The sequence below is a fragment of the Enterococcus sp. genome, from assembly GCF_032555305.1.
In the GTDB taxonomy this organism is placed as follows: Bacteria; Bacillota; Bacilli; order Lactobacillales; family Enterococcaceae; genus Enterococcus_A.
Map to the genome: position 1 here is coordinate 115343 of NZ_JAWGOQ010000002.1, position 57671 is coordinate 173013.

Below are 57671 nucleotides of genomic sequence, written 5' to 3' on the forward strand. Positions count from 1 at the left end.
GCCATCTTGTTTTTGGCGGAAAATATGGGCAGCAAAAAGAAAGCCGCGCTAAGTTCTGGAACGTTGTCTACTGTTAGTCCAACGTTTATATCGATGTTGATTATTGTGATTCTGGTAATTGGATCATTGAGCTTTTTACCAGCTCTTGCTCTTGGTCCAATTGCGGAATTCTTCACGATGAAGTAAATGGAGTGAGTGAAAATGAAAAAAATCTATCAATGGGCCGTCGGTCAGTCCTTTAAAAAGTTGGACCCACGCCAACAAATCAAAAATCCTGTAATGTTCGTCGTTTATCTCGGTGCGATCATTACGACAGTATTGTGTTTTTATTCGATGCGTGTGCCGCTTTGGTTCAGTATCTCGGTCACCATTTTTTTATGGCTGACGTTGCTTTTTGCTAATTTCGCTGAAGCGGTTGCGGAAGGTCGAGGAAAAGCGCAATCCGACAGCTTAAAACAAGCGAAAAAAGAAGTTATGACCTACAAGATAAAAAGTTTAGCAGATATCAAAGATGAAAACTTCATTGAATTACGTTCTTCTGATTTGAAACGTGGTGATTTGGTTTATGTTCGAGCGGGAGAACAAATTCCGGCCGATGGAGATGTGATCGAAGGAGCCGCCTCTGTTGATGAGAGTGCGATTACAGGAGAGTCGGCACCGGTGATTCGTGAATCGGGTGGTGACCGCAGCGCGGTGACCGGTGGAACTACCGTTGTCTCCGATTATTTAGTGATACGCGTAACATCTGAAAATGGACAATCTTTTCTGGATAAAATGATCGCGATGGTGGAGGGAACGCAACGAAAAAAGACACCGAATGAGATTGGCTTGCAGATTTTTTTGATCACCTTGACGATTATCTTCTTAACGGTTTCTATCACTCTCGTACCTTTTACTGATTTTAGCAGTCAGTTATCAGGGAAAGGTGAGACACTATCTATGATTATCGTAATCGCCTTGTTGATTTGTTTAGCTCCGACGACCATTGGCGCGCTGATTTCCTCTATTGGTATTGCAGGGATGAGTCGTTTGACAAAGGAAAATGTGATTGCTATGAGCAGACGTGCGATTGAAGCGGCAGGAGATGTCGATGTTCTTTTACTAGATAAAACAGGAACCATTACACTAGGAAATCGTCGCGCCAGTGAATTTTTACCAGTTAAGGGTATCAGTGAAGAACAGCTTGCTGATGCCGCACAATTGTCTTCCTTAGCTGATGAAACCGCAGAAGGCCGTAGTATCGTAATACTAGCGAAAGAGCGTTTTAATCTGCGGGAAAGGGAGTTCCAGGAAACAGAAGTAAAATTCATTGATTTTAGCGCCAAGACGCGAATGAGCGGTATCGATTATCGTGGTGATGAAATTCGCAAGGGTGCTGCTGATACGATGAAAAAGTATGTTCAGTCAAAAGGGAAAGAATACCCTGTTGAGTGTGATGAAATCGTTGATAAGATCGCTCGTGCCGGTGGGACACCACTAGTCGTAGTGAAAAACGAACGTGTAATGGGTGTCGTTTATCTAAAGGACATCGTGAAAAATGGCGTGAAGGAAAAATTTTCTGATATGCGTAAAATGGGAATTAAGACCATCATGATCACAGGAGACAATCCGCTGACCGCAGCAGCAATCGCAGCTGAGGCTGGTGTCGACGATTTTCTAGCAGAAGCGACACCTGAGAATAAGATGAATCTGATTCGTGACTATCAAGAAAAAGGACACTTAGTAGCTATGACTGGTGATGGAACCAATGATGCTCCTGCGTTAGCACAAGCCGATGTAGCGATGGCGATGAATACCGGTACACAGGCCGCCAAAGAAGCGGGAAATATGATCGACTTAGACTCCAGTCCGACCAAATTGTTACAGGTCGTTCAAATTGGTAAACAATTATTAATGACTCGCGGTGCTCTGACAACATTTAGTATCGCTAATGATATCGCTAAATATTTTGCGGTGATTCCCGTACTGTTTTACAGTATCTATCCGCAGCTGGATCGTCTGAACATCATGGAACTAGGAAGTCCATTGACTGCCATCTTGTCGGCGGTTATCTACAATGCAGTCGTGATTGTCGCCTTGATTCCTTTAGCGTTGAAGGGTGTGAGGTATCAAGAAAAGCCTGCCAGCCAAATTTTACGACATAACTTGTTAATCTATGGTCTTGGCGGCATTATCGCACCATTCATTTTTATCAAAATCATTGATGTGATTCTTTCGATGATTATTTTATAGAGAGGAGTAGGAGCTATGAAAAATAGTCTTTTAGGTAGTTTGAAATTTCTGATTCTAAGCCTAGTCGTCTTCGGTGGATTTTATACGGTTTTAGTAACTGGTATTGGTCAATTGTTCTTTTCAGACCAAGCTAATGGCAGTCAAGTAACAAAGGATAATCAATTGGTGGGTTCAAAACTGATTGGGCAGACCTTTGAACAGGACGGGTACTTTTCGGGACGCAGTGAGAAAGTCAGTCAGCTTTCCCCTGTATCTAGTAAGCAAAAAATGCTAATAGAAGAACGAATAAAAAAACAATTAACTAAAAATCCTACGCAGCAAAATGTACCGAATGATTTAGTCACAGCTTCTGCCAGCGGTGTCGATCCTGATATTAGTTTATCAGCAGCTGAATTTCAAATCGCAAGGATTGCCAAAGTGCGGGGGCTATCTGAACGAACAGTTCATAAAGTGATCAACCAACAAGCCCGGAAGGATTGGTTCTCAGATCGTTATTATGTCAATGTTTTGCAGTTAAACCTCGCATTAGATAAACTAGAAGCATAAGTAGGAAGAGATTCTCTAACTGTTCTACCAGTTAGAGAATTATTGTGCATGGAAAGGAAGTTGACCGATGCAAGGGATTGAAGATAATCAAATCGGGAATGGGCGTAGAGGGCGACTGCGAGTTTTTTTTGGTTTTGCCGCCGGAGTTGGGAAAACCTATAGTATGCTGGCGGAAGCCCATGAACTATTGATGACTGGAAAAAATATTGCAGTCGGCTATATCGAGCCTCATGATCGACCTGATACGAATCGGTTGCTGGAGAGATTACCACAGATTGCACCAAAAAAAATCCTATACAAGCAACTAGTATTAACTGAGCCTGATATTGATCAAATCATTCAGCAAAAACCAGAGATCGTGTTGATCGATGAGTTAGCACATACGAATGCGGTAGGCTCTCGCAATCGCAAACGGTATCAGGATGTAGATGAATTACTAAATGCTGGAATTGACGTTTTTACAACGATCAATGTTCAGCATATCGAGAGTCTAAATGACATTGTCGAAGAGGTTACTGGGATCGAAGTCAAGGAGACTGTTCCAGATACGTTCCTGCAGCAAGCCACGATCAAAGTGGTTGATGTGGAACCAGATGAACTGATCGACCGGTTGGAGCAAGGGAAGATCTATGCCAATGAAAATGCGAAACGCGCGTTGCAGAACTTCTTTATCCCACAGAAACTCGATCAGCTACGAGGCTTGGCGATTCAACGAGCGTCGGATCATATTAATCGTATCAGCGGAAAGACGATTGGTATTCAGAGTAAATTACTGACAGTAGTGAACGATGGATTTCCTAAGATGACTGAAAAATCAATTCGCTGGACTGCACGTTTGGCTCAAGGCCTAGGAGCCGAATGGACTGTTATACAAATCAGAACCCAAGAAGAAACTCCTACAAATATTCCGCTGGCTGAAAAACTGGGGGCAGAAGTCATTAGTATTGAAGAAGATGATAGCTTTGAAACAATCGTGGAATTTGCGAAAATGACTGGTGTCACAGACATTATCATGGGTAAAAATCTGCGACAGCCATGGTATGAAAAAGTTTTTGTTGAAGCCTTCGATGATCGGTTACTAAAACGATTGAATGACACGGAACTCCATTTGATTCCCTTTAATGAAGAGAAGCAATCGTTCTTTCTAAAGACCCGTAAAGTGATTGAAGGCGGTGGGAAGGACCTAGCAATTGCTCTAGGCGGCGTATTTCTAGCGACGATCGTGACAGAATTGATGCAATACATCCATGTTGGTGACCAAAACTTGATGCTGATCTACATCTTTTTCATTTTATTAGTCGCAAGAATGACATCGGGATATTTTTGGAGTGCTCTTACCTCTATTTTAAGTGTACTGTCCTTTAACTGGTTTTTCGTTGAACCTCTATACTCGCTGACTGTTTATAAACAAGGTTATCCTATTACTCTGCTAATCATGTGCTTGGTAGCCATCCTAATCAGTAATTTAATGGTTCGATTAAAAAAACAAGCAGAAAGCTCTATGGAAAAAGAACACCAAATGGAAATCCTCTATGAATTAAATAAACAATATGTATTAGCCGATAGTCGAAATCAGATTTTTGACATTTCAGCCACTTACTTATCTCGTTTATTGAACCGCGAAGTGATCTTGTTTGATCGCCAAGCGAAGCTTGAAAGCGTTCATTGTGTGGGTGATAAATCGTCAATTTTAAACACCAAGGAAGAAGCCGCTGTAGCATTTTGGACAGCTAATAATCAAAAAGAAGCAGGGAATGGCACCGACACGTTGATTGGGGCTAAAGGATTCTATCTACCAATTATTGTAAGCGGAAAAACATTGGCAGTACTAGGAATCGAACGCAATGCCGGACTTGATTTAGAAAACGATCAACTGAATTATTTGAGGCTAGTTTTGACCCAAATTGCTGTTATTTTAGAGCAAACTGAACTGAAGAACGAAAAAGAACAGGTCGAGTTAGAAAATGAACGAGAAAAAGTTCGTAGCAATTTATTACGAGCTGTATCTCATGACCTTCGAACGCCCTTGACGGTTATCTCAGGAATTGCAGAAACGCTAGGCGGTAGCGGTGATTTGCAGGAAGAAACTCGGCAGAAACTGTTAAAAGATATTCACGACGAATCGCAATGGTTGATTCGGATGGTAGAGAATCTATTATCTATTACACGCATCAATATAGATACAATGAAGGTTAATAAATCAGCAGAGCCAGTGGAAGAAATCATCGAAGCAGTTTATCAACATTTAAAAAAAGTCTATCCAAAAGGACAGGTGGAACTTCAATTGCCAGCTGATGTCATCTTTATTCAAGTAGATCCGATTTTGATTGAACAATCGTTATTTAATTTGGTGGAGAATGCTCTTTGTCATGGTGAAAAAGATCAACCAGTAAAGTTAACTGTTTATCAGGAAAAAGGACAGACTGTCTTTGAAATTGAAAACTATGGTGAGATTCCATTGAAGCAGTTCGAAAAGATTCAAACAAATTTAACAAGCATTAATGAAGTGCCAGTGGATTCGAAAAATGGATTGGGAATCGGTTTGAGCATCGTGAAAACCATTATCCATGCTCACAATGGTACTATGGAAATGACTGTTCGTGATGGAAAGACATTTGTCAGAATATTTTTAAAGTGAGGGATGTTTATGAAACCAACAATTTTACTGATTGAAGATGATCCCAATATTACGGATTTTATGGAAGTCATTTTAGGACAGGAGCGCTATCAGTTGACGGTCGCTAGGACTGGAATGGAGGCACTAACTGCTTTTCAAACAACATCGATCGATTTGGTATTGTTGGATCTAGGGTTACCTGATATTGATGGAATCGATTTACTGAAAATTTTGCGCAAGCGAATGCATTTGCCGATTATTATTATTTCTGCGAGAAATAATGAAGAAGAGAAAGTGAAGGCTTTGGATTTGGGGGCCGATGATTATGTCACAAAACCTTTTGGAACAAATGAATTACTAGCACGCATGCGAACAGCCCTTCGCCATAAAAACGTGCAAACCGACGCAGTATCAGTTTTAGAGAATAAAGCCTTGAAAATTGATTTCGAGAAGCAATTAGTATACAAGGATGAGCAAGAGATCCATTTAACTAAGAATGAGTATCGAATCTTAGCCTTGATGTTTCGTCAATTAGGCAAGGTTGTCACGTATCAAACACTGATGACGGAAGTATGGGGGCCATACAGTGAAGATTCTCAAACATTACGCGTGAACATGTCAAATATTCGCAAGAAAATCGAACAAAACACGTTAAAACCAGAATATCTAATTACAGAAATCGGAGTTGGTTATCGACTGCGAGATCACCGTTCAGAGTAATAAAAAAGTCGACAGTCAGTCGGCTTTTTTTGCTGGAAATTACTAGGCTATGATGAAGTTAGATGAAGTTAAATGAAAAATCTCAGTTCAACTCAGACTATAATAATTACAATATGTGTGTATTAAATATAAGCTGTTAATGATTATCTTTATCATTTAGACGTTTCCATTTTCAATTAGCTTATCAGAGTGCTAATCTGATTATGAAGACAGATGGAGGCGCAAATAAATGAGTAATACAAAGAAATTTTTATCAACCTTAGCGATTGGGATCATCGCATTAGTTTTGGAATTTGGTTTTCATCAGGATCGTTTAGCATTTTGGTTAGTTGCAATCATTGGCGGAATAATGACGATCTCTATGTTGATCGGAATGATTGAAACGCTAAGGTCAGGAAAATACGGTGTAGATATATTGGCGATTACCGCAATCGTAGCTACATTGTTAGTTGGTGAATATTGGGCGAGCTTGATGGTGTTGATTATGTTGACAGGCGGAGATAGCTTGGAAGACTATGCCAGTCATCAAGCGAGTCGAGAACTGAGATCACTCTTAGATAATTCGCCACAAATCGCACATAGAATCGACGGTGAAAAATTAACTGAAGTATCGGTCGAAGAAGTTCAGGTCGGTGATTTGATTTTAGTGAAGCCTGGTGAGTTAGTTCCGGTTGACGGTCGTGTGACGGCAGGAGAATCCTTTGTTGATGAGTCTTCGTTGACAGGTGAATCAAAACCCATCGAAAAGAAAAACAATGATGAATTGATGTCCGGCTCGATTAATGGTGATGGCGCATTGCGATTTAAAGTAACAAAGGCCGCAAAGGACAGTCAGTATCAAACATTGGTAAAGCTTGTTAAAGAATCAGAAGCTAAGCCTGCACATTTTGTTCGTTTAGCTGACCGCTACGCCGTGCCATTTACGATCATCGCGTATTTAATCGGTGGTATTGCATGGTTTGTTTCAAAAGATCCGGTTCGTTTTGCGGAAGTGTTGGTCGTAGCTTCGCCTTGTCCTTTGATCTTAGCAGCCCCTGTGGCTCTCGTTGCGGGGATGAGTCGCTCAAGTCGTAATGGGATCGTTGTGAAAACTGGGACAACAATAGAAAAATTGGCTCGAGCAAAAAGTATTGCTTTTGATAAAACGGGGACCTTAACAGAAGGGAAGTTATCAGTTGAGGAAATTCGAGTTATTTCTGAGGATTTTTCAAAAGAAGAATTGATCACCTATGCTGCTAGCGGCGAACAAGAATCGAGTCATATTTTAGCACGTTCGTTAGTTGCTTACGCGAAAGATAATAATATTGATTTGTTCTCAGTAACGAACTTGGAAGAAGTTACCGGGCAAGGAATCCAAGCGATGGTTAATGGTAAGAAAATTCGTGTTGGTAAAGCCTCTTTTGCCGGCTCAACGGTTGAGTTGGATAGTGAGCAAACAGCTGTTTATGTGTCTCTGGATGCGAAATATATTGGCTATATCACGTTTTCAGATATCGTTCGCAAGGAGTCCGCAGCTACAGTCAAAGCCCTAAATGCGATGGGAATTGAGAAAACCATTATGCTGACTGGAGATCATCAATCCATCGCAAATCAAATCGCAAGCAAAGTAGGGATTTCAGAGGTTCATGCAGAATGTCTACCAGAAGAAAAAATCAACGTTATAAAAGCATTAAATGAAGAGGATCGACCAGGCATCATGGTGGGCGACGGTGTCAATGACGCTCCTGCATTAGCTGTTGCTGATATAGGAATCGCGATGGGGGCTCACGGATCAACCGCAGCAAGCGAAAGTGCCGACGCAGTTATTTTGAAAGACGATTTGAGTCGAGTTTCAGAAGCTGTTCGCTTATCTCAAGATACGATGCGGATCGCGCGTCAATCAGTGTTGATTGGAATCGTCATTTGTGTAGTCTTGATGTTGATTGCAAGTACTGGTGTGATTCCGGCATTATTAGGAGCTGCTCTGCAGGAAGTGATCGATACTGTTTCGATATTATCAGCTTTGAGAGCACGGAAAGATAAGTAAATAGATTGGACATAAAGAAGCCTAGCAAAATTTCCTTTTGGAATCTTGCTAGGCTATTTTTAATGGTGTCGATTTCCATGATGTCCGTTCGTTTGTTGGGTTGTGTAATTATGATGGACACGCGGGGCCACCTGCTGCTGTTGGGCTTGTTGTTGTTGAGCCGCAGCTTGTTGCTGTTGTTGAGCGGCTTGTTGGCGAGCTGCTGCTTTTTGTTGTTGCTGGTGATGCCACTGTTGTTGAACCGCTGCCTCTTGGGCTGCTTGCTGTGCTTGATAATTTGCCGCATTTTGAGTCTGTTCAACATCATTTGTTTGTTGTGGAGTTAAACTTTGCTGCCCGTATTGATTTCCGGTTCCTTCTTGCGGCTGTGTTCCATAATTAGTTGGTTCAGTCACTGGTGCTGTACTGGTATTTTGTACATTTTGACTTTGTTTTTCTTCAAAATTAGGACAATCAGGAACTCTAGATCCATCAACTCGTCTTGGTCCTGTTCCGTCTTGCTTACCATTGCCAGTGTAATTTCTATTACCTCTTCGTTCACCTGTACCATTTTGCGGTCTTGCATTTTTTTGATCCAAACCATTAAGAATCCGATCCTGACGTAAAGGACAATCTTCTCGCGACACTTTGTAAATGTTATTGATCGTGCAATAGCGCAAATTTTGGAGTCCTTGTCCAGTTGTTGCGGCATCTGTTTTCAATGTCGCATACCCCGTCAATCCAACAAAGATCAATGCAATAGAAACTAGCCCTTTTTTGTGTTTGACCATGAATGATCTCCTCCTTTTCAATTGTAGTATAAGAAGAGATTGTGACAAAAGTATGGCAATTAGAGAGAGGGCAACTGAATTTTTATCATAAACTGATTTTGATCTGCTTCTGCAGCGATTTGTCCCTGGTGGCGCAGGATTACTTGTCTAGCAATTGCTAAACCGAGTCCGGTTCCAGTTGCATAATTTTGCTGTTGTCGATGAAAAGAATCAAATAAATGAGTGGTATCATTTATAGGCTCAGTTAGTTTGTTAGAAAGAGAAATATCGACGGCTGAAGTTTTATTTGAAATAACAATTTTGATAATCGAATGCTCAGGTGAGTATCTATTTGCGTTATCTAACAAAATCTTGATGACCTGTGTAATCCGCATGTAATCGCCATCGATCATTTTTGGTTCAGTAAGCCGATTAACAAGAATGATTTCCTGATTCTTTTCCTTAAGCGCTATGCGGTAGCTTCTTACAGCATCATTAATACAATCCAATGGGTTGACTGGCTCTTTTTGAAGCTGAAACTCAGTTGATTGCAGGCGACTCAGTTCAAGTAAGTCGTTGACCAAGCGTTCTAAGCTTGTGCTCTCCTTCAGAAGCTGTGCTAAATAATCCTTTTCTTCATTTGCATCAATATACCCATCATTGATCGCCTCTAAAGAGCTTTTTATCACCATGACCGGCGTGCGCAGTTCATGAGAGATTTGAGAAAGAAAATCTTTTTCTGATTGTTCCTTTCGATCCCGAGCAGATTTTGCTTCTGCTAAACGCTGACTCAGGAGAGTTAGTTGATCGCCAAGTTCCTGTAGTTCGTCTTTCGTCTGAATCGAAAGAGTTTCACTATAATCTTCATTGGCTAACTTATTCGTATATGCTCGCATTGATTCAATCGGCTTCACAAATCGTTTGGACAAACGCCAAGCGAGAATAGTGGCAACAATTACAGATCCTAACAGACTAAAGAGTAAAATCACATAACCAGCAAATTGGTTTTCATGGATCGCATCGACCTTTGAATGCATCAGGACGATTCCACGAACTGTTCCGTTAGTCATGATCGGTGTCGCGATTGTTAATTCTTGTAATTGAAACAATCGTCGTTGTTTTGCGACCTGCATTTTCTTTGTTTTGAAAGTTGTATTGACTAAGTTTTTTGCCTCAGCTGGCGGCGATGTTTGATTACCTGAATTTTCATGATGATAGGAGATAATGGCGTTCATTTCAGTATCAACCACCCAAACATCTTCTCCAGCGATCTGATTGAGAAATCGTAAAAAAGCCCCATAGCCTCCCATGCCGTTTCCTTCACCATTAGCATTACCTTGTCCTTGATGTGTATTAGACTGAAAATAACCAGATAACGTTTCACTAATTAATTCGCTGCGATGTGTCATTTCTTCCTGATGCATATCTTCCGTTTGTTTGGCAAACAAGATACCAAAGAAAAAGGCAATCATGATAGTAAAAGCTAGTAATAGACCAACAAATTGCTGGATCAGCCGCGTTGTGATTTTCTTCATGCTGGTCCCTCGATTCGATAGCCTTCACCCCAAACAGTTTCAATCTGACAATCTTCAATACCAGCTTTTTTCAATTTCGCTCGTAATCGTTTAATGTGGCTGTCCACAGTACGGCTATCGCCATAATAATCATAGCCCCAAACAGCATCCAGTAAATTATCACGAGTAAAAACCTTATTCGGATACTTGGCGAATAAAACAAGCAACTCAAATTCTTTTTTTGTCAGTTTTATTTGTTTATCACCCGCAATCGCTTGACGATTTTCTAAAAGCAACCGCAGAGAACCTAGTGATAACTGTTTCACAGCTGATTCTTTTTCAAAATCAATCCGCCTCATGATAGCCTTTATTCGAGAAAGGACTTCTTTAGGTGAAAAGGGCTTGATAATATAGTCATCGGCACCGACTTCCAAGCCTAAAATTCGATCGGCATCTTCTGTTTTTGCAGTGATCATAATGATTGGTACTGTAGATTTTTCCCGAATCTGCTGGCAGATTTCTAAGCCATTAACATGCGGTAACATGATATCTAACAAAATGAAATCTACTGTGTGCTGATCAAAATAGGGAAGAGCATCTTTTCCGTCATAGGCGACTGCTGTTTCATAACCAGCTTCATCCAAATAGCGCGTCAATACATCAACGATTTGTTCGTTATCTTCAATAACCAGAATTTTCATGGGAACCTCCTTGCTTATAGAAGCTTTGGCTTAAGTATAGCGTACTATAAAAGCAGAAAGGAACACTCAATAAAAAAACAGCACAATATTGTGATGTGCTGTCATTAAAGAAGAAATTCAATTGGTTTAACAATTTTGCAAATCATAATCAAGATTTTTTGTCTCATTGGATGCAGGATCCGTCGTTTAGGATCACTTTTTTATGTCGTTAGATTTTAACTCCCCGCGGAGCTGCCTTCAATAGTTTACCAACTAAAATCTATTTCAATATAAATAGTTCAGCATATTAGAAATAAAGCTGAATAGTTATGAAAAAAAACAATGTAAGCAAAATATGACAGTCATTTGGACTAATTGAGCAATAATTTACAATCCAAATTTTTTGAAAGCGTTTTTCGTTATGATACACTGATTTTATAAGTTCTATTAATACTATTCTTCGATCAAAAAAGGAGATGTTAACTTCAAGAGGCATTTGAATAAAACTACCTATTGAGTAAGACGGTATTTTTCTATTTAGAGAAATAATTCATTATTAAGAGCGAGGTTGCCAGTCCAGTTCTTCGCAGGAAAATTATGAAGCATAGGATCGGATGAATGATTTATTTAGACAAGGATCATTTCGTTTATCTGGATGGTAGGCGTTGCGACAATCAGACTATTTTTTTACTTAGAAAAACAATTCATTATTAAGAGCGAGGTGTTTAGTATGTTTTCTTTTCGAGAACGATCGAAAATGATTCGAAAATTAGGGGAGCAACCCTTTGACTTAGTGATCATTGGTGGTGGAATCACTGGGGCTGGTGTAGCCTTGCAGGCTGCAGCATCTGGATTATCGGTCGCTTTGCTGGAAATGCAGGATTTTTCTGAAGGGACATCCTCAAGATCAACGAAGCTAGTCCACGGTGGACTCCGCTATCTTAAAACCTTTGATGTTGAAGTAGTAGCCGATACGGTCAGTGAGCGTGCGATTATTCAGGGCATTGCGCCACATATTCCGAAGGCGGATCCAATGATTTTACCGATCTTCGATGAGCCAGGATCAACCTTCAATATGTTTTCAGTAAAAGTCGCGATGGATCTTTATGATCACTTAGCTGGTATCACAGGCGGCAAGTATGCGAACTATATGTTGAGCAAAGAAGAAATTTTGGAGCGTGAACCTCAGTTAGAGGCAGATGGGCTGCTAGGCGGCGGTGTGTATTTGGACTATCGCAATAACGATGCCCGTTTGGTAATCGAAAATATCAAACGAGCGGTTGATGACGGCGCAATTGCTGTCAGTCGAATGAAGGTAGAAGAAATTATTCATGATGAGCAAGGAAAAGTTTCAGGTGTTAAAGCTACAGATATACTGAATGATGTAACAGTATCTATAGACAGCAGACTGGTAATAAATACAGCAGGTCCTTGGTCAGATTTCGTTAATAAGCTCGACAAAAAAATCGATCATAAACCACATATGCGTCCAACCAAAGGAGTCCACTTAGTCGTTGACGGGGAAAAATTAAAAGTCCCGCAACCAACTTATTTTGATACCGGCGAAAATGACGGTCGCATGATTTTTGTTATTCCAAGAGAGAGCAAAACCTATTTTGGAACGACGGATACAGATTACCAAGGCGACTTCAATCATCCAACAGTGGAACAAGCTGATGTTGATTATTTACTAAAAATCGTGAATCGCAGATATCCTGATGCGAATCTGTCGATCAATGATATAGAAGCTGCTTGGGCAGGTCTGAGACCATTGATTAGTGAAGCAGGCGGCGATTATAATGGTACAAAGAAGGAAAAAATAAGCGACGAAAACTTCGAAAAAATTATCAATGCCGCCAAAGATTATGATGCTGGCAAGCAATCTCGGCCGGAGGTAGAAAAAACTATCACAGATGCGGCGAAGGAAGAACCAAAAGACAATCCTTCAGCCGTTTCCCGCGGCAGTGATTTGACGATTGCTGAAGACGGCCTCTTAATTTTATCTGGTGGGAAGCTGACAGACTATCGTTTGATGGCAACAGGTGCAATGAAGGAAATCATTGGTTTGCTGCCTAATGGTAAGTATAAACTTATCGATTCAGAAAAATATCCAGTTTCTGGTGGCGAGATTAATCCAGCAAGTGTTGATGAAGAATTGAAAGCCCTTGCGAAAAAAGGTGAGAATCTAGGCTTGAGTCCTGATGATGCCAAATTTATTGCTGATCTGTTTGGCTCGAATGCGGAAAAAGTATTTGCGTTGAAGGATCAAGGCACGTTTGAAGGCTTGTCATTGGCTGAATCAATGTCATTACGCTACGCAATGGAAGCGGAGATGACGTTAACCCCGGTGGACTATTTATTACGCCGGACCAATTATATGCTGTTTATCAGCCATCGCTTAATGGAGATCAAAGACGCTGTCGTTGATGCCATGGCCGGCTATTTTGGTTGGGATACGAATACAAAAAATGCTTACCAATTAGAACTAGATAAACAGATTAGTGAAACCCAATTAACGGATTTAAAAAAGCACCAAATATAATATAAAAAGGAGTGGGAACATGGAGTCTTATATCATGTCAATCGATCAAGGAACAACGTCAAGCAGGGCAATCGTTTTCGACAAAGCCGGCAAGGAAGTAAGTTCTTCACAGAAAGAATTTACACAGCATTTTCCAAAACCGGGCTGGGTAGAACATGATGCAAATGAGATCTGGAACTCGGTTCAATCAGTTATCGCAGGGTCATTAATTGAAGGCAACTTGAAACCAGAACAAATCGAAGGAATCGGAATTACGAACCAACGTGAAACAACAGTCATTTGGGACAAAGAAACAGGACAGCCAATTTATAATGCGATCGTCTGGCAATCGAAACAAACAAGTGGCATCGCTGATGATTTAAAAGAGGCAGGTCATTCAGAAATGATCCAGAAAAAAACTGGACTATTGATTGATTCCTATTTCTCAGCAACAAAAGTGAAATGGATTTTAGATCATGTTGAGGGCTCACGTGAACGCGCAAGAAATGGAGAATTACTATTTGGTACGATCGACACTTGGCTCGTTTGGAAATTAACGGGTGGAGAAGTACATGTTTCTGACTATACAAACGCCAGTCGGACAATGATGTATAACATTTATGATCTTCAATGGGATCAAGAAATTTTGGATCTATTGGATATTCCGAAAGAAATTCTGCCAGAGGTAAAATCTAACTCAGAAGTTTATGGTTATACAGCTGACTATCATTTCTATGGAAATAAGGTTCCCATCGCTGGTATGGCGGGTGACCAACAGGCTGCATTAGTAGGACAATTAGCCTTTGACAAAGGAATGGTTAAGAACACTTATGGAACTGGGGCCTTCATCGTTATGAATACCGGGGAAGAACCTATCCTTTCCGAAAATGGATTATTGACCACGATTGGTTACGGCATTGGCGGAAAAGTGACTTATGCCCTAGAAGGTAGTGTGTTTGTTGCTGGTTCTGCGATTCAATGGTTGCGTGACGGATTGAGAATGTTCCAAAAAGCTCCGCAATCTGAGGACTACGCGAAACGAGTAGACAGCAGTGAAAATGTGTATGTAGTTCCGGCCTTCACTGGACTTGGTGCACCTTACTGGGATCAACAAGCACGGGGGGCAATCTTCGGATTAACTCGTGGAACGACGAAAGAGCATTTCATTCGTGCAACCCTTGAATCGTTAGCTTATCAAACAGCGGATGTTGTTAAAACGATGAATAAGGATTCAGGCACCGACATTAAGTTATTACGTGTTGATGGCGGAGCATCGAAAAATGATCTATTGCTGCAATTCCAAGCAGATATCCTACAAACACCAGTAGAGCGCGCGCCATATCTTGAAACAACCGCTCTGGGCGTGGCATACCTTGCAGGTTTAGCTGTTGGTTATTGGAAAAACGTCGATGAAATTAAGGAGTTTGGTGCTGAAGGTGAACGCTACGAACCTGCAATGGATAAAGATGTAACAGACGATCTTTACGCTGGCTGGCAAGAAGCAGTACAAGCAACGATGCAATATAAACATCAACCTAAAGAAAAATAAGTGAATAAGTCAGCTGCACAGCGCAACTAAATTTTTATGAGAGAAAAAATTTACTGTGCGGCTGATATAGTAACAAAAATTAAAGGGGATGAGTTTATGGACACGAGTATGTCAACGCAGGTAATTGGTGAAATTATTGGAACGATGGTCTTAGTATTATTGGGTGATGGTGTCGTAGCTGGTGTGAGCTTGCGAAAAACGAAGGCGGAAGGAGCTGGCTGGATAGCGATTACCCTAGGTTGGGGCGCTGCGGTTACAATCGGTGCTTATGCGGCAGGCTATATGTCATTTGCACATTTGAATCCTGCAGTAACGATCGGCATGGGGATCGCCGGAAAAATTGGCTGGGATATGGTCGTCCCTTATATTATCGGACAAATGATCGGTGCAATTATCGGTGCGGTTCTAGTATACATTCATTATTATCCGCATTGGAAAGAAACCAAAGATCAGGCGACGATCTTAGGGGTATTCTCAACAGGACCTGCGATCCGCAGCCTGGGTGCCAATCTAATCAGTGAAATCATTGGAACCTTCATGTTGGTGTTTGCTTTATTAGCCTTTGGCATGAGCAAATTCGGTGATGGCTTAAATCCAATCGCTGTCGGTATTTTGATTTTAGTTATTGGACTATCACTTGGTGGAACCACAGGTTATGCCATCAACCCTGCTCGAGACCTTGGTCCGAGGATCGCACATGCGTTTCTGCCGATCCCAAATAAAGGCGGATCAGATTGGGGCTATTCTTGGGTGCCAGTCGTTGGTCCAATCATCGGTGCTATTTTAGCGGCATTGTTATTTATGGCTTTACCAATGTAAATCTTTTGGGGTGATAGAATCTTTCTATTACCCTAATGTGCTTAGTATAGGAAGAAATTTGGAGAAAGGGACGAAGAAGATAAAAACCGAACGACTAATAATTAGAAAATTTGTGCCGAATGATTGGCCAGATCTGTTGGAGTATCTTTCAGATGCCCGTGTTGTAAAATATGAACCTTATGAGCCGATCAATCAGCAGCAAAGCAAGGAAATCGCTCTAAGCCATAGTGAATCCGACGAATTTTGGGCAGTATGTCTTAAAGATAAAGTGATAGGCAACATCTATCTTGAGGAAGTAGTAGAAGATAGCTGGGAAATAGGTTTTGTCTTTCATTATGACTATCAGCATCAAGGCTATGCCTACGAGGCAGCTTCAATGATGCTCGATCAAGTTTTCGCACAAGGAGCACACCGGATATTTGCAGAATGCCATCCGGACAACCAATCTTCTTGGAGATTATTAGAAAAGTTAGGTTTCACTAAAGAAGCTCATTTAAGAAAAAATATTTTTTTCAATAAAGCAGAAGATGGTACACCCCTTTGGCAGGATACACTTGTTTATGGATTATTAACAGAAGATCGAGCGTAAAATTATAAAGGATGTATTACCTTAACCTATAAGGAGGAAGAGCAAGTGAAAAAAATTATCAATGATCCAAAGAATGTTGTAGAAGAAATGGTCGGAGGGTTAGTTGGTGCCTATCCTGATTACGTGAAACAAGTACCTGAAACATTAGTGGTTGCTCGCAGCGATGATTTTGATACTGTAGCCCTAGTCAGCGGCGGCGGCAGTGGACACGAACCTTCACATGCCGGCTTTGTCGGAGATGGTATGCTTAGCGCAGCTGTTTGCGGACAAGTCTTCACTTCACCAACACCAGACCAAATTCATGAAGCAATCAAAGCAACAGACAAGGGCAAGGGAACGTTGATGATTGTTAAGAACTACTCAGGAGACGTCATGAATTTTGACATGGCAAAGGACTTAGCGGAAATGGATGATATCGAAGTTGATTCTGTTTTAGTTGATGACGATATAGCGGTGGAGGACAGCACCTATACACAAGGACGTCGCGGCGTTGCTGGAACTGTTTTGGTTCATAAAATCTTAGGCGCAATGGCTCGCGAAGGAAAATCTGTTTCAGAGTTAGCCAGTTATGGGAAAGATTTAGTCAAAGATATCAAAACAGTTGGTATCGCTCTTTCTGGTGCAACAGTTCCTGAAGTTGGCAAACCAGGCTTTGTGTTAGCAGATGATGAGATGGAATTTGGTGTCGGAATTCATGGCGAACCTGGCTATCGCCGTGAAGCAATTAAGCCGTCTTATGAAATTGCCAAAGAAATCATCGGCAAGTTAAAGGCAGAGTTCAATTGGCAAGCAGGAGATAAATATGGCTTATTTGTAAATGGCATGGGAGCGACTCCGTTGATGGAGTTATTCATTATGTTCAATGATGCGAAGAATATCCTTTCAGAAGATGGCATCGAACTTACCTTCAACAAAGTCGGCAACTACATGACTTCGCTTGAAATGGCCGGCGCCTCAATTACAATGATCAAATTAGATGACGAACGTTTACGCTTATTAAATGAACCTGTGCATACAATCGCTTGGTAATCTTAAGCTTACTAACGGGTTCGAGCTGGTAAATTTCAATAATCGCAAGCTGAACAAAAGAGTATTCAAGGAGGTCCATTATGTTTACACCAGATAATTTGCGAAAAACCTTAGAGTTATTCAATGAAAAGATTCAAATCAAGAAAGACTATTTAAGCGAGCTGGATACGCCGATCGGAGATGGTGACCATGGAAATAATATGGCCCGAGGCATGGATGCGGTGATGGCAGCAGATTTGGATGGAGAACTTCCAGATATCTTCAAAGCGACAGCGATGGCGCTGATCAGCAAAGTTGGTGGAGCATCAGGTCCTCTCTATGGGACAGCTATGATGGAAATGATGAAAGCCAGCAAAGATTCCGCTGAACCAGAAATCTTGCTGAAGGCAGCAATCGCCGGTATCATGAAACGCGGTAACTCGACGGTTGGCGAAAAAACAATGTTAGATTTATGGGTGCCAGCAGTAGATAATTTAAATAACGGTACGTTAAATCCGGCAACATTGGAAATACTCGTTGAACAAACGAAAAATATCAAAGCAACAAAAGGCCGTGCTTCCTATGTTGGTGATCGTTCAATCGGTCATATCGATCCTGGTGCGATGTCATCGGCCTATCTTTTTGAATCAATGATCGAGGCAGGTGTCTTCAGTGAGTAGAGGTGTTGTGTTAGTTTCTCATACAAAAGAAATACCAGAAGGCTTGAAACGCTTGATCAGTGAAGTCGCCAAAGATGTTCCGGTTACTACTGCTGGAGGCTTAGAAGATGGCGGTATTGGTACATCAATGGATCGAATCTCACAAGCGATCGAGGAAAACTCAGCCGATGAATTGTTAGCCTTTTATGATCTTGGCAGCGCGAAAATGAATCTGGAAATGGCTATTGAAATGACAGATAAGAAGGTCACTTTATTCGATACTGCGATGGTCGAAAGTGCCTATACTGCCTGTGCCTTACTGGCGGCGGACGTTGGAGAAGAGGATATTGAAAAACAACTAGCGGCATTAAAAGTAAAATAAGCGAAGAAATTTTTGAGAAGTCAGCGAAAACTGGCTTCTCTTTTTTATTTAAAATAATAACAAAATGAAATTTTTTCTTTTTTCTTTTTTTGAGATAAAAAAGAAAAAAATCCATCCTCCTTTAGTTGTGCTATGCTTTTTTTCAAAGGGAGGAATCAAGATGGAAATGATTAAAGAAACATCATTGCAAACAGAATTGGTAGATATTAGGCGACACCTGCACCAAAACCCAGAAGTTGGAATGGAACTGCCAGCAACGAAGGAATACGTCTGGCAAAAATTGGTTGAGTACGGATACGAACCGCAAGACTGTGGCAAGATGGGCATTACCTGCACGGTTGGCCAAGGAGAAAAGGTCTTTTTATTGCGCGGTGATATGGATGCGCTTCCGCTTTCTGAAGATACCGATCTGGACTTTCGTTCAGAAAACGGGGCAATGCACGCCTGCGGCCATGACATGCACACGACAATGCTTTTAGGTGCTGCGAAAATCTTGAAAGAACGTGAAGCCGAACTGACAGGGATAGTGAAATTCCTTTTCCAACCAGGAGAAGAAATTTTACAAGGAGCAAAGGACTGTATAGATGCTGGAATCCTAGAGAATCCTAAGGTCGATGCGGGAGCGATGATCCATGTTTTTCCTTTCAAGGGTTTGCCGTTGAAGCATGTTTTTGTCGCACCAGCTGGAACATTTATGGCTAGTGCTGATTGGTATGAGATTATAGTTGAGGGTGTGGGTAGTCATGGCTCGATGCCGGAAGTTTCGATCGACCCAATCAATGTTGCGACAAAGATTTACGATGCATTGCAAACGCTCTCTGCCCGCGAGATCAGCTCAGCGGAACGCTTTGTCTTAACGATCGGTGAGTTTGTCGGTGGGACACCGGGCTCTTCGAATGTCATTCCCAATTCAGCGTATATGAAAGGAACACTTCGGACGTTGAAAGAAGAGGTCCGCCAGCAAATCAAAAAACGGATGGTAGAAATTTCAGAATCTATCGGTCAAGCCTTTGGAGCGAACGTAACGATTGATTTTACCAACGGCTGCTGCAGCAATGAAATCGATGAAACTGTAACAGATACTCTCAAAGGAGGATTAGAAAAGGCCTTTCCTACAAATGTTCTTCAGGAAGCACCTTTAGCAGTGCCAATGATGGGGAGTGAAGATTTCGGTGAAATCAGTCATCGAATTCCAACAACCACTATGCTAATAACTGCTGCCGATACAGAATTGATGCTGCACAATCCGAAAATCGTTTTAGACGAATCTGTTTTAGAATTTGGCGCAAATGTCTATGTTGAAGCCGCACTATCCTATTTAGAAAGCGTCTAGCCTATGAGGAAGAGCAAGATTAATCGTTCACTAATCCTGATATTTCTGGGATATACCTGTGTTTATTTAGATAAGAATATCATTAGCTTATCAGTCATTCCGATTGCACAAGACCTGGGTATTAATGCAGGACAAAAGGGGCTGATTTTAAGTGCCTTCTTTCTTGGCTATACGCTATTTCAAATTCCGTTCGGTTTTTTAGGCAATCGTCTAGGCAGTCGTAAAATTATGACGTTTGCGATTCTGCTGATCGGTGTATTGATGATTTGTTTAGGCTTCGGCTTTTCACTTATGTATTTATTGCTGATTCGGTTTGCGGCAGGATCTTTTGCCCATGCAGGGTATCCTTCAGCAGTTAGCGCATTTGTGACAAAAGAAGTGGAGCCGGCAAAACGTGGCTCAGTCCAATCATCCATGATTGCTTCTTCGGGATTTGCTGGAATTGTTGGGCCATTGTTAGTGGCGCCTTTACTGACATTGGCAGGATGGAAAATGACGTATTTTATTTATGGTGGAATCGTGTTGTTGATTGGTTTTCTAATGATTCGAGGAATTCCAAAAACAAGCGGACAGCCAATCGTTTCGGCCAATCAAGCGAACATTTCCTTCTTTGAAGTAATCAAGGATCGAAATGTTTGGATCATGGTTTTAGCGGCATTTTTCATCAACGCAGCCGTTTACGGTATGACTGGCTGGATTGCCTCTTATTTAGTGGATGAATTCAGCTTGACGATGAATAAGATGGCCATGATGAGTGCTTTGATTGGATTTGTTATGATGATTAGTGCAATGTTCACTGGTTCAATGATGGGACGTTACTTTAAGGATAGAGAGAAACAAGTTATCTTTTTTGCATCTGCACTGGGTGGGATCGTAGCCTTTTTATTATCAAAGAGTCATTCATTAGTTTTAAGCATGCTCTTCTTAGCGGTCGCGGTCGCAGCAGCAAGTATTGGCTTCGCTACTTTGATGAGTCTGCCAGTCAAAATTTTTGCTGAACGAGAAGTGTCGACCAAGTATTCGATTATTAATGCGATTGGTGTTTCTGGCGGCTTCTTCGCGCCGATGATTATAGGTTGGCTGGTAAATACCAGCGGATCATACGGAGGGGCCTTTATTTTTATCGCTCTAGTTTTTGTATTAGCAGGGATTGTTTCACTGATTATTCAAACAAAAGAAAGCAAACAAGTAGTTGGAGAATTAGAACAACAAAAATAAATAAATCTTCTGTGAAATAGAGGCAGCCAACCGCATAAAAGGGTTGGCTGTTTTTAGTTTATTTTCTTTCAGGAAATTTGAACTCTTTTAAGGCAGTATTCAAGAATTGATTGAAGTCTTTCATCAATATAAATTTATTTACAGCTTGCGCAACAAAATCATCCGACTCTAATATCTCCTGATCAGTCAACGAGTACTCCAAATACATGCTCTTAAATTTTAAATAATCGGCGATAGGTGAATCCGCATATTGTTCATATCCACGAGGCATTCGCTTTAGTTGTGTTCCTAATACCGAAAAGTGTTTTTTGAATGCCGGTTTCTGGATGATCGCCAGAAATTCTGACTCGTGTTTGATCAAAGCCTGACGAATAAGATCAGTCGCATCAGAAAACATATCGGCGAATAGTCCGCCTCCTAAAAAGGACTGGTCATTGGGCTTCAAGAAGATAAAGTAGCCTGTTGGAATCGGTAATTTTCCCTTTGGTCCAATGTGCGCGCGAAACACAGGATTGTAGGGAGATTTATCATGACTGAAACGCGTATCCCGATTAAGCTTGAATGTTAGATTTTTTGCAGGAAGAATCGGGCTGTCTTGGTCTTTTTCATGGAGTGCATGGGAAAAGTCATCTACCAACTGATTAAACTCTTGAACAACTGCCATTCGTTCTTCTTTCGTTTGATGAAACCATTCTTGATTATTGTTTTTCTCTAACGCTAATAAGTATTCAAAAATCTGATTATAAGCCATAGATGGAATCCTCCTTAATTAGTTCAGAAAGTTGCTTAGATTTTAGTAAGTCTTGCATAAAAATTTTTGCATCAAACGCTGACTGATAATGGGAAAGTGTATCAAACAGAAGAGTTTGATCATCTATAAACTCCATATTGTTTTTTTGGTGATAAATTTCTGTCAAGTTCAGTTCTCTCAAAGATGAATATTCCAAACTTGAGGGATTTAGCCGATGCTGCTTGATTGCGAAGGGTACACGTCTTCGACAATCACATTTACCGCCTGAATGGCCACAATAAATCGACAAAAATTTTCCCATTCTTTTTCGAGTACGGGACAGTTTTTGGCGAAAAGAATCCGGCGTCATTTGCAGAAGATCACTAGCTAACTTGCTATTCATTTTGAACATAGTGCCTAATATAAATACACAACGATCTTGCGGACTCAAGCATTGTAACATGATGTTCGTACACGATAGCTTTAATTCCTCAGCCAATTCTTCCTCTTCAAAGTCAGTGAATGCCATATCACTTTCTGGAACTGGCTGTTCCAAATCCTTCTGCATCAGGTCAAACGTTAATTGTTCGCGAAACGATCGCTTTTTTTGATCATTAATTAAATGATTGACACCGATTCGATATACCCATGTACTAAAACGACTTTGCTGGTTGAAAGTGGAGAAGTTCGTGACAGCTTTTAATAGAATTTCCTGGGTGGCATCCTCTGCGTCAAAAACATTCCCCAACATTCGCAACGATAAGTTAAAAATACTGTCTTTTACATCATTAAGTAATTCCGATAAAGAATCCGTATCGCCAATCAACGCTGACTGAACAAGTAATGCTTCTCGATCAATTTTCATTTCATTTTGCCTCCTTTACTTATTAGACAAACAAAGATGATAAGTGTGACACTAAATTTGCTTTTTATTTATTATTTTGACAGAAAGTATGTGAACTTACTAGAAGAAAAAGCGGCTATTGACAAACTGATATACACTGTTATACACTGTTTACGAAGAGGTGAATGGATCATGAAAATTATTGTTCAGCACACATCGATGACACCAATCTATGAACAGCTGGTTGACCAAATCAAAAGCGCAATCATTCAAGGAGAGCTACAGGAAAATGATCCATTGCCTTCCGTACGCTCCTTGGCAAAGGAACTGAGAATCAGCGCGTTAACGGTAAAAAAGGCTTATGATGCATTGGATCAAGAAGGAATGATTACAACCGTTCACGGAAAGGGAAGTTTCGTTTGCGGGGTGAATCCTTCATTGAAGCGGGAGGAACAGCTTAAAGTGATCCAAGACGAACTTGAAGGGATTGTCACTAAAGCACACTTGGTGGGTGTAAGCGACAAAGAGTTGATGGAACTGTTGGAGCTAATACTGGAGGGGTTATAATGCTTAAACTAAAAAATGTAAAAAAGCAGTATAAAGATTTTGAGTTGGATTGTTCCTTGACACTTGAGAGTGGTCAGATCGTCGGGCTTGTGGGTCGCAATGGGGCAGGAAAAAGTACGGCCTTTAAAATCGCTCTTGGTTTGATTAGTAGAGATGACGGAACGACTGAGCTTTTCGGCAAACCGATCGATAAAATCACAGATAAGGATCGACAACGTATTGGAGCGTCATTAGGTGATGCCGGTTTTTACGAAGCACTTTCTATAAAAGAAATCGTATCAATATTGCGAAACTTCTATCCAAAATTTGAGCAAGACTATTTTATAGAGAAATGCAAAGAGTTTCAGCTTCCCTTGAATAAGCCGTTAAAAGATTTTTCCACTGGGATGAGCGCGCGTCTAAATTTATTGATTGCGATCAGCCACAATGCAGACCTTTTGATTTTGGATGAACCAACGGCCGGACTAGATGTTATCGCCCGAGGTGAAATTTTGAATCTTTTACAAGAATATCTTGAGAAAGATGAATCTCGCAGTATTTTGATCAGTTCTCATATTTCCACAGATTTAGAGCAGCTTTGCGATTCCTTGTACTTTATTGATCAAGGTAAGATCATTTTAAGTGAAGATACGGATGTATTGTTAGACGAATACGGAATCCTAAAATTAACAGATGACCAATATTCTAAACTGGATAAAGAACATATTACAAAGACATTGCCCGCTAGTTTCGGTTATCAATGCTTAACGAAGCAGCGCCAATTTTATCGTGAAAATTATCCTGAGGTGGCAGTTGAAAAAGCGAATATTGATGAAATTGTCTATATGATGATGGGAGGGAATTAGAATGAAAGGATTATATGTGAAAGATCTCCATTTACTAGCAAAGCAAAAATTATTCTTTATGGCTACAATCTTTTTGACGGTGATGAATGCTTATAATCTCCAAACATTGGTGTTGGTTCCATTGTTTATGATATTTTTTGTACTGTCGATCATTTTTACCACTATTACACTTGATGAAATGAATCATGGCTTTACTTTTTTATTCACGATGCCCATCTCACGAAAAAAATATGTCATTGAAAAATATTCCTTGAGTTACATCGCTACGATCGCAGCGATTTCACTTTCGGTTTTGGTCCTTATAATTATGAATACAATGCAGGGGAGAACCATTGATCTGAAAAATCTCTTGCTCGTTTTAGCAAGTGTTTTCATCGCTGGCTCCTTTTATATCAGTTTAATTCTGCCATTTTACTTTAAGTTTGGTGAAGGCAAAAGTCGAATGATCATTATGGTTGTAATGGCAATCATTTTCTTCTTCGTATTCTTGGGGAAAGGTTTGTTTGAGCGACTAGGAATTGATATCGTGGCACTTTTACATCGGATTTCTGAGATTCCGCTAGGGCTCCTTTTCACTGTTAGTACGATTGCAGCAATCATCGCTGGCGGGATATCTTTCGTTTTTTCATTTGGATTTATAGAAAAGAAAGAGCTTTAAAACTTTGATCAATCATCTTAACAGATGGTTGATTTTTTTGTTCTACAAAGCCTTAACCTCTGATAATAAATGACTCAACACTCTTTTCAACAGTTCCCTGATTTTGTTAAAGTGTTGAAAATCTCTATTACATTTCACAAAGAAGCGCAGATATCTACAGCGCTTTTGATTGGCACGGGGATTGCTTAATAGATTAAAGATAACACCTTTTTTTCGAAAATATTTTTTTGAGATTGAAAAACAATAATTGACTTTAGATCATTATTTTCTATTATAAAAAGAAGGAGGGAAGTATATGAAAGAAGATCTGTTAAATTATTTAAAGAATCAAACGGCTTTTCTCAATTTAGATGATTTGAGTGACCTCTTTACTGCGTCAAAATTAGCGCAGATCTTTAAAGTAAAACGAAATACAGTCAGTCAATATTTGAATCAATTAACTGAAAATGGTGAGCTGGTAAAAATAAATTCACGTCCGGTCTATTATTTTCACAAAAGCGCTTTTGAAAAACAATTCTTTGCTTTGAGTACAAATAATTATGAAAGCGTTCAAACGATTCTATCTGAACAGCCAATGTTTGGTAAAGAGCAGGATTTTTTTTCACTTTTAATCGGCCACGATAAAAGCTTGAATCGTGTGATCGAACAAATCAAAGCAGCGCTAAATTATCCTGATGGCGGCTTACCTGTATTGATCAACGGCGAAAGCGGTACCGGGAAAAGCTATTTAGTTAAGCTGATTCATCATTATTGTATTCAAAATGAATTGATAACAGAGGATGCTCCATTTATTACACTGAACTGTGCGCAATATGCCAATAACCCCGAGCTGCTGACGAGTAATCTTTTCGGCAGTGTGAAAGGTGCTTATACCGGAGCGGAATCAGATCGTAAAGGGGTTTTTGAGGCGGCTGATGGCGGTATTCTTTTTTTAGATGAAGTTCATCGTTTGAATGCTGAAGGACAGGAAAAATTATTTACTTATTTAGATCAAGGTGAAATTTATCGCGTGGGAGATACGAATCATCCTATTAAGGTTCAGACAAGATTATTTTTTGCAACAACAGAGGAGCTTACCAGCAATTTTCTAAATACCTTCATTCGGCGAATTCCGATCCAAGTAACGATTCCTTCATTACAGCAAAGAGCGAGGAATGAACGCTTGGAACTGATCTACTCCTTCTTAATCAGTGAGCAGATGAAGATCAAGCGGGATTTAAGAGTCAGCGGGCAAACCCTTGAATTATTAGCAAATGGGAGTTTTAAAGGAAATATCGGCGAATTAAAAAATATTGTCAAAGTAATGGTAGCCAAGGCTTTTTCAGAAGCTATTCACGATCCACAGATCAAACTTACGATCCATCATCTTCCTGAAGCATTGCTTTCTATGAATCCTCAGAATATGCAAACTTCGCTGCCGGAAGAAGTATTGATCCATAGCGATTCGAGATTAGATCGTTTGATGTTGTCGAATACACAAAGTCAAAAACGTGTAGAGGATACATTTGCCAAAATGATTCTGGCTTATCAGGAATGCCAAAGTCGGTTAAGTGATTGTCACTCGAAGTTGAAAGAAATCGTGGATCAGCTGTTTGATTATTTGCTGTTTGAAACGGATCGTCAGCAAAAACATGAGATGCTGCTATATTTGACCCAATATATTCGTGAAACCTTCCGCCAAATGGAAAATGCCTACCAGATCAAATTTAACGGCAATAGTGTGTATGCTATCGGCTATTATTTATTTCAACGAGGTTCTAGTCGCTGGCTGCCAGAAGACAATCAAATCATGGAACTCATTCGTCAGCTAGAAACACAAATATCAGAGGCTTATCCAGCCAGTTATCATTATGTGCAAAGAATCCTTGAATTGTGCAAGCCTAAAATCGATATAGAAATATCAGCTATGGACCGGATTGTATTAACTTTATATTTGAAAAAAGCTGATTGGACGAAGGAACAAGGAATAGCGAAGGCTGTCATCGTAGCTCATGGTTATGCAACAGCCAGCAGTATTGCCAATGTGGCAAACCGTTTTTTGGCAAACGATATTTTTGAATCCTTTGATATGCCTTTAGACGTGACGCCGCAGCAAATTGCAGAGGAAATTTTGGATTACAGTGAAAATAATGATATTTCCAACGGCTTAGTTATTTTGGTAGATATGGGCAGTCTCAAAGAAATTTATCAATACTTCCCTAAGCAGATCAATGTACCGATCGTCATTATGAACAATGTGACGACACCGTTGGCTATTGCCGTTGGTGAAAATATTAAGCATCAGAAAAGCTTAAACGAGATCGCAAGTATGGCTGCCACTGATGCGAGCTTTGATTGGGAAATAATTTACCCTGAAGAGAACCGCACCAAAGCATTGTTGACCACCTGTCAAACTGGGATCGGAACAGCCACTCAAATTTGTCACTTGTTAGAAAAAAGCCTTCCTGGGTCCTGTGAACTAAAGATTCTGCCATATGAATACCGAGTGTTGGAAGAAAAGAAACTAGATGAGACAGTATTCTCGATCTATGATGTCTTAGGGATTATCGGCACCGATGATCCTCAAATCGAGGCCATTCCATATCTTTCTTTGGAGGAACTAATTTCAGGCGATGAACAGCAAGTTCTGAGTGAATGGCTCGATCAAGTCATGACTGAAGAGGCAAATCAGATTTTTAATACGAATGTGATCCGAAACTTCTCTTTGGAAAAAGTGATTGATTCCGTCACGATTCTTGATACTGACAAAGTTATGAGTGAGATTGATCTATTCATGCGTGACCTGGAGTTAGCCGGGAGGATCCAGCTTTCTAATGCGAAAAAACTAGCGCTCTATGTCCATGTCAGCTGCTTGATCGAGCGTTTAATCCGAAATGTTCCGATTGAAACCTATGATGGTTATTCTGATTTGTATCAGTGTCAAAAAGAACCGCTTGAAACGATCAAAAAAGCGTTTAGTGTCATTGAGCGAGATTATAGTGTCACAATCCCGGATTCTGAAATTGCCTACATCTTTGATATTGTTTATCGAAACGCGGATACTTCGATGAAAGATGAAGAATTTTAACAAAGCAGGCGGTGCGCCACTAAAGTTGGCACACCGCTTGCTTTTATTAAAGTGTAGAAGAGATTGAGAGGTGAAATGATTGGAAAGAAAACTAGTTCTAGCATCACATGGAAAATTAGCATCAGGAATAAAATCATCACTGGAATTGATCTGTGGCGAAAATACTGAGATTGAAACGCTGGACTGTTATTTATCTGAAGAATTTGATTTGGAAAAAGCAGTAAATGAACTAATGATTCGTCATCGCGATCATGAATTAGTGGTGGTGACAGATTTACTTGGCGGCAGTGTAAATAATGAATTTTTAGCTCATATCCAAAGAGAAAATTTTTATTTGGTCGCTGGAATGAACCTGCCTTTTTTAATTGAGCTGACGATGCAGCTTCAACTAGCAGAATCACTATCAATGTTGATAGAGACATCATTGACAGCAGCGAAGCAAACGATTCAGTTTTGTAATCAATTAATCAGTAATGAGGTAGCAGAAGAAGAGTTTTAATCTTTTAAGAAAATGGAGGGATAAAAATGATTTTATTAACTAGAGTAGACCATCGCTTGCTTCACGGACAAGTCGCCTTTTCTTGGACACAAAGTTTAGGAGCAGATTGTATTTTAATTGCAAACGATGATGTACCGACAAACGAGATTCGTAAAACGACAATTAAATTGGCAAAACCGCAAGGCGTGAAACTGGTCATCAAAAATATTGAGGATTCAATTAAAGCATTAGAAAGCGGTGTGACCGATAAGTACAAACTATTTATCGTGGTGGAATCAATTGCCGATGCGAAAAAATTAGCGCAGGCATACCCTGAAATCAAAAAAATTAATTTAGGTGGAATCAAAGCTAAAGAAGGCACTCGCAGCATTGGCAAAGCGGTTAATGTTTTACCGGAAGAAGAAGTACTGTTGAAGGAATTAGTCGCTAATCAAATCGAAGTGGAGATTCGTCAAGTGCCGACAGATAAGAAAGTTGCTGTTACTGAAGTCCTTTAAAAAAAGAAAGGTTGAAGAAATATGCTTGTTCAAGCACTTTTACTTGGGTTAGTCGCATTCATTGCTCAGTCTGAATACGCGTTAGGGACCTCCTTGTTGTCACGTCCGATTGTGACAGGGCTGTTTACTGGGATTGTACTGGGAGATATAAAAGCCGGAATTATCATGGGGGCAACGCTAGAATTAGCATTTATTGGTTCCTTCTCGGTTGGAGCGGCGATTCCCCCGGATGTTGTAACTGGAGGTGTTCTAGGAACTGCTTTTGCAATTACTGCTGGAGCAGGAACGGAGACGGCGTTGCTATTAGGGTTGCCGATCGCGACACTGACTTTGATTTTAAAAAATATTTATCTGGGTATCCTGATTCCGATTATGAATCAGAAAGCTGATAAATATGCGGAAGATGGCAATTATAAGGGCGTTGAGCGGATGCACTTAACTGCTGGATTTGGTCTATCACTGATGTTGGGCTTAGTCGTAATGATCTCATTCATGGTTGGGAGTAAAACGGTCGGTAACTTATTGGCTATGATTCCAGAGTTTATCCAGCACGGATTATCTGTAGCGACTGGCTTGATTCCGGCATTAGGATTCGCCATGCTTGCTCGTTTATTGATCAACAAACAAGTTGCTCCATACTTCTTCTTAGGCTTTGCACTAGCTGCTTATTTAGAAATCCCGGTTACTGGGATTGCAATATTTGGTGCGATCGTAGCTGTCGTTGTAGTCAATATTATGAATATCAGAGGTGGACAGAACAACAGCGCGCAAACATCAACAGGGGAGGTAGTAGACGATGATGACTTCTAATGAAGAGAATGAATTGAAAATCACAAAAAAAGACTTGAATAAGGTCTTCTGGCGCTCTTTCCAGATGGAATTCTCATGGAACTATGAACGGCAAATGAACTTGGCATACTGCTACGCGATGATTCCGATTCTGAAGAAACTGTACCGGACAAAGGAATCCATGGCTGGAGCGCTAAAACGGCATCTAGAATTCTTTAATACTACGCCTCATATAGTAACGTTGATTTTAGGAATCAATGCGGCGATGGAAGAAGAGAATGCCAATGATCCAAGCTTTGATGTTTCCACGATCGATAATATCAAAACATCCTTGATGGGGCCGCTGGCCGGAATAGGTGACTCATTCTTCTGGGGAACCTTACGTTTGATTGCTACAGGTGTCGGAACTTCACTGGCTTTACAGGGAAATATCTTGGGGCCGATTCTATTCGCGGTGATCTTTAATGTGCCGCATTTATTGTTCCGCTACTTCGGAACCTCTTGGGGCTATAAACTGGGTACCGGCTTCTTGAAGAAAATTCAGGAAAACGGCATGATGGGCAGTCTGACATTAGGTGCTTCAATCATTGGTTTGATGGTAGTCGGCGGCATGACAGCTTCCATGATCGATATCAATATTCCATTGAAAATTGGTACTGGCGAAAATGCTGTGACTGTTCAAAGTATTTTTGACGACATCGTTCCTAGAATTCTGTCACTCGGAGCCTTTGGAGCAGTTTTCTATCTGCTAAAAAAAGAAGTCAAAGCGTTGACAATTTTGTTAGGCTTAGCAATCTTCGGCATTCTAGGCTCATGGATCGGTTTCTTTTAAGAATGGAGGAATAAGATGGCAACAATGACAATGCTTGATTATATTAATCAAGAGCAGGAAACATTGACGAAGATTTTGGATAACTACGATTTTTCATGGGACACACAATTGGCTGAAATGAATACTGTTACGATTTTAGCGACAGGTTCTTCCTATAATGCGTGTTTATCCGCCAAGCTGGCATTTGAAACACTTGCGGATGTCACAATTACGATTGAAGAGCCCTACAATTTTAAACATTATGGACGATTGATCAAAGGAACAGATACGATTATTGGGGTTTCTCAAAGTGGGAAAAGCGCGTCGACAATTGATGCCATGAAGGATTTAAGCGGCAGCGAAATCCAACGAATCGTGTTGACGAGTGATTTAGAAAGCCCTATTACTCACGTCGTGGATAAGGTAATTGATTTGGATATGGGAATTGAAACGGTCGGTTTTGTAACCAAAGGCTTTTCAGCAACGGTCTTACAATTGTTTTTGTTGGCGATCAAAGTCGGTGTGTCGAAAAAACAAATCGATGAACAAAAGCTTCATGCCCTTAAGGAAGAATTAGCTGAGGGAATTTCTCGGATACCAAGTGTGATTGATAAGACCAACGCCTTTTTTGAAGAACATGCAAACCTCTTGAAGCTTGGGGCACGGTTTGTTGCATTAGGCTATGGCCCTAACTGGGGAACAGCAAAGGAATTTGAAACCAAGTTCACGGAAACGGTTCGCCGTCCTAGCTCAGGCTTTGAGTTAGAGGCTTATATGCATGGGCCATATCTAGAAGCTAACTGGGAACACACATTGTTCTTTATTGAAACACCAAGTGTAAATCAAAGCCGGTCGCAGGCACTTGCTGAATACATGAGAGCGTACGTCGGACAGGTTATAACTGTGACGACAGAGAAAAGTTCTGATCGTGATGTTCTAGGCTTAGATACAACCATTTCAGAACTATTTTCACCATTATTATTAATCATACCGTTCCAGTTACTTGCTTATCGTACAGCAGCAGCAAAAGGAATTGATTTGAGTCAACGAATTTTTGATGATTTTGATAATGTATTAAAAAGTAAAATATAAAAGTTGAGGAGTTTATGACATGTTGAAATTTAATGAACAACAGCAGATTGATGATATCCAAGGGGCATTAGAGTTACGTCCGCAGGTAGAGAAAATCATTGATGAAGTTTGTGAGAAGGGCTATGACAATATTTTTTATCTGGGAATCGGCGGCACGTATGCTTCTGCTATGCAGGCGGTAACCTACATTAACGGTCGCAGTGATTTACCAGTCTATGTTCAACACGCAGCCGAATATTACACAACCGGAAACCGCCGACTAACCAAAGATTCATTAGTCATCCTTTCTTCAGTAACTGGAACGACAGAAGAAGTCGTGAAAGCAGTGGATTTGATCAAGGAAGTGGGCGCAACCTTATTAGGATTTATTGACACAGCAGGGACCAAACTGGCTGAAAGCTGTGATCATGTAATCACTTATCCAGCTCCTGGGACAGAACAAATCAAATTCTTCATGGTTGCGGATCACTTGATGAATAAGAATGGAGATTTCCTTGATTACGAAGAGTATTATGAAGAATTGGAGCAACACTTAGCCAAAGGATTGGTTGAGGCAGAAAAACAAGCAGAAGATTTTGGCCGTGAGTTCGCTGAAAAACATCGTCATGACGATATCCACTATTTCATTGGTGCCGGAAATCAGTGGGGAGCTGTTTACTCCTATGCGATGTGCTACTGGGAAGAGCAAAGCTGGCTGCGTTCTAAATCGATCCATGCAGCCGAATTTCTACACGGTACATTAGAAATTGTTGATGAAACCACGCCAGTAACGTTATTCTTAGGTGAAGACGAACAGCGACCATTAGCTGAACGGGTGAAAAATCTATTGCCCCGTATTTGCGGAAACTATACCTTTATCGATTCGAAAGATTATCCGATCGAAGGGATCAGTGAAAAAAATCGCGGGCGCGTGTTGCCGCATCTATTGATGCATTGTGTGACTCAACGAATCGATGCCCATGTTGAAAAACTAAATTGCCATCCATTAGATATTCGTCGCTACTATCGTCAGTTTGATTATTAAATTGTCTAATCCTCTTTGTGTGAAGCAGAGAGGATTTTTTATTTGAACCAAAATTCGTCAGAACAAGGAAGAAAAGCATCTACAATAAGACAAATCCAACAACACTATATATTGTGTTATTTTTTTGTATATCATTAAATAGACACAAAATCTAGTCTTTACATCAGGAAAATTTAGGAGTACTATTATCAAGGATTTAAAAAGACAATTGATTATTTTTGATAAGAAGGGATGGATGAAACGATGCTATTAATTGCTGGTACGATTGGTGCAGGGAAGAGCAGTTTGACAGATATGTTGTCGCAAGAAATGAATTCAAAGCCATTTTATGAAAACGTTGATGACAATGAAGTGCTGCCGTTGTTTTACTCAAATCCAGAAAAATATACGTTTCTGTTACAAATATTCTTTTTAAATAAACGCTTTTTGGCGATGAAGGATGCCTTAAAGCAAGCCGACAATGTTCTTGATCGTTCAATTTATGAAGACAGTTTGCTGTTTCATTTGAATGCTGACCTTGGGCGTGTAAGCCAGCAGGAAGTGCTGCAATATGACAATTTGCTGGATACGATGTTGAAGGAATTGGAGCATGCCGCTCCGAAGAAAAGACCGGATTTGTTGGTTCATATTAAGGTTTCTTTTGATGTAATGCTGGATCGGATTGAAAAACGTGGACGCGATTATGAACAAATCGCCGCCAACTCAGAGCTATATGACTACTATCGGATGGTCAATGAGCGATACGAGCAGTGGTATGACAGCTTTGATATTTGCCCGAAAATTCAGATCGACGGCGACCACTACGATTTTGTGGCTGATCCACAGGCTGCAGAAACAGTCATCGAACGAATCAAAGCCGAAACCAAGAAGTTGAACAAGCAGGAAATTGAAATACCTCGCTATTATTCAAACGGAAAGATTGAAAAAGGAATTTTTTAGTCTTTCCACTTTTTAAAATGATTAAAGAACGATCGTTTTCCAGAAGAATGGTATGCGTACGAGAATCTTTTGAATTTTTACGTCAGAAAAATTATTACATTATTACGAATAAGGAGCTCCACCATGTTAAACTATTTCAAATTTCTACTTCACCAGTTAAAAGGCTGGCCTCAACAAAATTACTATTTATTTTTCTTCAGTCTGGGCTGCCAGATAATGACCTTAGTCAATCAGCCGATCACACTGCTTACTGTAATCACGTTTATCGGAACGACTTTAGGAGTGTTATGTATTCTTTCCATTAATGCAGCGAAATCGGTCAACGGTATATTAGGAATCATTTCAGCCATCTGTTTTATTTATGTCGGTTACTCAGCGAAGAACTACTTGAGTATCGGCGAACAAATTGCTTATATGATCACATTAGATATCCCCGTATTATTAAGTAAAGAATGGAACCACAACATGGCCTCAAAAATCCGCAAGTTCACTGGTAAAACGTGGGTAACAGCGATCATCAGTACCATTTTTGTTTACTTTGTTTCCGGTTATCTGATTCAGCGATTTACCGATGATCCACGTCCTTGGATCGATGCGATTGCCTTTTCGATCAGTCTCAGTGCCGGAATCATCAGCTTCTTACGTTACAACAATCAATACTACTGGTGGCTAGCTTCAGGACTTGCACAAATGGTGCTGTGGTACATTTCATTCAGACATGGCTCGGCTAGTCTTGCAATGTTTGTTAACAGTTCGGTTTATTTGATCAATGATGTCCTAGCCTTCACCGTTTCTCCTTGGTACAACAAAAAGGAACGAGAGAGAATGCAACGGATGGAAGATGAGTATTATCATTTGAGTCACTGATAGTATAGAATCATGACCTCGATGACGAGAAATTGTCATCGAGGTATTTTTATTTAGCTAATATCCAATTAATCTCATCACTAATCCACGTTCCCGGCTTCTTCAACTGATCAAAAGGAACCCAAGAGCTCTTCATAAAAATCTTTTCCGCCTGCCAATAGCCATCCTTCATTTGTTTCCTTCGCAAATAATCAATTGCCGCCTGACATTCGGCTCGATCGAGAAGCTTCTCAGATTTCAGTAAAGCTAACACTTCAATTACATTGGTGCGATAAGGATAAGGGTAGAAAAGAGTGATCAAGTCCTTATATAGGTACTCATCACTATGCTGATGAAAAATAGCGCGATGATCTAAAATATTAGCTAGTCCCAATTGCAATTTTTCCTGAAGTCCTGGAAGATCGCCATATTTTTTTGAATATTCCGAGAGCGCCTTAACTGATTTGACTAGCCCGTCATAGCAAGGTCCCTTGCCGACACACCCGCCAAAACGATGAAAAAGATCTTTACCTTGCCAGGTGGAAGTTTCGCCTTTATCAAATGGTAGGAAAGAGATAATCCAACGAACACCTTGTTCAGCCCATTCTTTTTTGTCAGCACGAATGAAAACCAATGTACAAATTGCGTTATGACAAGCTAGGACACCGTCTTGCTTACCAGTCAGCGAGTAACCCTGTTGAACATTCGTAAAGCTGTGAAGCGTATCAAGCATTTTTGGAACCTTTTCCAATCGCTCAAAAAAAGGGATTTCGGAAAGCTCCGCTAATAAAAATTCTAGCTTGCGTAAACCTGTGAAGGTATCTGTACGATAATTCTCAGCTAAAAATCTTTTAATAATATTCGAATTTTCTAGGTACCATTGAACATTTATGCTTTCGTCATTTGCTCTAACGGCTTGCTTTAGTTGCAGAGCAGCATCCAATTTGACTTCTTCTTTTACCATCCAAACACCCCATACATTTCATTCTTATTTTAGTTTAGCATTCGATTGGAATAGAGAGTAGCTGATTTTCTCATAAAGTAAGATTATTCTTTGAAAGTTTAATGAATTATGAGATTTACATTTAAGTTTCCGTTAAGGTAAAGATAAATAATAAATGAAATAAGAAGAGGATGGCTATGAAATATCTGTATCAACAACTGCTGGCTTTTTGGTTTTTAATTATTCTCACCATTATTTTTATCGGCGTGGCTTTTACCAATATAAATAGACGTACGTTGGTTAACCAGAATTATAAACAAATCGAGGAATACCTCGGTACTGTCAACATCATGCTGGACCAGTCAGAATCAGTTTTTTCTGATTCGTTTTCAGACGCTAATAATGGATTAAGTCGTGAGGAACACTTACAAAACACCTTAGCACAGGCAGAGAGTATACTGACTACCCAAGGACTCACCTTTGCCTTAATAAGCAGCAATAAAACTGTTCTTTATCCTGCAAAAGAAATTGAAATTTCCAAAGAGCTCTTAAATGATTCCGAATGGAAAAATATCAGAAATGGAGTACCAATTTATAAAACGATAAATAGGAATCTTGCCGGCGAACCTAAGCAAACCTCCTATGTGCTCTCCAGCAGATATGTAGCAAACAATTTCGACGGAATCTTGATCGCAGCAAAATCAGCCCATGATCTGGAATATAGTCAAAAGCTCATAACTGATAATCTGCTAAAAGGCTTTATTATCTCACTATTATTTGGGGGAGCCATCAGTTTCGGACTAGCAGCAAGACAGGTGAAGAAAATCAATGACTTAAAACGTGCGGTAAATCAAATCGCCAATGGAAATTACGAAATAGCAATCGAAGAAAAGGATAATAAAGATGAGTTTAATGAGTTGGCGCATGATTTTAATAAAATGGCTGTTGCGCTACAGGATAACGAAAAGGAAATTATCCGACAAGAAGAGCTGCGCAAGCAATTCATGGCGAATACTTCCCATGAAATGCGAACACCTTTGACAACGATCAAAGGATTATTGGAAGGTCTTAGATATAATGCGATTCCAGAAGCACAAAAAGACAAAGCCGTTATACTAATGCAAAATGAAACAGATCGCTTGATTCGTTTGGTAAAACAAAATCTAGATTATGAGAATATCCGCAGCCATCAAATCACCTTATCGCTGACACATTTCGATGCGGTTGAGGCGATTAAAAATATCTTCACTCAACTAAACGAAAAAGCAACCTCAATGAATAATGAGTTGCATTTAGTAAATGATCACCCGATTGAAATATATGCTGATCATGATCGCTTTATTCAAATCATGGTAAATGTCATTCAAAATGCGATCCAGTTCACCCAAAACGGGAAAGTCAAAGTGGCAGTGCAGGATACAGCTTCTGATACCGTTGTGACTGTTGAAGATAATGGTATTGGAATGAGTGAAGAAGAACAAAAAAATATTTGGGATAGATACTACAAAGCTGATCCTTCTAGAAAAAACACAAAATTAAGTGAATCAGGATTAGGTCTTTCTATAGTCAAAGAACTAATACGCCTGCATGAAGGAACGATTGAAGTATCGAGTAAGATAAATGAAGGGACTTTATTTACGATTCGATTTCCCAAACGCGGCTAAATTTTACCAAACGAAATAATAAGCTATGGAAACGTCATCCTGTTTTTACGGATAACTGCTTGAAGAACATGTTCATGGAAATAAGATATTATTGATAAGATAAATGATTATATGGGGGGCTTTTGATGAAAATCACTATTCATAAAATTAATGAAGAACGGATGGAGGATTATCTCGCTTTTTTCGAAAAAGGAAACCAGTGCTTTTGTTGCAGCTGGACGAGTAATGAGTTCAATGGTGAAAATTTTGAGCGGATAGAGGCGAGAAAAAACTATGCTGTTACCTCAATCAAAAACCGTAAGCTCCAAGGCTATCTAGCCTATGAGCAAGGAAAAGTGATTGGCTGGTGCAACACGAATGAGAAAAATCAATGCGTCCAGTGTGAAGGCTGGCGCCAGATTCTAACTTCCGTTCACCAAGAGCCCTCACAGAAAGTTAAAAGTATCTTTTGCTTTTACGTTCATCCTGAATATCAAAAAATGGGTGTAGCATCTAAACTATTAGAGCGGATTATTATTGATGCACGAGAAGAGGGTTTCGACATTTTAGAAGCTTATCCAGACAAATCCTTTAATGAGCTTTATCAGGAATTTATGGGTCCGCAACAGCTCTATCACAACTTTGGTTTTGAAGCTCTATATGAAATTGATGAAAAAATAGTCGTAAGAAAATTGTTATAAAATCAGCTACAAAAAAACTATGCAGATTCTGGAAGATTAAAGTTGAAGTCGAGCTTGTGCAACCATCAGATGGCATAAAACTAAAAGTTTTGGATACTTTCCATGGTATAGATCACAGGCTTAAGAATACGCTAAGTCATTGTATGCTGGACTATATATCACAACAAATCTAAAGCGATAATACTTAATTGAATGAAGAAGATGGTCTGATCAACAGGTCATCTTTTTTCGTATCTTTTTTAAAAATGACTTATTTTAAATGACAAGTTTTTTTAGTTGACAATATGTCTAAAAGACCTATAATAAGCAAGGCGATATATCTAAAAGACTTATGTATATTTTTTGTCGGAAGGGAGGATATCATGTATGATTTACTGCTTTTAGGTTCTTTGATCACCAGTGATAAAACCGGTTATAAACTACAAAAAATCGTCGGTTCTGCTTTGCAGCCGATGAGAAAAGTGTCTAGCGGGGTGCTCTATCCTTCATTAGAAAGGTTAGAAAAGGAAGGGCTCATCACTTCAACGGTCTATGAAGAAGGACGAAAGATGAAATTGTGGCATATTACCACAAAGGGCGGAGATCGCTTCATTGAATTGATGAAGGAAAAAATCCCTTCGGATGCTAAGCGAAATGATATGATTCATTTTAAATTACGGTCAATGGACAGCGTAACGCTCGATGAGCAATTAGAGATCTTAGCAGAATTCCAATCATTTATTGAAAAAGATCTGGCTTTCTATCAAAAAGCGCAAGATGAAATGGCGGAACATCAAGAGCGTTTTCCAGAAAATGCGGAACGTTTTCGCATTCTTGTAGAAGCATATGAGTTGGATATCCAAATCGCCAAAACAAAATTAACTTGGATCAAGAGACAAATCGCTGAGCGAAAATAACTTTTCGTTGAGTCGATTGCTATTTATAGATGGTAGGAGTGTTAACAGTTTATGAAAAATTCTTCAAAAAAATGGTTCTCATTGGTCGCGATGTCTTTAGGCGTCTTCATGGGACTTTTAGATGTAACAGTTGTCAATGTGGCATTGCCAACAATGCAAAAAGCCTTCAATGAACCCTTTACTCAATTGCAGTGGGTCTTGAATGCATATACTTTAGTTTTTGCGGTCACCTTACTGATCGTCTCAAAAATGGGCGATATGTATGGGCGTAAAAAAGTCTTTTTAGCTAGCTTAATCTTATTCGTTATTGCCTCAGTGGTGAATGGTTTTGCCCCATCATTACTAATTTTAGACATTGGGCGTGGTGTACAAGCAGTTGGCGGAGCAGGGATGATGTCCTTGTCAATGGCTCTGGTCGCCTCCAACTTTGATGGCAAGCAGCGAGGGTTGGCTTTAGGTATTTTAGGATCAGTCATCGGTTTATCCTCCGCTTCAGGTCCGTTAGTTGGCGGGTTACTGGTAGATGCCTTTGGTTGGGAATCAATTTTCTTTATCAATTTACCAATCGGGATCATCGCTGTCCTGATGACGATACGTTTCGTAAATGAAACACCAAGTTATGGAAAAGACCAAAAAATCGACTTTATGGGAATGATTTTATCTGCGGCTGCATTATTTAGCGGAATTTATGGCTTGATCCAAAAAGAAACGCATATCGGTCTGGCTTGGACCGATCCACGTGTGGGCGGCTGGCTGCTTTTAGCGGTAGTTTTCTTGGCATTGTTCATTTTTGTGGAAGCCAAAGTTCAAAACCCTATGATGAATTTGAAGATGTTCAAAAACATCAACTTTATCGGTTCTGTTTTGGTCGCCTTTGCTTTAGGATCAGGAATATATGCTTTTAATACGTACTTGACTGTCTTAATGCAAAATTACATCGGGTGGTCTGCTTTTGATACGGGAATTCGTCAATTAGCGCTATCTGTTTGGTCATTAATTTTGGGACCAGTCGTTGGTATTCTCGGCAACAAATTTTCGAAAAAATGGATGATCGTTGCTGGATTATTAGTTAGCGGCGCGGGATTCATATTCTTGATTGGTCAATTATCACCAACCATGGGGTATGCCCAATTATGGCCCACGCTGGTCATGATCGGGATCGCAAACGGGATCGTTAATCCAGTATTGAACTCAGCTGGGTTAGAGGGTGTGGCTCCACAGGAAATGGGGATGGCTTCTGGCTTACTGAATGTTTTCCGACAATTTGGTACTAGTTTTGGTGTAGTAATATTAGGTTTGGTGGAAGCAAATCGTTATGCTGACGTGTTGAACCAACATTCGTCATCCTTGCAACTACCAGAAAAATTAACGACGAGCTTGATTAAAGCCGGACCATTTTCTGGTCATGAAATTGCCTTTTCGGATGCTTTGAGCAAAGCCCCTTTTGTCAGTGAATTACAGAAGGTGGTAGTTGATGCCTTTGATAAAGGGCTAATTCAAATCTGTTACGTTGCCGGCACAATCGTTTTGATTGGTGCTGTCGGCGCGGCGATCTTTATGCGTGACGATAAGGTTGCTGTAAAATAATTCTACTTAGATCTGAAACCTGGAGAATCATTCTCCGGGTTATTTTTTTTTGGAAAGAGGAAAAATGAAAAAGTAAAGATTTGAAAAGCAGAAGGGTCCGTCATTTTTTTCACAAAGATGGAAATATAAGAAATCGTTTTCGAACAAAGTGGAAAAAGACGCGTATTGTGAGTTAGTAATAGCATAAAATAACTCATTGAAATTTAATTTGCTGAGGAATACTTCTTAAGAAAATAGCCGATTATAATAAATTATCTAATTTGTGCAGAAACAAACACTCGTTATTTGATAACGCAACACATCAGACAAATATTTTCAGGACAACCTAAAATATTTTTTTGCTATAAAAGTATAGTTATTTTGAAGAATCAACTCAGTTGTCTGTTTCTTATTTTATTGTTAAATTCCACTTAAACTTAAGTTAATAAAATATTTTAGTTGGCGCCAACAAAAAATAGTTTCAATAAATTATTTTTGGGGGGATACAGGTGAAAAAGGATTACAAAAAATTAATGGATCAAAAAGCGAGAGCAAAACGCAGATCCAAGAAATACGTGTATGTAGGTACAACTGTTGCGACAGGTCTCTTATTAGGGCTGACTCCTGTTTCTATTACCACACCGTTTTTTACTGTTCAATCAACGACCGCACAGGCAGCCTTAATTGATGGGCAATTATTTAGTGACTTAACTGCTTCTAACTCAAGTGGAACCACACCTTCGGCTCCATTTACAATCGAAAATGCCAGTCGGAATGTCAGTTTTACCATCACGGCTGACAGTGGTATTGATTTAAGCGTCCTTCCAGGCAATCGTCGAGCCGTTCTCGCTATCCCAGAGCCGTTGAGAGGGCGTGTCACTCCTAATGGTGTTGGTTCTTTTTCAACTAATATTATTCTACCTGAAAATGGGCTCGATCCGTTGATCTCAATTGTAGATGGTGCAACAACAACACTGATAGATTCCATTGACACTCTCATTAACTCGAATCCCTTGCTTGATTTAGAAATCAATTTGTCTGATGTCTATGCTCAGTTGAATCAATTAAAAAGTCTGAGTAGTTTAACCGCGGCAGATGTCGCACTTCAAATACAAGCGCAAGGGGATCAATACATTTACGCTGATCTGGATGGCGTTATAGAAACAATTATCCGAGAAAATCTGAACACTATCTTAACGGATTTAAACAATGCCGTTCAAGCGTTAACAATAACTGGCACAGGCTCCACACTTGTAAATCAAACACTTAATTTGACGTTGAAACCGATCTTCAATGCGACATTCGCAACAGCACAAGATCTTGTAAATGTTAGCACAGCACTCGTTGGCGATTTAGTTGATGCCAGTGTTCTAGGTCAAACAACTGTAACTTTGCCTACAACAATCATGGATCCCACGTATATTGATTTGATTAATCAAGGAGTTGATATGTCAACTCCTTACGAAGCTGGGTTCATCGCGAATATTGTAAAATCGCCAGACCTTTTATCCATTGATATCGCAACTGATAACGACGGCTATACGCCAGTTTTTTATAAAGTGGCGGCAGTAACAGCACCTTATGATGTCGCTGTCACAGGTAGTTCATCAACGGGCTATGAAGTGACCGGTTTTGCGGATCCAAATACGACGGTTCGAATTTATAAGGACAGTGTCATGATTGCGGAAGGCATGACGGATGATACTGGTAAATTTACCATTCCTGTATCAGCGGACGATGTGGATGCCTTAGACGAGATTACATTGATCGCCTATGATCAAAATGATGTTCCAAGCTTACCGACACCAGCGATCATTCCAGATGATGATGAAACTGATGCTGACGCCGATGCAGATGCGGATGCGGATGCTGACGCCGATGCTGACGCCGATGCAGATGCGGATGCGGATGCTGACGCCGATGCTGACGCCGATGCCGATGCGGATGCTGATGCGGATGCTGATGCCGACGCCGATGCTGACGCCGATGCTGATGCTGATGCCGATGCCGACGCTGATGCGGATGCTGACGCCGACGCGGATGCCGACGCGGATGCTGATGCCGACGCGGATGCTGACGCGGATGCCGACGCAGATGCTGATGCCGACGCGGATGCAGATGCCGACGCCGACGCCGATGCTGACGCCGATGCTGATGCCGATGCCGACGCTGATGCAGATGCCGATGCCGATGCCGATGCCGACGCCGACGCCGATGCTGACGCGGATGCCGACGCGGATGCCGACGCTGACGCCGATGCTGACGCCGATGCTGATGCTGATGCTGATGCCGATGCTGATGCTGACGCGGATACCGACGCTGATGCCGATGCTGATGCCGATGCTGACGCTGATGCCGACGCGGATGCCGACGCGGATCAAGATCGCCCTGTCCCATTAATTGCAGGTAATTCTACTACACCTCCAGGGGGTTCTGGTAATGGTTATATTTCCAGCAGAGGATCTTCTGGAGGAAGCAGCTCTGGAGCAGGTTACACGGGAAGTGCGAAGCAGTATCCAGCGACTGGTGACGAGAAGACCGGTTCGTTAACAGCTTTAGGAGCTCTAGCTGTCTTCATTTCAGGACTTGGTATTTGGAAGTTAAAACGAACGAAGAAAGAAGAATAAGTAAAAATATAAAGAAACGATTGATGAAGAACGATTTTTCTTCATCAATCGTTTGTGAGGTGAGTAGATGTCTGTTCAAACAATGGAAAGTCAATTTCAAATGGTGAAAATACAGCTTGATATACTTGAAGCAAAGCAATCTCAACATCCGATGATGATCGTCAGTACTGGAAATTTCGCTGAGCGTGGGACTGTAACTGAGCTTTATGGTAAAACCTATCAGAGTGTGTGGCACAACTTTTTGTCCTATGTCAAAAAGAATCAACTCACTTCCGCTTGTTATTTCAGAATCGATATTCTCACGGAGGAAAGACAAATCAGTTTTGAACAACTACAAAACCTCATTCGTTCTGTAAAAAGAAATAATTATGGGGATTTCAATTTTCGCATCGAAGGAAAGCAATCCTATAGCTTTTTGATGGAAGAATTGGCCGGAAATGCAATTTTGAGACCTAGCAAAGAGCATAAAGTAGGAAGAAATCTTCCAAATCTTTCGATCGATGAACAAAATTATCGGGGATATATTAAACGAAAATATGGAAAGAAGAATGCTAACGTTAATCTGCTGAAACAATCAAAGATATTTTTATTCAAAACCAAAGCCTTTTATTTTGAGCAGCAACAGGTTTTTCCGATTATTGATTACGGAAATGGCAATCGAGTCAGAGAAATTACTTACTCGAATGTAGATAGAACGACCGATCTTGTGATCGAAAAGGGAGCTGCTTATTTAAATCGTCAGTTAACAGATTCTGGTCAATTCATTTATGGCTATTTTCCATGTTATGACCAGAGCATTAAGGGCTATAATTCTGTTCGGCATTTTTCTTCAATCTACGCGTTGGCAGAAGCGGCGGCATATTTAAAAGATAGGGGAATGTATTCATCTTTAAAACAGAGTGTTCTTTGGGGAGTTCAAAATCTGATTGTCAATAAGGAAGGTTACACAGTTGTGGAGGAACCCTTAAAAAATGGTGCTGAGTACAAATTAGGGGCGCAAGCCACCGCAATACTCGCAATCGCGAAATATATTGAGGTGACTGGAGATCCTCAATTCAATGCGATTTTACAAAAACTAATACTGGTGGTAAAAGAGAAGTTCATAACGAAGGACAATCGAACCATTCATGTTTTAGATGAATCACTAACAATCAAAGAAAAATTTCGGATCGAATATTACGATGGCGAAATATTGTTTGCTTTGCTGCGTGCTTATGGCGTTTTTAAAGAGGAAAAAATCATGAAAATTTGTGAAGATCTGATGGCACAGTTTATAGCAAACGATTATCAAAAATATCATGATCATTGGCTAAGCTATGCGGTGAACGAATTTCTAAGATATAAAAAAAAAGAAGCCTATTACCGATTCGGACTTGATAACGCATTGGGGAACATCCGCTTTATTGAAAAACGAGATACTGCATATCCGACAATGCTAGAGCTGTTGGTAGCAGCTTCTAAAATGATTGATAAGCTCGAAGTCAGTGGTTTGAAAGCTAAAATTTTTAATCAAGAGGAAGAATTTGAAACAGTTAAAAATCGAATAAACGCAGTCATGAAAAAGAGAGTTCTCCATGAACTCACTACTGGAGTCATGTTCCCAGAGTTTGCTCAATTTTTTAAAAAACCAGAAATTGTTTCCTTTGGCTTTTTTGCTCGTCATGATCGTTTTCGAATGCGCATTGATGATGCGGAGCATTTTCTGTCAGGACTGATCAATTATCGGCTGCAAGTGATAAAGGAGGAAGAGAGATGGTTGGAACAATCAGGTTTATCGCGTTACTCCTAATTGGTTTAACCTACTTGCTAATGCGAATCAGTAAGAAAAAAGATCGTAAGACCCACTCAGAAGGAGATAATGATTTGAGTACGTATCAAAAAAATCAGGCTGGGCTTTATCCCTGGGAGGTTGATACAGATAACTCACCGGAACGAATTCCTCCAAATGCGAAACGCTATGTGAACAAAGCGCGGTTAAAACGTGGAAGATGGTGATTTATTTAGACCATTCATTAAATGCAAAACTAGAACAGCTCATTCTGCTTTCTCAGCAATCGAGGATATCGATTGCTGATTTTTTCTGTTTTTGATACGGTATTTACAACGAGTAATATTAAAAAGAAAGGATAGTGTCTTCATGAGCCTATTCATTAAAGATGTAGACGAAACCAATTGGCGTGAAGTTCGTTCACTTTGTGTTTCACCCAATCAAAAAGGATTCATCGAAAGCAACGCTCAATCGTTATTGGAGGCTGCATACGATGTCTCTCTTCGATGGCGTCCCTTAGCGCTGTATCATAAAGACCAATTAGTCGGATTCTCTATGATTGGCGCCAAAAACGGGAGTACAATGTGGCTAGATCGTTTGATGATTGATACCAACTTTCAGGGAGAAGGGTTAGGTACCTTATTTATTCCCTTGTTGATTGAGTTTATGAAGCAAGAATACGCGGTCGAACGGATCTATTTAAGCGTGCATGATGAGAATGAAAAAATCATCCCCTATTATCAGCGATTTGGGTTCCTCGATAGCCAGAAATATGATCCCGAAAACGGTGAAAGAATCATGTATCTAAATATTTAAAAAAATCGTGGTTGCCTTTTCATTTGTTTGTTGCTAGAATGTAAGGAAATTATGAAGAACTTTTAGCAAAATCGCCGGGTTTTGTTTTGAGTAGCAGTCTACCCCTTAGGCCATCGGAGGGTAGGATGCTATTTTTTTGTGGAGGGAATTCAGATGAACGAGATCAAAGGGTATGTAACACGTAGCGTTTTAAGCACATTGGGATTATCACTGTATATTTTAGCGGACACCTTTTTCATCGCAAATGGTGTAGGGGTGCTGGGCTTAGCGGCCTTGAATATCGCACTTCCACTGTTTAATTTATTGACAGGACTAGGATTATTGCTGGGGATGGGGGGCGCCACTCTTTTTACCCTCAAGGGGAGAAGGGGCGACTATTTCTCACAGCTGCTAATTGTCGGTGCCGCTATCGGGCTTTTCTTCACAATTATTGGTGTTTTTTTTAGTCATGATTTGGCACTGCTGTTGGGTGCGAGCGGGGCAACGGTTGAATTGACTGTCATGTATATGCGCTTTATTCTAGTAATGGCACCATTTTTTATCTCGAACAACCTATGTTTAGCGTTCATTCGCAACGATCAAAATCCGCAATTGGCGATGAAGGCGATGATTTGTTCAAGTCTTTTTAACATCGTGTTTGACTATATTTTCGTCTTCCCGATGAATCTAGGAATGGCCGGTGCTGCATTGGCAACTGTTTTGTCGCCAATACTGAGCCTGATGATTTTGAGTACCCATCGCAAGTTTTCGAAACGCCAACTTTCATTGACTTGGGCAATACCTGAACTGAGAACAATTACTAAAAGTGTCCAGTTAGGTCTTTCATCTTTTCTTGCTGAAATGAGCACTGGTGTTAGCATCTTGGTCTTCAATCAAGTGTTAATCGGCTTAGGAGGGGATATCGCCATCGCGGCATATGGTGTTTTAGCGAATATTTTAGTAGTAGCACTTTCCCTATTTACCGGTGTCGCGCAGGGAATCCAGCCATTGATCAGTCGTGCAGTAAACAAAGGAGATACGCCTACAGTCAAAAAAGTATTGAACTTTGGTTTGAGAACTAGTTTCCTAATGGCGGTCGGCTTATATCTGCTTCTGTTTTTCTTAAAGTATCCAATCATCTCTGCCTTCAATCGTGAGAATGATCCAATACTGATTCAATTGGCTGCTGCCGGCATTCCGATATTCTTTCTATCATTGTTCGGATCTTCCTTTAACGTCGTTTTTAGTATCTTCTTTTCGGCTATTGGGCGGGCAAAGCAGGCCTTTGCGCTGGCGTTATTTCGTGGATATATCTTCTTAATTCCTTTAGTCATCGTTTTAGCTGGAATTTTTGGCCTGACGGGAGCATGGGTGAGCTTGCCAGTAACTGAAGGGGCGACCTTGCTGTTTTCCTTTTTCTTTTTAAGACAGTATGATAAATCTAGCAAAAAAATGTTAGGAACGGATTCCGCTATCTAGCTATCAATAATAAAAAACCGATCGAACATTCACTTTCCTAATAAAAAGTAGAATGTTCGATCGGTTTATATTTATAAAGTTTTTATCAATAATTTTTTACAAGATAAAAGCTTATGAGAATAGTTGCATTAAGAATCCTGAAATAATCAGTACGATCGCACCACCTAAACGGTTGCCCATTTGAGCAAAGGCAATCAATTCCATGCGGTTTGCGGCAGATAACACGGCTACATTCCCAGTGCCGCCCATTGAGTTGTTACATAGACCAGCAGTAATCGTTGATTCGATTGGATATAAACCAAATAGACGACCGACAAATCCAGAAACAAGAGAAATGACTACGACACTTGTCAAACACAGAACAACGAATTGCCATGTTAATGCTGAAGCTAGAACGTTCAAGTTCAATAGCGCAATACCAATACCGGCAAGAACTGCAGCAGTTAAGTTTTTAACAATCAAGTTGTTGAACATGATCGCAGCATCTTCATAGTATTCAGGTAAAATATTGGTAATTTTGCAAATAACAACGATGATAATCATAAAAGCATAGGCATGGATCTTTGGAACAAAGAAGTTACAGATTTGACCTAAAATAAAGAAGGTCAAGGCAACCATCAAACCAACGCCTAATTGGGCGATATCAGGTTTTACTTCGCGAGGTTTGCCATCGCCAAGATCGCCTTTTTCCATCAATTTGCCATTGCCGTTTAGTTTAGGCAATGATTGACCGGCACGAGCAACTAAAGCGGCGCCGATAATTGCTAAAACATTCGTCATGGCTGTCGCAGGGATCAAACGTGAAATGATCGATGATGCGTCTGTACCCAGAACATGTGCGTAAATCGTTGATAGTGGAACTGCTCCGGCACCAACACCACCAGCCATCGCAGGTAATGAGATGTATAGAACAGAGTTTGCAAAACCGTTACCGATCAGCATACCAACAAGTCCAACTGCGAAGAAAGAAACAACCATTGAAATAAGTGCTACAGGAATAAAGCGAACAGAAGCCTTCATCAATAATTTACGGTTCATTCCCAGGATACTACCAGTGATCAAAGCCGCAATATAAAAGTCTAAGAAACCCATGTTGCTAACGAAGTTTTGTGTTGATTTTACAACCTCAGGAGGTAAGATACCAAACGTGGCGATTGCCGCAGAAGCGAAGATTGCAAACACTGATCCACCACCAAGATAGCTTTTAACGATTGGAATTTTATTGCCGATAAAATGGAATAAGTTCCCAAAGATTACTAGAATAGCGATTGGTCCGATCATATTCGTTGGCAATTTGCCTAAAGCCATTGCCACAATCAGAACGACCACCATGATCAAATAGATTGGAAGGCTGACGCCAGTAATTTTTGTGGACCAGAAGCTGGTCTTTTTTTCTTCAACTGGCATCGCAGTTGTTGATTCTTTTTGTGCCATTTTTAAAAGATCCTTTCTTTAATAAAACATTGTTGAATCCATAAAAATGGGGAGTAGAGCAGCATCTACTCCCTCATTTCAGAGAGATGTTTCTATATATAAACCCAAATCATATCAAGGGGGAAGGGATGATTGGGATTAATCGTTGTATTCAGGAACCCATTTAGCCGCTTCAACAGCTGCTTTCACATCTGAGATTTCTTCACGGTTCAATTGTTGGTCAACCACTGATTTCACGACTGTTTCAGCGATGATTTGAGAGAATTCCGTCAATTTAGCGACTGGAGGCAAGATAGATGCACCTGGTTTTGTGACATCAACAATTCCGCCTAAAGCACGGCTAGCTTGAGAAATGATTTCATCATTTACGCGAGTCGAAGTTGAAGCAATTAAGCCTAAACCGAGCCCTGGGTACATTAGCGCATTATTAGCTTGACCAATTTGATAAGTCACGCCTTTGTATTCCACATCGGCAGCAGGGATACCCGTTCCAATCAAGGCTTTACCATCAGTCCAGTTAATTAGGTCTTCAGCAGTTGCTTCCGCTAATTTTGTTGGGTTTGATAAAGGCATAATGATTGGACGTTCAGTGTGTGCAGCCATTTCTTTAATGATTGTTTCGCTGAAAGCACCTGGTTGAGTAGAAGTCCCGATCATGATTGTAGGGTGAATTTCTTTCACTACGGCTTCTAGGTTTGTTAATTCTTCACTGTTTGTAAATTCTGCACGTTTTCTAGCAAACGGAATTTGTCCAGGAGTTAAGCCTTCTGTGTCTTCAAATAATAGACCTTGTTTGTCAACTTGGTAGAAGTGTTTACGCGCTTCTTCTTCAGGAGTTCCTTGACGAACCATTTCCTTTAATAGAATGTTGGCAATACCAACACCGGCAGTACCCGCACCAAATGTTAAAATCGTTTGATCTTTCAAGTCTTCACCAGAAATGTTCAATCCGCCTAATACACCGGCAAGTACAACGATCCCAGTTCCTTGGATATCATCATTAAAGGTAGTGATCTTATCTTGATATTTTTCTAAGATATTTGCGGCATTGCCACGTCCGAAGTCTTCCCAGTGCAATAGCAATTCAGGGAAAAGCTCTGTTGCTGATTCAACGAATTTGTCGATGAAGTCATAATAAGTGTCGCCAGTTACACGTGCATGACGGTTCCCTAAGTAAAGCGGGTTGTTTAATAATTCTTCGTTATTTGTACCAGCATCGATAGAGACAGGTAATACTTGTGCAGGGTTAATTCCAGCTGCAGCTGTGTAAACCATTAATTTACCGATGGCGATGTCGACACCGTTGACACCCCAGTCACCCATACCTAAGATTCCTTCTGCGTCAGTCACAACGATCAAACGAATGTCGCGGCCGTCAGCAGCGTTTTTCAAGCTGTCTTTAATACTTTCTGGATCATCGATAGATAAGAAAGCTGCATCTTGTGGTTCTACAAAGATTTCGTTGTATTGTTCGATTGAATCCGCAACAACTGGATCATAAACGATTGGCATGAACTCAACTAGATGTTGACCCATTAATTTGTAGAATAATGTCCGGTTTGTATTAAAAACGTTCATTAAGAAAATACGTTTTTCCAAATCAGATGGTTTGCTTAAATATTGTCCGTAGGCTTGAACAGCTTGTTGTTCTAAGGTTTGAACGGTGCTTGGAAGCATTCCTGTAATACCGTATTTTGCCCGTTCTTCTTTGGTAAAAGCAGTTCCTTTATTTAAAAAGGGGTTGTTTAATAAATTTAAACCTGTAAGCATAAATAAATCCTCCTAAATTTTGATTGCTCACGAAGTATAAAAGGAGAAGGAAAGTATAGTCAAAACGTTGGGTAACGATAAATCTTGTTTATATGAGGGGAGATACGTTCGGGGAGAACAAACGAGGGAGGGGAAGAAGCGTTTAAGGAAATCATACTTTTTTTCCAGAAGGAATCCTTCTGTCTCTTTAACACACAGAAAATAAATTGGGTTATACTGAATATAAGAGATATACGGAGTTCCTAATTGGCAGTTACTTTACTATCTGGAAGGGGGAGAGGACATGCTAATTGTGGGAATTAGTTGTTTGCTATTATTCTTAGTGTTGCTGATCAGCCTTTTATTCTTAAATTTACAACAGTTCGATGAAGAGATAACCCTCAAAGTCATAGCCTGGCGCCGGCCCTTTGCCAATCGAATCATGCTGTTTTTTACTAAGCTTGGCCGAGCAACAGGGGTGATTATTGTTATTGGTGCGTTGGCTCTTGTTCCACCATTTCGTTCAGCAATCTTGAAACCAGCTGGTCTATCCCTAGCTATTGGCTGGGGTTTGGCTTATCTGATCAAACGGATTGTCAAGCGACCTCGTCCGGTGGGGGAGCGCTTAGTTGAAGAGGTGGATGCCAGTTTTCCTAGTTTCCACGCGACGTGCTCTAGCGCGCTTTATTGTAGTATCGCACTTGGTGGCGGAGCGGTTTATCCGCAATGGCTGCCCTTATTGGTGGTCCTTTGTGTAATAATTGCTGGAATGATTGGCTTTTCTCGCGTGTACTTAGGGATTCATTACTTGTCAGACGTAGTAGGCGGCTGGTTGTTTGGTGCCGGGATCACGCTGATTCTGCAGTGGTCGTTGTTTATTTATGGGTGAGGGCAAGTGAGCTCATCATTAATAGTGATCGTAAGTAAGAATCGGTTCAGTTATTGTTGGTTGGTCTGAAATAGTATAAAAATAGTCAAGAACTTCTCATTAACAGAGAAGTTCTTGACTATTTTTATTGAATAATTTCAAATCCATAGCCGCGAATATGTTCTTTTAATAGTTCTAGGTAAGTGTGCCCCAAATGACTTAACTCCAGCTGCTGCTGCTTGATCCAGCCTAAGGTGATCACATCATCGTACTCTAAAGGAATGGCGACGATCTTATCATCATTTAGCTCACTACTGATGATTCCAGAACTGATTGTGTAGCCATTCAGACCAACCATTAGATTAAAAATCGTGGCGCGATCACTGACCTTAATGTTTTTTTTCCGATCCCAAGTGCTGAGAATTTCTTCGGAAAAATAGAACGAGTTGTTATCCCCTTGCTCGTAGGATAAATAAGGATACTCCTCAAGATCACTCAGTTGGATTGTCTGCTTAGCGACTAACGGATTGGTCCGACTGACAAAGACATGAGGTTTGGCATTGAATAGCGGGGTAAACTCTAATCCCTTCTCTTTAAATAGTTTTGTCATGACCTGACGATTAAAAGAGTTCAGATATAAAACGCCTAATTCGCTTTTGAAGCTAGCAAGGTCATCAAAAATATTTTCCGTTTCAGTCTCACGCAAAGTAAAGTTGTATTCATCTGCATCGACGGTCCGCAGCAATTCCACAAAGGCATGGACTACAAAAGCATAGTGTTGGGCAGAAACTGAAAAATTTTGCCTACGTAGAGGTTCATTTTTAAATTTTTCCTCCAGCAAATTAACCTGATCCAATATTTGGCGGACATAGATCAGAAATTCACGACCTTCTGCAGTGGGAATGATCCCTTGTTTGTTGCGGACGAGCAGTCGAACATTCATTTCATTCTCCAGTTCCTTTAGAGCATTGGAGAGACTGGGTTGAGTCAGGAACAAAGCTTTAGCTGCTTCGTTGATGGAGCCTTTTTCAATGATTTTCTCAAAATAAATTAATTGCTGCAGACGCATCGTCTCACCTCTTTTCTATAAATTATAGCTGACGTTATAGTTATTGGCTATAACTGGTTATTATTTTTATCAGTTATTCAATCTTGAAAAAGAATGATATTGTGTACTGTATCACAGATTGAACAGGAGAATCGCTAAGAGACGCGATGATTTAAAAAGGAATATAAAATTCTTGAAAACAGCTGAAAGGAAGTGAGTGTTATGTCCAGCACCTTATCATTTGAAGTTTTCCCACCAAATACTCAAGTCGGGACAGAAAAATTGTTTGCGACATTGGAGGATCTGCGGGAATTGCAGCCTGATTTTATCAGTGTGACCTGTAGTAATAATCGGAAAACGATTGAAGAAACAACCCTAAAAGTGGCAGATTATATCCATAATGAATTACAGGTGCCGACAATCGCCCACCTGCCCGCAGCATATCTGGATCAAAAGCAAGTCCAACGACTAGTAGAACAATTGGATCAAATTGGCATCCATCAGATTTTAGCCCTGCGAGGCGACATTAGTCCTGAGCTGCCGCCTAAAAAGGATTTCACTTATGCGAGTGATTTGATTGACTTCGTAAAGAAGCAAGCACCAGCTTTTCATGTTAGTGGCGCTTGCTATCCTGAAGCTCATCCAGAATCTCTAAATCGGATTGAGGATATTAAAAGCTTAAGACAAAAGGTTTCTGTAGGATGTGATCAGTTGATTACACAGTTGTTTTTTGACAATGAATTGTTCTATCAATTTCAAGAATCCTGCGATTTAGCTGATATCAAGGTTCCTATTTTGGCAGGAATTATGCCGATCGTGAATCGCAAACAGGCCTTGCGCTTAATCAAGACAACGAACACGAAGCTTCCACGGAAATTTTTAGCCATTTTGGAAAAGTATGAACACGATCCAGTAGCCCTGAGAGAGGCTGGATTGGCTTATGCTGTAGATCAGATCATTGATTTAGCGACACAAGATGTTGCAGGAATTCATCTGTATACGATGAACAATGCTGAAGTGGCAAAGCATATTTATCAAAATACTAAGAACGTGCTAAGTGGCCAAATAAAAGCAGTTTAGCGCGAATTGTTTATCGAACAGAATAAATCAAACGTTGAAGAGAAGAGTAATTGACACTGCTGCATAAAGAGACCTCGGCTGGTGAGAAAGAGGAGCAAGCAAACTCAATGAAGATGAGCTCTGAGTGTTCTCACGGGTTAACGCTCGTTAGACGGTTGCGATCGTTATCTCGCCGAGTTTCGCATGGAACTGTCGAGGTATTTTTATAATACGAATTTGGGTGGTAACACGGTATAAGCCGTCCCTTTGTCTAATTATGACAAAGGGGCGTTTTTTTTTACAAAAAAGGAGTGAACGAATGGAAACAGCAGATTTTATTCAAACCTATTACCGAGAAAGAAAACAAACGGATTCCTTGAAATGGGACGCACTAAAGGAACGCTACGGAAACGAAAATTTGCTGCCTTTATGGGTAGCAGACATGGATTTTTCTGCTCCATCCTCCGTTCAAGAGGCACTTAAGGAACGGATTGAGCATGGGATTTTTGGCTATTCATTAGTCCCAGAGAACTATTTCTCTGCTTATGACGGATGGCAAAAAAGACATGAACAGACTAGCTTCCAACCAGAGTGGCTGCACTTTACCTCGGTCGTTGTTCAAGGCCTCTATGATTTGATCACTTGTTTTACGGAGGAAGGAGATCAAATCATTGTTCAACCACCTGTGTATTATCCTTTCTTCGATATGATCAGAGACCAGAAGCGTCAGCTTGTGACTTCAAATTTAGTTGAAACACCGTCTGGCTATCAAATGGACCTGGTTCATTTTGAACGACAGCTGATCGAAAATGACATCAAGCTGTTCATTCTGTGTTCTCCTCACAATCCAGTCGGACGTGTTTGGAGTAAAGAGGAACTTAAAACGATCCTTAGCTTGTGTCAAAAATATGGGGTACTGGTCATTTCCGACGAAATCCATTCTGATTTGATCTTAACAGGAAAATCCTTTGTTTCGGCAGTGACAGTGGCTAAAGAGGCAGATTTTTTAGATCAGCTGATTGTCTGCAACGCACCATCAAAAACGTTCAATTTAGCATCACTTTTGAATGCCCACATCTGGTTGCCAGGCGAAAATTTGCGCAAACAGTATCAGAAATGGGAAAGTCTTCACCACCATACAGGTATAAGCGTTTTGGGACAAGTGGCGGCGATCGCTGCTTACGAAACAGGGGATGATTGGCTGCGTGATTTGTTAGCCATCGTAGAAGAAAACTATCAGCTATTACAACGACAGCTCTTGAATGCTATACCAGAAATCAAGCTTAGCGAGCTTCAAGGAACCTACTTGGCTTGGTTGGACTTAAGAGACTGGCTGTCAACGGAAGCTGATGTAAAGAATACCGTCCAAAATCAGGCTAAATTGGCAATTGATTACGGGGAATGGTTTTCATCTGAAACAAAAGGATTTATCCGTATCAATTTGGCAACAAAATCGGAGAATATCCAAAAAGCAATAACAAATTTAATTGAGGTTGATCGCAAGCTTAAGGGAGGAAATGGAGAATGAACTATCATACAGCAACAGAATTGGCGCAGATTGGGAATCATAGTGATAAGCAGACAGGAGCGGTCTCGGCACCAATCTACTTATCGACGACTTTTTCCCACCCAGAGCTGGGACATAGTACGGGCTATGACTATACACGGACAAAAAATCCTACTCGAACGATTTTAGAAGAAGCATTGGCGAAGTTAGAAGGAGGCAGTCATGGGATTGTAACTAGCTCTGGCATGAGCGCGATCCAGTTAGTTTTCAACTACTTCCCAGCTAAAAGCGAGTTCTTAGTTTCCCGTGATCTATATGGCGGAAGTTATCGATATTTTCAAGAATTAGAACGACAAAGTGCTGCAGTCTTTCATTATTTTGACGATTTCGACAGCCTTAAAAGCCAACTGACCGAAAAGATCGACGCTGTCTTTTTAGAAACACCAACGAACCCTTTGATGCAAGAGGTCTCGATTGCCGATACCGCGAAACTAGCTCAACAAAAGCAGTCGCTATTGATCGTGGACAATACCTTCTCAACGCCATTAAGACAGCAGCCTTTAAAGGCAGGGGCAGACATCGTCGTTCATTCAGGCACGAAGTTTTTAAGCGGACATAATGATATTTTGGCAGGGGTCGTGGTGGCAAAGGATTCTGACATAGGTGAGAAATTAGCTTGGCTTAGCAATACGACCGGACCAACGCTATCAAGCTTTGACAGCTGGTTGTTTATTCGCAGCTTGAAAACATTAAAGGTTCGTTTTGAACAGCAAGAACGCAATGCACAGGAAATCGCTGAAGCTTTGGGACAATTTCCTCAAGTAGAAAAGGTGCTTTATCCCGGGATTGGTGGAATGATCAGCTTTTTGGTCACTGACGCAAGTAAAATCACACATTTTTTAACTCAATTACAGCTAATTACTTTTGCGGAAAGCTTAGGCGGAGTAGAGACCTTGATCACTTATCCGACAACTCAAACACATGCGGATATCCCGCAGGAGCTGCGAGAGTCCTACGGTTTGACTGACAACCTGCTACGCCTTTCGATCGGGATCGAAGATAGTCAAGATCTGCTGACGGATCTGACTCAGGCCTTCAATGTCTTTGATGATTAGATGAAGGGAGGCAGCTCATGAATTTACAGCAATATCGTTATGTTCAAACGATCGCGAAAGTGGGGAGCTTCAGCCAGGCGGCTAAAGAATTATTTGTTACGCAGCCTAGCCTTTCCAGTTCAATCAAAGAGGTGGAGAGCGAACTGAATGTTCAGCTTTTTCATCGCTCAAAATCCGGTGTCTGCTTAACAGAAGCCGGGAGTGACTTTTTGATCTACGCCAAACGGATATTAGCTCAGGTAGAAGACATGGAGAAGCATTTTTTACTAGGAACAAAGAGAAGTTTTTCTGTGATCTCTCAGCATTATGACTTCCTTTATGAACCGTTTATGGCAGTGACGGAAGAATTTCAATCTGTTTGTCAGAACTTTTCTCTTATTGAAACAACAACAAAAACGATTCTTGAGAGTATTCGCGATTTCGAAAGCGAACTGGGGATTCTTTACCTGAATCCCCAGAACAAAAGACTGCTAGAGCGATATTTTAGCCAAGAAAGTCTCAATTTCGAAGTGTTGGGAAACTTCTCCACGCACATATACTTAGGCAGGCATCATCCTCTGGCCGCCAAACAAGTGGTAACGAAGGACGACCTTGCTTGCTATCCGCAGGTTCGTTTTGTCCAAGAGGATAGCGGCGCCGCTCATTTAGATGAGGACCCGTTGGATACTTCCAAAGAACAGTCGACTTATTATACTAGCGATCGCGGGACCTTGATGAATCTTCTAGCTGCCTCGGATGCCTACGCATCTGGGTTAGGTATCATCAAGGGATTGACAAAAAATCAAATCGTCTTGCGACCGCTAAAAGCTGCTGATGTTCATTCATTAGTGGTGATTACGAATAAAATGCGTAAACAAACTGAGATGGGAGAATTTTTTTTGAGGGAATTGAAGAATACACTAAAAGATATTTTAATCGCCCAATGATATAAAGAAAGCATTGATTTATATGAGACCGATTTTTACGAAATAGCTGAATCAACCGCCTTATTTCGCTCTTTCAATAAGTTTGAAAAGCGCTTAACAAATTAAATTATCATTTTTTTTAAATTATTCCAAAAAAAACAATTTTTGTTATTGCCCAATCATCTAGGCTCAGAGCTCGCCATCACTTATACTTAACTAAAGAGCAACAATAGGAGGTTGATCACGTGGGAATATGGGCTCAGAAAGAACTGTTGCATTATGGTGAGTATCGGGTTGGTCGTGTCATTTTGATTACCACGTTGAAGGGCGAAATGACACTCAAATTCAATGTCCTAAATAAAGCTGGAGACATTTTATACAAGTTCAGACAAAACATGGATGCAGACAATTTCGAAGTGATAGTGGAGTCTTTAACGTCCAACGAAATCGTAGATATTCAGCAAATTTTCAGCAATAATCAGGCTGAATGGGGAGAGTGCAGCTTGGAGGACACTCTAGGGATTTTTGGACTGGAGCTGGTAGATAATTCTGAAATGCTGAAATATGGTCAAAACGAAAATGACACAGTGATCAGCTATTCTTTTCATTCAAGTTTGGAGGAAACAGGTGCAGCTTCAAATAATGTAGAATTTTTTGAAGAAGGAACCTCAGAGCAGGATATCATTGGCAACTATTTAATGCCTAAGCTTTTAGCAAATGAGGGATCAGATACGCTAAAATTGAAGATTGTAGAGAAGGGCGAGCTAAAGTGCTATAGAATAACCTTGAGTGCATAGTTTTTTAGATGGCGCTAAAGAGAATTTCAGCGTGAGTTTTTTCCATTTGTTTATACTAAAACGACCTATCAATCAAACAAGAACGAAGAATTTGAAACGTTGATCTGTAAAGGGATCAGCGTTTTTTTGTGCAGCAATCTCTGCCATCTATTTAATCATTTCGAGTGAAAGTGTCAGAGCCTTTCTTTCGTTCATAATGATAAAACAAAATAATATGAATAAAAATAAAAAAAAGAATTATTCAAATTGGTAATTAAAAGAAAAAAGATAGGCAACCTCCCGAATTCAATGACGTGCTATTATTTTTTCAACAATTGATTTATGAATACATCGTTTCCTTTAAAATTTTCGAATGAAAAAGCTTAGCTAAATGAAATCGTTAACTATTACATAGCTGAAAC

General features: G+C 40.4%; 50 protein-coding genes and 1 pseudogene (1 of these 51 cut by a window edge). 42 read left to right on the forward strand and 9 right to left on the reverse strand.

Translation table 11 applies throughout. From position 1 onward, the window contains the following. From kdpA to E6139_RS02230, 6 genes and pseudogenes are all read left to right on the forward strand, one after another. Nucleotides 1-186: pseudogene (gene kdpA / locus E6139_RS02205) on the forward strand (potassium-transporting ATPase subunit KdpA); its annotated part reaches 1068 nt to the left of the window's first position; the annotation flags it as partial. 15 nt (nt 187-201) lie between these two features. Then, nucleotides 202-2232, forward strand: a complete 2031-nt coding sequence (kdpB, locus tag E6139_RS02210; protein WP_316401411.1) for a potassium-transporting ATPase subunit KdpB — start codon at nt 202-204, stop codon at nt 2230-2232. Between the two features lie 15 nt (nt 2233-2247). After that, complete coding sequence (locus tag E6139_RS02215) at nt 2248-2778, forward strand: potassium-transporting ATPase subunit C (RefSeq protein WP_316401412.1); 531 nt, start codon at nt 2248-2250, stop codon at nt 2776-2778. A gap of 67 nt (nt 2779-2845) precedes the next feature. Next, nucleotides 2846-5416: a sensor histidine kinase KdpD gene (locus E6139_RS02220; protein WP_316401413.1), complete on the forward strand. Its 2571-nt coding sequence runs from the start codon at nt 2846-2848 to the stop codon at nt 5414-5416. Nucleotides 5417-5425: 9 nt separating this feature from the next. Continuing rightward, on the forward strand, nt 5426-6115 hold the full coding sequence (locus tag E6139_RS02225) for a response regulator transcription factor (RefSeq protein WP_316401414.1): 690 nt from the start codon (nt 5426-5428) through the stop codon (nt 6113-6115). A gap of 229 nt (nt 6116-6344) precedes the next feature. After that, nucleotides 6345-8141, forward strand: coding sequence for a heavy metal translocating P-type ATPase (locus E6139_RS02230; RefSeq protein ID WP_316401415.1), 1797 nt, complete (start codon nt 6345-6347; stop codon nt 8139-8141). 59 nt (nt 8142-8200) lie between these two features. Here E6139_RS02230 and E6139_RS02235 read toward each other — a convergent pair whose 3' ends face one another. From E6139_RS02235 to E6139_RS02245, 3 genes are read right to left on the reverse strand one after another with little or no spacing between them, the layout of a single operon-like run. Beyond that, on the reverse strand, nt 8201-8911 hold the full coding sequence (locus E6139_RS02235; protein ID WP_316401416.1) for a hypothetical protein: 711 nt from the start codon (nt 8909-8911) through the stop codon (nt 8201-8203). A gap of 59 nt (nt 8912-8970) precedes the next feature. After that, nucleotides 8971-10425, reverse strand: a complete 1455-nt coding sequence (locus tag E6139_RS02240) for a HAMP domain-containing sensor histidine kinase (RefSeq protein ID WP_316401417.1) — start codon at nt 10423-10425, stop codon at nt 8971-8973. Beyond that, nucleotides 10422-11105 carry a response regulator transcription factor gene (locus tag E6139_RS02245; RefSeq protein WP_316401418.1) on the reverse strand — a complete coding sequence of 228 codons (684 nt, stop codon included), beginning with the start codon at nt 11103-11105 and terminating at the stop codon, nt 10422-10424. The genes E6139_RS02240 and E6139_RS02245 overlap by 4 nt, the downstream gene beginning before the upstream one ends. Before the next feature lie 709 nt (nt 11106-11814). Here E6139_RS02245 and glpO point away from each other — a divergent pair. From glpO to E6139_RS02290, 9 genes are all read left to right on the forward strand, one after another. Then, complete coding sequence (gene glpO / locus E6139_RS02250; RefSeq protein WP_316401419.1) at nt 11815-13626, forward strand: type 1 glycerol-3-phosphate oxidase; 1812 nt, start codon at nt 11815-11817, stop codon at nt 13624-13626. Between the two features lie 19 nt (nt 13627-13645). After that, nucleotides 13646-15154 carry a glycerol kinase GlpK gene (gene glpK / locus E6139_RS02255; RefSeq protein ID WP_316401420.1) on the forward strand — a complete coding sequence of 503 codons (1509 nt, stop codon included), beginning with the start codon at nt 13646-13648 and terminating at the stop codon, nt 15152-15154. Nucleotides 15155-15250: 96 nt separating this feature from the next. After that, complete coding sequence (locus E6139_RS02260; RefSeq protein ID WP_316401421.1) at nt 15251-15973, forward strand: MIP/aquaporin family protein; 723 nt, start codon at nt 15251-15253, stop codon at nt 15971-15973. Between the two features lie 58 nt (nt 15974-16031). Next, the gene (locus E6139_RS02265; protein WP_316401422.1) at nt 16032-16562 is read left to right on the forward strand and encodes a GNAT family N-acetyltransferase; all 531 of its coding nucleotides are present in this window, start codon (nt 16032-16034) and stop codon (nt 16560-16562) included. A gap of 45 nt (nt 16563-16607) precedes the next feature. Then, nucleotides 16608-17591: a dihydroxyacetone kinase subunit DhaK gene (dhaK, locus tag E6139_RS02270; protein WP_316401423.1), complete on the forward strand. Its 984-nt coding sequence runs from the start codon at nt 16608-16610 to the stop codon at nt 17589-17591. A gap of 80 nt (nt 17592-17671) precedes the next feature. Then, a complete protein-coding gene (gene dhaL, locus E6139_RS02275) occupies nt 17672-18250 on the forward strand; it encodes a dihydroxyacetone kinase subunit DhaL (RefSeq protein ID WP_316401424.1) in 579 nt (192 codons plus the stop codon). Continuing rightward, complete coding sequence (gene dhaM, locus E6139_RS02280; protein WP_316401425.1) at nt 18243-18611, forward strand: dihydroxyacetone kinase phosphoryl donor subunit DhaM; 369 nt, start codon at nt 18243-18245, stop codon at nt 18609-18611. The genes dhaL and dhaM overlap by 8 nt, the downstream gene beginning before the upstream one ends. Nucleotides 18612-18771: 160 nt before the next feature. Further along, the gene (locus E6139_RS02285) at nt 18772-19944 is read left to right on the forward strand and encodes a M20 family metallopeptidase (RefSeq protein ID WP_316401426.1); all 1173 of its coding nucleotides are present in this window, start codon (nt 18772-18774) and stop codon (nt 19942-19944) included. A 3-nt stretch (nt 19945-19947) separates the two neighbouring features. Beyond that, nucleotides 19948-21162: an MFS transporter gene (locus E6139_RS02290; protein WP_316401427.1), complete on the forward strand. Its 1215-nt coding sequence runs from the start codon at nt 19948-19950 to the stop codon at nt 21160-21162. 58 nt (nt 21163-21220) lie between these two features. Here the strand turns inward: E6139_RS02290 and E6139_RS02295 are convergent, their stop codons facing one another. Both E6139_RS02295 and E6139_RS02300 read right to left on the reverse strand, forming a co-directional pair. Then, complete coding sequence (locus E6139_RS02295; protein ID WP_316401428.1) at nt 21221-21913, reverse strand: DUF2461 domain-containing protein; 693 nt, start codon at nt 21911-21913, stop codon at nt 21221-21223. Further along, the gene (locus tag E6139_RS02300) at nt 21903-22757 is read right to left on the reverse strand and encodes an RNA polymerase sigma factor (protein WP_316401429.1); all 855 of its coding nucleotides are present in this window, start codon (nt 22755-22757) and stop codon (nt 21903-21905) included. Before E6139_RS02300 ends, E6139_RS02295 begins: the two co-directional genes overlap by 11 nt. A 171-nt stretch (nt 22758-22928) precedes the next feature. Between E6139_RS02300 and E6139_RS02305 the strand changes: the two genes are divergently transcribed. The 12 genes from E6139_RS02305 (at nt 22929) to pnuC (ending at nt 34391) form a co-directional block, all read left to right on the forward strand. Further along, on the forward strand, nt 22929-23303 hold the full coding sequence (locus E6139_RS02305; RefSeq protein WP_316401430.1) for a GntR family transcriptional regulator: 375 nt from the start codon (nt 22929-22931) through the stop codon (nt 23301-23303). After that, nucleotides 23303-24148, forward strand: coding sequence for an ABC transporter ATP-binding protein (locus E6139_RS02310; RefSeq protein WP_316401431.1), 846 nt, complete (start codon nt 23303-23305; stop codon nt 24146-24148). The genes E6139_RS02305 and E6139_RS02310 overlap by 1 nt, the downstream gene beginning before the upstream one ends. Before the next feature lies 1 nt (nt 24149). Further along, nucleotides 24150-24806 carry an ABC-2 transporter permease gene (locus E6139_RS02315; RefSeq protein WP_316401432.1) on the forward strand — a complete coding sequence of 219 codons (657 nt, stop codon included), beginning with the start codon at nt 24150-24152 and terminating at the stop codon, nt 24804-24806. A gap of 295 nt (nt 24807-25101) precedes the next feature. Further along, nucleotides 25102-27873, forward strand: coding sequence for a sigma 54-interacting transcriptional regulator (locus E6139_RS02320; protein WP_316401433.1), 2772 nt, complete (start codon nt 25102-25104; stop codon nt 27871-27873). Nucleotides 27874-27952: 79 nt separating this feature from the next. Beyond that, nucleotides 27953-28372 (forward strand): PTS mannose transporter subunit IIA, encoded by a 420-nt coding sequence (locus E6139_RS02325; protein ID WP_316401434.1) that lies wholly within the window; start codon nt 27953-27955, stop codon nt 28370-28372. Nucleotides 28373-28398: 26 nt separating this feature from the next. Next, nucleotides 28399-28869, forward strand: a complete 471-nt coding sequence (locus tag E6139_RS02330) for a PTS sugar transporter subunit IIB (protein WP_316401435.1) — start codon at nt 28399-28401, stop codon at nt 28867-28869. 21 nt (nt 28870-28890) lie between these two features. After that, on the forward strand, nt 28891-29679 hold the full coding sequence (locus E6139_RS02335) for a PTS sugar transporter subunit IIC (RefSeq protein WP_316401436.1): 789 nt from the start codon (nt 28891-28893) through the stop codon (nt 29677-29679). Next, complete coding sequence (locus E6139_RS02340; protein ID WP_410470505.1) at nt 29666-30490, forward strand: PTS system mannose/fructose/sorbose family transporter subunit IID; 825 nt, start codon at nt 29666-29668, stop codon at nt 30488-30490. The genes E6139_RS02335 and E6139_RS02340 overlap by 14 nt, the downstream gene beginning before the upstream one ends. Before the next feature lie 15 nt (nt 30491-30505). Beyond that, nucleotides 30506-31561: an SIS domain-containing protein gene (locus tag E6139_RS02345; RefSeq protein ID WP_316401437.1), complete on the forward strand. Its 1056-nt coding sequence runs from the start codon at nt 30506-30508 to the stop codon at nt 31559-31561. A 19-nt stretch (nt 31562-31580) separates the two neighbouring features. After that, nucleotides 31581-32585, forward strand: coding sequence for an SIS domain-containing protein (locus E6139_RS02350; protein WP_316401438.1), 1005 nt, complete (start codon nt 31581-31583; stop codon nt 32583-32585). A 231-nt stretch (nt 32586-32816) separates the two neighbouring features. Next, the gene (locus E6139_RS02355; protein WP_316401439.1) at nt 32817-33524 is read left to right on the forward strand and encodes a deoxynucleoside kinase; all 708 of its coding nucleotides are present in this window, start codon (nt 32817-32819) and stop codon (nt 33522-33524) included. A 123-nt stretch (nt 33525-33647) separates the two neighbouring features. After that, on the forward strand, nt 33648-34391 hold the full coding sequence (gene pnuC / locus E6139_RS02360; RefSeq protein ID WP_316401440.1) for a nicotinamide riboside transporter PnuC: 744 nt from the start codon (nt 33648-33650) through the stop codon (nt 34389-34391). Between the two features lie 49 nt (nt 34392-34440). Here pnuC and E6139_RS02365 read toward each other — a convergent pair whose 3' ends face one another. Continuing rightward, a complete protein-coding gene (locus E6139_RS02365; RefSeq protein WP_316401441.1) occupies nt 34441-35334 on the reverse strand; it encodes a hypothetical protein in 894 nt (297 codons plus the stop codon). Nucleotides 35335-35510: 176 nt separating this feature from the next. Here E6139_RS02365 and E6139_RS02370 point away from each other — a divergent pair, with 176 nt between their 5' ends. From E6139_RS02370 to E6139_RS02410, 9 genes are all read left to right on the forward strand, one after another. After that, the gene (locus tag E6139_RS02370) at nt 35511-36977 is read left to right on the forward strand and encodes a HAMP domain-containing sensor histidine kinase (RefSeq protein ID WP_316401442.1); all 1467 of its coding nucleotides are present in this window, start codon (nt 35511-35513) and stop codon (nt 36975-36977) included. 125 nt (nt 36978-37102) lie between these two features. Next, nucleotides 37103-37657, forward strand: a complete 555-nt coding sequence (locus E6139_RS02375) for a GNAT family N-acetyltransferase (RefSeq protein ID WP_316401443.1) — start codon at nt 37103-37105, stop codon at nt 37655-37657. Nucleotides 37658-38019: 362 nt separating this feature from the next. Next, the gene (locus E6139_RS02380; protein WP_316401444.1) at nt 38020-38553 is read left to right on the forward strand and encodes a PadR family transcriptional regulator; all 534 of its coding nucleotides are present in this window, start codon (nt 38020-38022) and stop codon (nt 38551-38553) included. 51 nt (nt 38554-38604) lie between these two features. Beyond that, on the forward strand, nt 38605-40140 hold the full coding sequence (locus E6139_RS02385; protein WP_316401445.1) for an MFS transporter: 1536 nt from the start codon (nt 38605-38607) through the stop codon (nt 40138-40140). A gap of 488 nt (nt 40141-40628) precedes the next feature. Continuing rightward, nucleotides 40629-42746, forward strand: a complete 2118-nt coding sequence (locus E6139_RS02390) for an LPXTG cell wall anchor domain-containing protein (RefSeq protein ID WP_316401446.1) — start codon at nt 40629-40631, stop codon at nt 42744-42746. A 67-nt stretch (nt 42747-42813) separates the two neighbouring features. After that, nucleotides 42814-44535, forward strand: a complete 1722-nt coding sequence (locus tag E6139_RS02395) for a hypothetical protein (protein WP_316401447.1) — start codon at nt 42814-42816, stop codon at nt 44533-44535. Next, nucleotides 44499-44741 carry a hypothetical protein gene (locus E6139_RS02400; protein ID WP_316401448.1) on the forward strand — a complete coding sequence of 81 codons (243 nt, stop codon included), beginning with the start codon at nt 44499-44501 and terminating at the stop codon, nt 44739-44741. Before E6139_RS02395 ends, E6139_RS02400 begins: the two co-directional genes overlap by 37 nt. A 142-nt stretch (nt 44742-44883) precedes the next feature. Then, nucleotides 44884-45330 (forward strand): GNAT family N-acetyltransferase, encoded by a 447-nt coding sequence (locus tag E6139_RS02405; RefSeq protein ID WP_316401449.1) that lies wholly within the window; start codon nt 44884-44886, stop codon nt 45328-45330. Nucleotides 45331-45483: 153 nt separating this feature from the next. After that, nucleotides 45484-46788, forward strand: a complete 1305-nt coding sequence (locus E6139_RS02410) for an MATE family efflux transporter (RefSeq protein WP_316401450.1) — start codon at nt 45484-45486, stop codon at nt 46786-46788. A gap of 111 nt (nt 46789-46899) precedes the next feature. Here E6139_RS02410 and E6139_RS02415 read toward each other — a convergent pair whose 3' ends face one another. Further along, complete coding sequence (locus E6139_RS02415; RefSeq protein WP_316401451.1) at nt 46900-48222, reverse strand: 2-hydroxycarboxylate transporter family protein; 1323 nt, start codon at nt 48220-48222, stop codon at nt 46900-46902. Between the two features lie 138 nt (nt 48223-48360). Next, on the reverse strand, nt 48361-49992 hold the full coding sequence (locus tag E6139_RS02420) for a malolactic enzyme (protein ID WP_316401452.1): 1632 nt from the start codon (nt 49990-49992) through the stop codon (nt 48361-48363). Between the two features lie 283 nt (nt 49993-50275). On the opposite strand from E6139_RS02420, the gene E6139_RS02425 reads away from it, so the two are divergent. Beyond that, the gene (locus tag E6139_RS02425) at nt 50276-50860 is read left to right on the forward strand and encodes a phosphatase PAP2 family protein (protein WP_316401453.1); all 585 of its coding nucleotides are present in this window, start codon (nt 50276-50278) and stop codon (nt 50858-50860) included. A gap of 124 nt (nt 50861-50984) precedes the next feature. Here the strand turns inward: E6139_RS02425 and E6139_RS02430 are convergent, their stop codons facing one another. Further along, on the reverse strand, nt 50985-51908 hold the full coding sequence (locus tag E6139_RS02430; protein WP_316401454.1) for a LysR family transcriptional regulator: 924 nt from the start codon (nt 51906-51908) through the stop codon (nt 50985-50987). A 201-nt stretch (nt 51909-52109) separates the two neighbouring features. Between E6139_RS02430 and metF the strand changes: the two genes are divergently transcribed. From metF to E6139_RS02455, 5 genes are all read left to right on the forward strand, one after another. Then, complete coding sequence (metF, locus tag E6139_RS02435) at nt 52110-52967, forward strand: methylenetetrahydrofolate reductase [NAD(P)H] (protein ID WP_316401455.1); 858 nt, start codon at nt 52110-52112, stop codon at nt 52965-52967. Between the two features lie 298 nt (nt 52968-53265). After that, entirely contained in the window at nt 53266-54474 is a 1209-nt protein-coding gene (locus E6139_RS02440; protein WP_316401456.1) for a MalY/PatB family protein, read from the forward strand. Next, a complete protein-coding gene (locus tag E6139_RS02445) occupies nt 54471-55568 on the forward strand; it encodes a PLP-dependent transferase (RefSeq protein WP_316401457.1) in 1098 nt (365 codons plus the stop codon). Before E6139_RS02440 ends, E6139_RS02445 begins: the two co-directional genes overlap by 4 nt. A 17-nt stretch (nt 55569-55585) precedes the next feature. Then, nucleotides 55586-56494, forward strand: coding sequence for a LysR family transcriptional regulator (locus E6139_RS02450; RefSeq protein ID WP_316401458.1), 909 nt, complete (start codon nt 55586-55588; stop codon nt 56492-56494). Between the two features lie 224 nt (nt 56495-56718). After that, nucleotides 56719-57270 (forward strand): hypothetical protein, encoded by a 552-nt coding sequence (locus E6139_RS02455; protein WP_316401459.1) that lies wholly within the window; start codon nt 56719-56721, stop codon nt 57268-57270. Nucleotides 57271-57671 lie beyond the last annotated feature (401 nt).

Bases quoted from the DNA above. Each gene is read 5' to 3' on its own strand.
- kdpB (WP_316401411.1), top strand. From the start codon at position 202: ATGAAAAAAATCTATCAATGGGCCGTCGGTCAGTCCTTTAAAAAGTTG.
- E6139_RS02215 (WP_316401412.1), top strand. From the start codon at position 2,248: ATGAAAAATAGTCTTTTAGGTAGTTTGAAATTTCTGATTCTAAGCCTA.
- E6139_RS02220 (WP_316401413.1), top strand. From the start codon at position 2,846: ATGCAAGGGATTGAAGATAATCAAATCGGGAATGGGCGTAGAGGGCGA.
- E6139_RS02225 (WP_316401414.1), top strand. From the start codon at position 5,426: ATGAAACCAACAATTTTACTGATTGAAGATGATCCCAATATTACGGAT.
- E6139_RS02230 (WP_316401415.1), top strand. From the start codon at position 6,345: ATGAGTAATACAAAGAAATTTTTATCAACCTTAGCGATTGGGATCATC.
- E6139_RS02235 (WP_316401416.1), bottom strand. From the start codon at position 8,911: ATGGTCAAACACAAAAAAGGGCTAGTTTCTATTGCATTGATCTTTGTT.
- E6139_RS02240 (WP_316401417.1), bottom strand. From the start codon at position 10,425: ATGAAGAAAATCACAACGCGGCTGATCCAGCAATTTGTTGGTCTATTA.
- E6139_RS02245 (WP_316401418.1), bottom strand. From the start codon at position 11,105: ATGAAAATTCTGGTTATTGAAGATAACGAACAAATCGTTGATGTATTG.
- glpO (WP_316401419.1), top strand. From the start codon at position 11,815: ATGTTTTCTTTTCGAGAACGATCGAAAATGATTCGAAAATTAGGGGAG.
- glpK (WP_316401420.1), top strand. From the start codon at position 13,646: ATGGAGTCTTATATCATGTCAATCGATCAAGGAACAACGTCAAGCAGG.
- E6139_RS02260 (WP_316401421.1), top strand. From the start codon at position 15,251: ATGGACACGAGTATGTCAACGCAGGTAATTGGTGAAATTATTGGAACG.
- dhaL (WP_316401424.1), top strand. From the start codon at position 17,672: ATGTTTACACCAGATAATTTGCGAAAAACCTTAGAGTTATTCAATGAA.
- E6139_RS02285 (WP_316401426.1), top strand. From the start codon at position 18,772: ATGGAAATGATTAAAGAAACATCATTGCAAACAGAATTGGTAGATATT.
- E6139_RS02290 (WP_316401427.1), top strand. From the start codon at position 19,948: ATGAGGAAGAGCAAGATTAATCGTTCACTAATCCTGATATTTCTGGGA.
- E6139_RS02295 (WP_316401428.1), bottom strand. From the start codon at position 21,913: ATGGCTTATAATCAGATTTTTGAATACTTATTAGCGTTAGAGAAAAAC.
- E6139_RS02300 (WP_316401429.1), bottom strand. From the start codon at position 22,757: ATGAAAATTGATCGAGAAGCATTACTTGTTCAGTCAGCGTTGATTGGC.
- E6139_RS02305 (WP_316401430.1), top strand. From the start codon at position 22,929: ATGAAAATTATTGTTCAGCACACATCGATGACACCAATCTATGAACAG.
- E6139_RS02310 (WP_316401431.1), top strand. From the start codon at position 23,303: ATGCTTAAACTAAAAAATGTAAAAAAGCAGTATAAAGATTTTGAGTTG.
- E6139_RS02315 (WP_316401432.1), top strand. From the start codon at position 24,150: ATGAAAGGATTATATGTGAAAGATCTCCATTTACTAGCAAAGCAAAAA.
- E6139_RS02320 (WP_316401433.1), top strand. From the start codon at position 25,102: ATGAAAGAAGATCTGTTAAATTATTTAAAGAATCAAACGGCTTTTCTC.
- E6139_RS02330 (WP_316401435.1), top strand. From the start codon at position 28,399: ATGATTTTATTAACTAGAGTAGACCATCGCTTGCTTCACGGACAAGTC.
- E6139_RS02335 (WP_316401436.1), top strand. From the start codon at position 28,891: ATGCTTGTTCAAGCACTTTTACTTGGGTTAGTCGCATTCATTGCTCAG.
- E6139_RS02340 (WP_410470505.1), top strand. From the start codon at position 29,666: ATGATGACTTCTAATGAAGAGAATGAATTGAAAATCACAAAAAAAGAC.
- E6139_RS02345 (WP_316401437.1), top strand. From the start codon at position 30,506: ATGGCAACAATGACAATGCTTGATTATATTAATCAAGAGCAGGAAACA.
- E6139_RS02350 (WP_316401438.1), top strand. From the start codon at position 31,581: ATGTTGAAATTTAATGAACAACAGCAGATTGATGATATCCAAGGGGCA.
- E6139_RS02355 (WP_316401439.1), top strand. From the start codon at position 32,817: ATGGATGAAACGATGCTATTAATTGCTGGTACGATTGGTGCAGGGAAG.
- pnuC (WP_316401440.1), top strand. From the start codon at position 33,648: ATGTTAAACTATTTCAAATTTCTACTTCACCAGTTAAAAGGCTGGCCT.
- E6139_RS02365 (WP_316401441.1), bottom strand. From the start codon at position 35,334: ATGGTAAAAGAAGAAGTCAAATTGGATGCTGCTCTGCAACTAAAGCAA.
- E6139_RS02370 (WP_316401442.1), top strand. From the start codon at position 35,511: ATGAAATATCTGTATCAACAACTGCTGGCTTTTTGGTTTTTAATTATT.
- E6139_RS02375 (WP_316401443.1), top strand. From the start codon at position 37,103: ATGAAAATCACTATTCATAAAATTAATGAAGAACGGATGGAGGATTAT.
- E6139_RS02380 (WP_316401444.1), top strand. From the start codon at position 38,020: ATGTATGATTTACTGCTTTTAGGTTCTTTGATCACCAGTGATAAAACC.
- E6139_RS02385 (WP_316401445.1), top strand. From the start codon at position 38,605: ATGAAAAATTCTTCAAAAAAATGGTTCTCATTGGTCGCGATGTCTTTA.
- E6139_RS02395 (WP_316401447.1), top strand. From the start codon at position 42,814: ATGTCTGTTCAAACAATGGAAAGTCAATTTCAAATGGTGAAAATACAG.
- E6139_RS02400 (WP_316401448.1), top strand. From the start codon at position 44,499: ATGGTTGGAACAATCAGGTTTATCGCGTTACTCCTAATTGGTTTAACC.
- E6139_RS02405 (WP_316401449.1), top strand. From the start codon at position 44,884: ATGAGCCTATTCATTAAAGATGTAGACGAAACCAATTGGCGTGAAGTT.
- E6139_RS02410 (WP_316401450.1), top strand. From the start codon at position 45,484: ATGAACGAGATCAAAGGGTATGTAACACGTAGCGTTTTAAGCACATTG.
- E6139_RS02415 (WP_316401451.1), bottom strand. From the start codon at position 48,222: ATGGCACAAAAAGAATCAACAACTGCGATGCCAGTTGAAGAAAAAAAG.
- E6139_RS02420 (WP_316401452.1), bottom strand. From the start codon at position 49,992: ATGCTTACAGGTTTAAATTTATTAAACAACCCCTTTTTAAATAAAGGA.
- E6139_RS02425 (WP_316401453.1), top strand. From the start codon at position 50,276: ATGCTAATTGTGGGAATTAGTTGTTTGCTATTATTCTTAGTGTTGCTG.
- E6139_RS02430 (WP_316401454.1), bottom strand. From the start codon at position 51,908: ATGCGTCTGCAGCAATTAATTTATTTTGAGAAAATCATTGAAAAAGGC.
- metF (WP_316401455.1), top strand. From the start codon at position 52,110: ATGTCCAGCACCTTATCATTTGAAGTTTTCCCACCAAATACTCAAGTC.
- E6139_RS02440 (WP_316401456.1), top strand. From the start codon at position 53,266: ATGGAAACAGCAGATTTTATTCAAACCTATTACCGAGAAAGAAAACAA.
- E6139_RS02445 (WP_316401457.1), top strand. From the start codon at position 54,471: ATGAACTATCATACAGCAACAGAATTGGCGCAGATTGGGAATCATAGT.
- E6139_RS02450 (WP_316401458.1), top strand. From the start codon at position 55,586: ATGAATTTACAGCAATATCGTTATGTTCAAACGATCGCGAAAGTGGGG.